Source organism: Pseudomonas frigoris, assembly GCF_047758635.1.
In the GTDB taxonomy this organism is placed as follows: Bacteria; Pseudomonadota; Gammaproteobacteria; order Pseudomonadales; family Pseudomonadaceae; genus Aquipseudomonas; species Aquipseudomonas frigoris.
The window spans coordinates 4,915,294-4,972,964 of the sequence record NZ_CP180479.1 but is presented as its reverse complement, the minus strand read 5'-3'; the positions used below and the strand labels follow the sequence as shown (position 1 = coordinate 4,972,964).

The window sequence follows — 57,671 nt, the reverse complement described above, 5'->3', positions numbered from 1 at the left end:
GACCGAGAATGGTTGGAAAGAGGCCTTCCGGGTCAGCACCGGAAAGGGTAAAGGCATCGGTATGGCAGACCCCGGTAGCGATGATCCGCACCAGTACTTCACCCGCCTGGGGCGGTGCCACATCGACTTCAACGATTTGCAGGGGCTGGTTGGCTGCGAAGGCAACGGCGGCTCGCGATTTGATCATGTTCTTGATTCCTCAGTGCAACGAAGGCGGTAGGCGGTGTTGATCGTGATTGGGCCGATCACTGCCGCAGGTCCACCGTCACCGCGGTGGTCGGGCGGGTGCAACAGAGCAGAATGCGGCCGCATTCAGGGGTATCCAATGGCTCTTCGAAATACTCGACAGAGCCTTTCCGCAGGGTGACCTGGCAGGTGTTACACAGGCCTGCGCGGCAATTGAATGACGGAGTCAGGCCGTTCTGTTCGGCAAGTTCGAGCAGTGATTGGCAATTCTGATCCCATGCCACGCGCGTACCCGATGGCAGAAACTCCACGGTCAGGGCCCCTTCAATCGACGCGGTCGGCGCTTTGGGTACAGGCGACGTGCGAGGAGGGGGCGCCACTGGTACGACTTCATCCTCTTCGAGGATTGTCGCCGGGCCGAAGAACTCATAATGAATGCGCTGGCTGGCGATCCCGAGGTCGCGCAACAGGCGCCAGTTCGCCTGCATAAAGAACCGGGGGCCGCACAGATAGACGTCGTAGTCGTCCAGTGGAAGAAGCCTTTGCAAGGTTTCCCGGCTTACCAGACCCTGGCTGTGATAGGCCGCGCTGGCCTGATCGTCGGCATTCGGGTTGCGATAGCAGAAATGCACGCTGATCCCTGGGCGACGGCTGGCCAGTGCCAAAACCTCATCGCGAAAAGCATGTACCGCTCCACTTTCGCAGGCATGGATGAAATACACCGGGCGCGACGAATGTGTACTCAGTTGATGGAGCATACTCAGCATCGGAGTGAGTCCCACGCCACCACTGAACAACACCACTGGCCTGGGGCTTTCTTCGTCCAGCACGAAGGTGCCCGTGGGACCGGCGATCTCCAGGAAATCGCCGATCTGCACATGGTCGTGCAGGTGGTTGGACCCTTGACCCGGTGGCAGCTCTGGCTGGTCGAACGGTGCAGGCTCACGTTTGACCGAAATGCGCACGCGCGCAAGGTCATTGGCGTCTCCGGATAGACTGTAGTTGCGCAGCACCTTGACACCGCCGTCCAGGGCGAGGCGAACGATGAGGTACTGCCCCGGGCGAAAGCACAGGTTGGAAACGCCGTCGCTCGCCGTCAGGACGAAGGAGGTGATGACTGCGCTCTCTTGTTTTTTTTCAATCACCCGGAAGGTCTTGAAACCTGCAGAGGAGGACAGCGTTTGCAGTTGAGTGCCCATCTCATGCCTCCGTCTTTTGTTCCGCAGTGTGCCGTTGGGTGAGCGGAATCAAGCTGCCAGCCTGTTCCTGGGCAATCAACTTATCGAGGTTACGGCGAAAACGTAGCGGCCCCGAGTCGGAAGCCAGATCGATGTTGGGCGTGCTTTTATTAGCCATGCCCTTATGCACAGCACTCAGCACTACCCGATCTTCGGCAAAGGCGTGTCGGACGTCTTCGTCGAACTGGCGTGATACATCTTCATTCTCGGTATCGAAATTACGGACCTGGAACCAGTAGTAACGCGTGTTCGATTCGTCGATCGGGGTCATGAAATTGTAGGAGTTCATCAGGAACACATGTTCGTGCAGTTCACCTTCATCGCTACCCGTTCCAGCTGGCGTGAACAGCGCCTTGATAATAGCCTGGGACGGGTAGTGCACTTCGTAGTGCTGCTTACGATCACAATGACCACTGAACTTGACGAACTTGGCATAGAAAGGTGCCACCTCGACATCGAGCATCCAGCGCGAAACAATCACACCGACATCGGTTACCGTGGTTTGCAACGGTTCCTCTGCGCAGGCTGCGTTACCAAAGGAAGATTGATGCACCCACGCGACATGTGCGGGGTCCAGCAGGTTGTCGGTCATGTACAGGTAGTTGCACGGGATAACCATGCTGTCGCCGCGATTGAGCCCCCACGCGGGGTCACCCCATTCAGGCACGTGACAAATTTTCGTTTCGTCTGCCAGCTCGAGATCACCCATCCAGATCCAGATCAAACCGTAGTGCACGGCGAGGGGGTAGCTGCGAACCCTGGCGCCTTGGGGAATACGTTGACTACCGGGTGCGCGGACGCAGCTACCCGAGCAGTCAAAGGTCAAACCGTGGTAACCACATTCAATGTCATCACCTTTGCGACGGCCCATTGACAGTGGCAGCTTACGGTGAGGACAGGCATCCTCGAGGGCTACCGGGGTGCCATCACTCTTGCGGTAAAGCACCACAGACTCACTGAGAAGAGTTACCGGATAGAGGTCCTCACCCAACTCGGCTTCACTGGCGGCTACGTACCATGCGTTTCGCAAGAACATCGGATTTCTCCTTGTTGTTTTGTTGTTCGCCTTTTGCTGACGAACGATGGCTAACGAGGAGGACAGGTTACGAGGATCTGGTTGAGTGAGAATAGATGTTTAAATCTGTTCGTTTATTTAGATTTACTAACAGGTCATTGGGTTGAATGATTGCGAGGAACCTGTACTTGAGCCCGTCTTTGGCAACGCATTCAAGACCGCGCAAGGCAGTCTTGAATGTGGGGTATCGCGATGGATTTCGGCCGTTGTGGTGGGCCGGGATTTATGGGTGGGATGGAGGCTGAGTGAGTGGCAGTGCCACCAAGGCACGCTCTCATATTTGTCGAGTGCGCTGCCAGACGACGGCTTGCCAATCAAGATCGGCTGGGTAGAACTGTTCGAGTAGCTCCCGTTTGATTTGCCCGGCAACTGGATCCGTGAAATCCCCGTGCAGGTGCAACCAATGGTCGTTGCGCAAAACGGTATGGATCTGTTCTCCCGGATACGTGCCGCATTCAATGACGAATGGCATCAAGTGTACGTGCGGTAGCGCGTTAATGATGGCTTGTGATGTGTAGCCAGTCGCTGTTGCGGCTACGCCCGTATCACTCTGGCTGCCAGGTCCAGTGATCAGGGTATACAGCCAAGGCCCATAGATCGCTTGAGCATCGGCAAGCGCTGGATAGCCGGATTGGGCAATCGTCATCAGCATGGGGTGGCCATAGTCCCCGGCGCCGGTGTGAAGGTCAAAACACATGACCGTGTCGCAGTGGTGCAGGTGCTTCTGCAAAATCGTATGCAGGGTTTTGTTCGTCCAACTCGCAGTTTTTCCGCCGTAGTAAAGACCGTCAGGGTGGTTGTACTGGCCGGCCTCGACAATCGACATCACCGCTGCCCAGCCTTCTGTGCGAACGCGATCGTCGAGCAGGGCGTCGGCCTTTTCGCGCGATGGCCCCGACAGCTGTTCGCAGGCATAGATAGCGTGTAGTGCCTCGTACTGGCGATTATCGGGCAGTCCTAGAGTGAAGTCTGGATAGTTGCGATTGATGTCGATGTTGTCTTCATTGACGCGGCGTATCCAGGCCGTACCCCAGGGGTTGATGAGGTGGATCATCAGCACCGCGACATCGGCAGGCAGGGTCCTTTGGTTGAATTCCTGTAGCCATCTGATCTGACAGTTCGAGCCATAGAAACCTTCAACACCGTGGGTGCCACTGAGGGCGACCAGTACTTTCCTGGCGCGTGGATCGCCAAGCCAGGCAACATCGGTACTCAGTGGCTCGCCAAAGGGCCCGTTCAATGGGTGGGGGTAGGTTGTCAGGCTGGCATCTACCGCTGTAGCGGCGGCCAGAAATTGCTCGCGTTGGCTGTTGTAACTCGGATGCGTGGGAAAACCTGTGCTCATGGTCATCTCTTGTCGATCGCTCGCACCGGACGCTCATGGAGCGTCCGGTGCGAGGGTTTTGAACGAAGCGCTATTTCAAGCGGCCGGAGAGAAACTGGGTCAATCGTTCACTTTTCGGGTTGACCAATACTTCGCCGGGATGTCCCTCTTCTTCTACGCGACCTTGATGCAAGAACATGACGTGGTTGGAAATGTTGCGGGCAAAGCCCATCTCGTGGGTGACCACGACCATGGTTCGGCCTTCCTCTGCCAGCGCTTGCATCACTTTCAACACTTCGCCGACCAGTTCCGGGTCGAGTGCTGACGTCGGTTCGTCGAAGAGCATCACTTCCGGCTCCATCGCCAGCGCACGCGCAATCGCCACGCGCTGTTGCTGACCGCCCGAGAGATGCGAGGGATATTTACTGTCCACGCTTGAGTCCAGGCCAACCTTGCGCAGGTACTGGTGGGCTCGTTGCACAGCTTCCTTGCGCTTGATGCCAAGGACATGAATGGGCGCTTCGATGATGTTTTCCAGCACCGTCATGTGCTGCCACAGGTTGAAGTGCTGGAACACCATCGACAGTTTGGTACGTATTTTTTGCAGCTGGCGCGGATCGGCCACACTCATGGCGCCATTGATATCTTGTTTCGTGCGAATTTCCTCGTTGTTCACAGTAATTCGCCCGGCACAGGGCTGTTCGAGGAAGTTGATGCAGCGCAGGAAGGTGCTCTTACCCGATCCGCTCGAACCGATGATGCTGATGACATCACCTGCTTTGGCCTTGAGTGATACACCTTTGAGTACTTCATGAGGGCCGTACTTCTTGTGCAGCTCATCTATTTTTAATTTGTACATTATCGACGCTCTCCAAGTGGCGGCAGATCAATGAGCTTGAGGTTTCAAGAAGGCCAGCCAGCGAATTTCGCAGCGACGAAAAAGCCAGACCAGGGTAAACACCATCAAGGCATAGAGCACCGCCGCTATACCGAATGCCTCGAACGAGGAGTAAGTGGCCGAGTTCACATCACGGGCGACCTTAAGCAAATCAGGAACGGTGGCGGTGAATGCGAGGGTGGTGGAATGCAGCATGAGGATCACCTCATTGCTGTAGTACGGCAGCGCACGACGTAGCGAAGACGGCAAAATGATTCGTCGGTACAAGGTAAAGCTGGACATGCCATAAGCGCGTCCGGCTTCGATTTCACCGTAAGGTGTCGCGCGGATCGCTCCGGCGAAAACTTCCGTGGTGTATGCGCAGGTGTTGAGGGCAAAAGCCAGTAACGTGCAGTTGATCCCTTCGCGGAAGAAGGCATTCAGTTCCGGTTGGTTTCGGACCATTTCCAGGCTGTAGACACCGGTGTAAAGAAGCAGCAACTGGATATACAGCGGCGTACCTCGAAACACATAGGTATAGAACCAGACGGGCCCCCGGATGAACGGATTTCTTGAGACGCGCGCCACTGCCAGTGGCACAGCGAAGACGCCGCCAATGGCGATGGAAACCACCAGCAGCCACAACGTCATGGCAACGCCGGACAGTTGATAGCCATCGAACCAGAGGTAGGATTGCCAATAGTCCCGGATGATTTCGATCATAGCTGTGCCCCTCTGACACCGGCAGAGTAGCGGCGCTCCAGCCACATCAGGATGCCGTTGGACAGGGTGGTAATCGCTAGATAAATCAGAGCGCCGATCAGACTGAAGTAGAACAGTTGCATCGAATGTTTGCCGGCATCCTGGGTTACCTTGACGATATCGATAAGACCGATAATCGAGACCAGCGCGGTTGCCTTGATCAGCACCTGCCAGTTGTTGCCTATACCTGGAAGTGCGAAACGCATCATTTGTGGGAACAGGACCCGCACAAAAATTTGTCGACGATTCATTCCATAAGCGATAGCAGCCTCAAGCTGGCCGGCAGGTACAGACTGAAAGGCGCCGCGAAACGTCTCGGTGAAATAGGCGCCGTAGATGAAACCAAGGGTAAAAACCCCGGCAACAAATGGATTGAGATCAACCTGCTCGAAGTGCATCCGTTCGGTAAAAACATTCAACAAAATTTGCAGGCTGTAGAACAACAGCAACATGATCACCAGATCAGGAACACTGCGGATCAACGTTGTGTAACCTGTTGCCAACACTCGCAAGAGGCGCTGGTTGGAAACCTTTGCCGACGCACCGATTAAACCGAGTGACACAGCCAGCAACATCGAGAGCAACGCCAGCTTGATGGTTGCGAAGGTACCTTCGAGTATCAACGCACCATAACCCTGTAAAAACATGTTCTGTCTCTCCTTCGGCAATAGCGGTCCGCTGACCGTCTATTTAGAGGCTTGGAATTCAGGGGGAACTGTGGGGGAGGATATGGCAAGGCTCTTGATCATCTACGCAAGGACGATCAGAGCCCGCCAGGAAAAGGATTCAGTTATAGATGTCGAAAGTGAAGTACTTCTTCTGAAGCGCCTCGTAGGTTCCATTTTCGTGCATTTCTGCCAGCGCGCCGTTGATGGCTTTGATCAGTGCCTGGTCATCCTTGCGCAGGCCAATCGCAATCCCCTGGCCCAGTAGCTTTTCATCCTGGACAGTGTCGCCAGCAAAGGCGAAACCGGTATTTTGGGGTGTCTGCAAGAAGCCGATGTCTGCAACGACCGCATCTGTCAGGGTGGCATCGATACGGCCACTGACCAGGTCCGGGTAGAGCAGATCCTGATTGGTGTAGGACACCATGGTAACGCCATGCGGTGCCCAAACTGACCTGACGTAAGCCTCCTGGGTACTGCCTTGGGCGACGCCGACGCGCTTGCCCTTGAGCGACTCTACGGTGGGGAGCAAACCGCTATCAGTCTTGGCGATCAGGCGATTGGGCGAATTGTAGAGCCGGTCCGAGAACGCGATGTTTTCTTTGCGTTTTTCGTTGACCGTCATCGCCGAAAGAATGCCATCGAATTTCTTCGCCTTGAGTGCCGGGATGATGCTGTCGAAAGCAACCTCCACCCAGACGCACTTGACCTTGAGCTGAGCGCAAATGGCATTACCCAGATCAATATCGAAACCGACTAATTGACCGCTTGGCTCCTTCGATTCGAACGGAGCGAACGTCGGATCTACGCCGAAGCGAATCGTGCTCAAATCGTTAGCGAACGCGCCGGTCGAAGCGAGAGCAAATACCGTGGCCAGAATGATTTTTTTCATTTTTCTTTGCCTTTTTCAGTCATTAGAGTTTGCGCATGGCTAATGCAAGGTCATGGTGCAGGGCTAATTCTGGTGCCCTCACTGCCTGCAAGAGGCAGCGCTGGCAGGACCAGAATACGAGAGTCTGAATATTCGAAAAGATGTTAAAAACTGTTGCTTTGTGTAGCTGAGCTAAAGTATTAATCAGCGCTCGATTTTCTGGAGGTGCAGATGAATACCTTGCCTTCTCTGCGGGCCATACAGGTGTTTGAAGCCGTAGGACGCTTCGGTGGAATTGTCGAAGCGGCAAGGCGCCTGGGCATCTCGGCGGGGGCTGTCAGTCAGCAAATGAGATTGCTGGAAGACAGTTTGGGGATGAGTTTGACCTTCAGGGTGGGCAAGCGTATCCGCCTGACTGCTGCGGGGCAGCGTTACCACGATAGCTGCGTGGCAGCGTTCGAAATGCTGCGCATTGCTCAGGTCGAAGTCGAGCGAGCGAAGAGCGCTACCAACTTGCGAATCAGTGCTTTGCCATCGCTACTTTCAGATTGGCTGGCTCCGCTTATTTACACATGGCAGAGCGATCACCCGGAAATAAATCTGTTTCTTGATGGTAGCCATGCTGAACCCTCACCTGACGGCTATGAAATCGACTTTCGGGTGACATATGGAGATTATGGGGCAACCGAGCACGCCATTGAGCTGTTCCGCGATTGTGTCGTTCCAGTCTGTAGCCCGCACATGTTGCGTGCTGATATGCCGTTACGGACTCCGGCGGATCTGTTGGCTTATCCACTATTATCTATTGATTGGCTGCCTAAATTCGCTTCCCCACCCTCTTGGCGCGATTGGTTCAGTACACAACAAGTCGACTGTTCGCAAATTTGTGATGGTTATCGGGTCTACTCATTATCGTCAATGGCAATCCAGGCAGCGATCCTTGGGCAAGGCGTTGTATTGGCGCAATACTCTATGATTGCCGATGCCGTGGCGGATGGGCGTTTGATCATGCCGTTCGCGCAGGGGCTGCAAATGCCTTCGTCGTATTTTTTAGTGGGCGCCAAAGATGCTTTCGATAAAGCCCACTGTCGTGACTTCCATCGATGGCTGGTAGCCCGTGGACGGAATCAAATGGCAGTAAGTGAGCGACTGTTGACCTGACCATAAGTGAAAAGAATAGTTACCACTTGACCTCCCGTTTGCATTCGATCTGACCACCGATTGCATCGGATTTGACCAGCACGCTTCGTAACCATGACCGGCAGAGAACGACCCTTAGCCGTCATCCAGTTGCGGACTGACGAACATTAGCCAGATGTCTTGGGATGACTAGTGCTTCGACGCCTGAATGGCTTCTTCGAGCAAAGGTCCCGTGATTCGTCGACCGTTGTAATCATCGACAAAGTAATTGATTCGGTTAGCCAAATGCTGAATAGACAGCCAGCCCAAGCCCTGGTAGTCGCGCAATTCCTCGTCGTTGAGCTTAATCAGACATTCGTAACTCACAAAAGACGCCTCGCAGTTGACGAGGACATAGATTGAGCCATCTCCTGCGCGAAGAAGCTGCCAGTAGTCGTCCGTTGTGTGATATGTCGCAGGCGCGAGCTGAACCAGATCCATGTTTGATTTTCGTACATTACCTTTCAGTTTCTAACCATAACATGACTGCGAGCGCACGATTCTCAAATGCCCGCTATTGGCCGATCACTGCCGATGATGTTTGCTAAAGGTAGGGGGCAAACCCGATGCAAATGTCCGGTTAGGTCGATTACAAATGGTCAAGTCAGCGCAATCACCCAGGTGTCAGCGGATCTGAAGAAGTGGCTCCAGTCAGCCGCGAGATGATCTAGGCTTCCCGCATTATCAATCAAGGACGATAGCCATGTCAGTTAACTCAGAAGCCAAGATCGCCACGGCGGACGCGCTTACATTGCTCCTGCATCACCAGCACGCCCTAGCCGCCGCTATAGAAGAGGTCACCAAGTGGCTCTCTGAAAATGGTGTGGGAAATGTTGCCGCTAACGCGATGACAGCCATGGAAACGCTGGATACGAATGCTCAAGGGATCACTCCGCAATCATGCGACTACGCCTTTGATCGCTGACAGCCAGAGAGTAGCAACCTACAATCTGTCCCGCTCGCCCAGTTTTGGCAGTGCCCGTCTTCGCTGGATGTCGACTTAGGTGCTGGGTGGGCAACTATCTTACTTTCTCAGGCTGGTCCACAGATCGCCCCCCCGCCCTTAGTGACCGCTAAAGCGGCAGAGCTAGGGACTGGAAAAATCGAACGGGGTGAGCCGGGGAGCTACTTGAGTACCCCAGACTTTCCTACAGCGACAAGCAACGCCAAAGCAGCGAATAACCCTATAACAGTCCATTGCAAGGCTACGAGCTTGCGTCTGAGTGGCGCGGGAAAATTGTTTACATCTTCGGCATTGATGCTGCCGCGCTTCAGATAAAAGCCGGGAAACGTAATGAACCCAGAAACCCCACCAACCAGTAACAACTTACCCCAAGGGCCGCCATGCCTTAGCGAAGCCATACTCATGACTGAAGAGCTGTTCTTGAGACATCCAAGCATCACGTCCATTTTGGTGTAAGCCATGTACAACGCAACCCCGATCCAAATGAACATGCAAACAATCACTAAGCCGCAGAGGCCGCCAACAACAAGTTCAGCGGTGTTCATTTCGCAATCTCGTAAATCACTTCGCCAGTCATTTCACCGCCCAGTCCTCCAAGAGTGCCAGCAGCATAAGAGCCCACAGCAACCGCTACAATACCGCACGCCAGTGTTGCTAAGCCGCCAGTTGGGACGCCTAGTCCAACACAGAGTCCACCGACTACCGGAGCTGTTAAGGCTGCACCCGCTGCTGCCCCACCTACAACTCCACCGGCAAAGCTGCCAGTCTCAGTGTATTTGATTCGGGCACATGCCTCGGTGTTTCCGGCTGTACACACGTCTTGGACTTTCATGTAAGACGCTCCACCACCAACGGCAGTGCCAATCCAGCCACCGTATTTGATGACTTTTGCCGCTTTGGCCACACCTTGAAAGTGCGTGGCGTATCCCGGTATTTGTCCCGGTGCACCCGCCTTGGTCCATTGGTGAACCAAGCTTCGACTAGAGATTCCCAGTGCACTTTTCAAGTCGGGATGATCCGGGAAGCCAATGCCCTTACGGGTCATGGAAGTCAGCTGCGTATTGAGTTGTGCAAGCAAGCGTTTGCGTTCAGCAAAAAATTCCGGCGAGCGCAAATTGCCGTCGGCCTGAAAAGCCCGTTGGTGTAGTAATTCAATATCACGCAGAACGTTTTTCACGTCTTCCAGATTCTTGGCGAACATGGATTGGCCAATGCCAATGGAGGTCGAGCCTTGAGCCAAAAATGTTTCGATTTCGTCACGGTGTCGGTGCAGGAAGCTGGCCTCTTCGGCACTAAGGGGCCCGAGTGCATCATTGACCTTGCTCGCCGCTTCCATCAAGACGGCTTCTTCTCGGGTGCATTGCAGGTTTTTCGGGTCACTCAGTACGACAAGATGACCGGGTTTGGCACCGTTCGATAGTTGTGGATTGAGCGTACGAAACTTATCCAAGACTGCTTGAGTTGTTTCTCGAACAGCGACGCTTCCAGTGCATCACGAGACATGGACTGTTGGACGATATGGAAGCCGGGTTCAGCCTCTTGTGAAGTGCTGGAAGCTGGCTTTTCTGTCGTAGCTGTTTTCTCCGTTGTAGGGCCTACCAGAGCATTTGCAGCAACGGCCTTCTCTGTCAACTTAGGATCAGCCAGCAGGGTAGCCATACGTTCATCATCTACAGAGCCATCAGGACGTATTGCCCCAAGAACAGCAAAGTTGATGATTGATGCACCGGGAGCAGCCCCCATAACAAAACCACCGCCGACATCACCTGATCCGGTGATGATAGTTCCACCATGGCTGGTAGGGCTGCCCAAGTGAGCCATAGGACGGCCATTTACCTGGATGGAGGGGAACCCGGTGGTAATAACTGCACCACAACCACAGGTATCGCCAACACGGGCAGAGCCCATGAAGTTGATATTGGTATCAGCAGAAGCAGATGCTATTGGAGTTGTGCCGTGTCCCGGTAATGGGCAGACATGCTTGTCACCCAATCGAGCAGAGGAAATCATTCATCGTCCTTGTGTCGAGCATAAAAAATGCCTCCGTCAGTGGAGGCGAAAAGCGTTTGTAGGTGCCGCAAGACTACCGCATGTGATGGTGAGTGGTCTGTAGGAAAAATCTGAACTTTTGTCACTCGCTCGCCCGAGACCTAAGCCTGCCGCCCTTCACTGCTTTCATGTTGGTTCTCACGGTTGTAGAGATTTGGAAAGCCAGTCCACGATAGGTACGACCAGCGATATCACGATAGCCAAGGTTGATAGCAGCATTGCCTGTTGGGCTTTGCTGCTTTCTTCTTCAAGCCCAGCCAGAACAGACGCCATCAGAGGGAAGTTGATGCGGTGTCTGTCTCCCGCTAATGCCAGCGTGAAAAACGCTACCTTGCTGCCATCATCTCTGTTGTAACCATACTTTTCTTGCAGGTGGTAGTAGAGCCTTCCGAATACAATATCTCCATCAACCTTTAGCTTACGGGCGATCAGCTTGCAGTCGATGGGGATGTAGGGTTTGGAAACCCTTTTGTTTTCCGCACCGAGGGTGAAGGTTTCGAATTCCTTGTAGTACATCTTGTAGATGGTGTTGAGAATCTTCAGGTCTGATGGTGATTTCATGCCGGGCTGCCTTCAGGGATTGTGTGATGAGCAGCTTTGGTCACTGGACTGATATCCATCCGGTGCTCTGGTAGGTAGCCCACACGTGCAGCGTCTCGGACTGGAGCTGAACAAGACGAATACAGCCTCTGTACGCTCGTAGGATTTATGAGTGGCCTGTGTCACCCGCTGATATTCGAGAAAGAGCTTTTTACGGCTATAGGGGCGATCGTATACGCGCTTGATGCCGACCCATTCTGAGTCGGAATTTGACCGACTCTCCAGATACCCTATCTGATATTCCCAGCCACAGATTCACGACCGATATTCTCCAGGGCCAGTGTCGATTTTGAAAAAAAGTTGAATGTGCACTGAATGAAAATCAAGCCCCAAAGGACGGATCCAGAGAATTTCGATACGCCGTATCCGATGGCGCGATAAGTAGTCGAAAAAGTGGCCGAGTGCTACCATTCGCGATCTCTTGGGACTTTTACAATCATAAGGATTTGTCGAATGACGTACCTTCGCTTGCTTTTAGCTTCAGCCCTGATTGTTCTTTGCACTGGCTGTGCTTCGCCCGCTCAAATTTCCGGCATGTCAGTATCTGCCGATCAAGCAAAGGCAAGCACCTATGACTCCCAGCTACGAAAAAATGTCCGGCTTTCTGAGGTGAATGGCGGAAATAAAACCAATCCTCTATGGACTTCGGAAATCGACAGCCCTGACTTCGGCGCTGCACTCAAGCAATCGCTCGCTAATGCTAATTTGCTTGGCGACGAATCAGCCTCCTATGCTCTACGTGCCAATCTGCTGCGCGTTGACCAGCCTATATTCGGACTGGATTTTGAGGTCACCAGCGAAGTGGAATACACGTTGATAGAATCAAGAACCAACAAGGTCGTTCTGCGTGAAATTATCCGAACCCCTTTTACTGCTGGCATGGGCGATTCTGTTATAGGAATCAAGCGCCTACGATTGGCCAATGAGGGATCCGCTCGGGTAAACATCATTGCTATGCTCAAGCGCCTCAGTGATCTCAAAATCGAAGCCAAACAAGTTTCGTTAAAGGACTGAGTATCTTACTGAAGTGTAGTACGACGACAGTTCAGAGAGTAAAAGCAGCTTCTGTACGCTCGCGGGAAGCCGTGTAAGCTTTATTAGCCGCCTTTGGGGCGGCTTTTGGGTGGCCCACGATATTTTGAATTCGTAGCTGCTGACAGCGAGGTGGCACGGCAATGGCATTAAGGACCGATCCAGCCTGAGTGGGGATTTTGCCGTTCTACCAGTCAACCCTCTGATATTACCGCCTAGGAAACGAAGGTGATTTTCACCAAGGGCAGGTGCATAAATTGAAAAGTTTGGGTGTTGCGAAATTGCACTCAACTTGACCAGCAAGCTTAGTCACCATGATCGGTAGAGAGCTGCCCATTGCTGCCGGCGGCCACAGGCAGAAATCGGCCAAAAGTGGACATTTAAAGTAGGGGAATGCTCCGGTAGACATCCCCGGCCTATGCTTGGGGCGACGGCGTTCCGCTTTCACTCTAGGCACTGAAATACGTACGTATTGGCAAGGTACTCCTTATGAGCGGTCGTTCTACTGCATCACACCACCTGAACATCCGCCAACCCCGCTTCCAGCATTTCACGAAGCCCACAGCCGCGGCGGGCAATGAACACCAGTTGTACGGCGTGCTCCGGCGTTTGTCCGGTGGCCAGGCTGAACTGGCTGCGGGCACCGACATGCTGCAACCAGTAGGGCTGTTCGTTGCCTTGCAGTTGCACCAACCCCTTGAGGCGGAAGATGTCTTTGGGAAGTCTGGCCAGCCATTCGCGCAAGGCTTTGGGCGGCAGCGGGTGCGGGCTGTTCCAGACCCAGCTTTCGAACAGCTGGTCATGGCGCTCCGGCAATGGAGTGATCTTCGGGCCCACGCGGTTGCTGCGGTCCGACAGCAGCAACGCATCGGGCAGTTCCGCTTGTACGGTGTCGAACACCGGGGCGCGGCTGCCGAGGGACGCGCGGATACTGTCCAGCTCGGCCGAATCAACCAGGTCAGATTTGTTCAGTAGCACCAGATCGGCACACGCTACCTGCGCTCTGGAGAGCCGAGCCAATTCGCCTTCCAGTGCGCTATAGCCCGTGGCGTCGACCAGCGTGATGACTGCATCCAGATGCACGTTTGCACGCAGTTGTGGATAACCCAGGGTCTGCACGATGCGCTGGGGATCGGACACCCCGCTGCATTCAATAACGATACGTTCCAGTCGCGGCTGCATCTGCGAGAGGCTGACCAGTTGTGCCAAGAGGTCTTCCTGCACGGTGCAGCAGATACAGCCATTTTGCAGGCTGTACACCGCGTCGGTGACCTCAGCAATGATTGCGGCATCGATGTTCAACTCACCGAAATCATTGACGATCACCGCCAGCCGCCCGCTGTCGGCACGCTGGACCATGCGGTTGAGCAGGGTGGTTTTGCCGGCGCCGAGGAACCCGGCGACCACCGTCACCGGAATGCTTGGGAGGCTCATCAGGCCTGCCCCTCGATGACGGGTGGCAGACCTTGCCAGACGGCTTTCAATGGTGTGTCGCTGAAAGTTGACTCGCGGTCGTACACCGGCCGGCCTTCAACAAACGTCAGTTGCACCTGAGTACGATGGATGTAATTGCGCGGCGCCTGGGCGAACAGGTCGCGGTCGAGCACGATCAGGTCGGCGGACTTGCCGACTTCCAGGCTGCCGGTCAGATGCTCCAGACCCATGGCGTGCGCACCGTTGAGGGTCGCGACTTGCAGTGCCTGTTCCAGGGTGATCGGTTCGCCGAAGCAGTCGGGCTCCTGGTTCCACGGGTTCTGCCGGGTGACCATGGTTTCCAGCGCCAGCCATGGATCGATCGAGGCCACCGGCCAGTCGGTGCCCATGACGGCGATGCCGCCAGCGGCCAGCACGCCCTTGAAGTCATAAATGCGCTTGAGGCGTTCCTGGCCGTAGCCGGAGCGCGCGCCGCTGGCGAAGGGTGTCGGGTACCAGGCTGCCGGGGAGAACTCGGCAATCACGTTGAGTTCCTTGAAGCGCTTGAGGTTGCCTGGGTGCAGCAAGGTGCTGTGGGCGCACTGATGGCGAATGCCGCTGTAACCGTTGCGCCGCCGGGCTTCGGCGACCGCATCGAGGAACACGTCGGAAGCGCCATCGCCGGTGCAGTGGGCGATCACGCGCAGGCCTCGACGGTCCATGTCCACCACCATGTCGGTGATGTGCTCCGGGGTCAGGTTGAGCTTGCCGCGCCAGCTCGACTCCTGCGACCAGGGGGTCATCAGGTACGAAGACTTGGGCTCCACGGTGCCGTCGAAGTGGAATTTCACCGCGTTGGCGTTCAGGCGGGCGCTGCGATAGTAATGCCGTTCACCGCTGAGTAATTCCCAACGGCGACGGACCGGAAAGATGTCGTCCTGCCAGCTGATGGCTGCTTCTACGCGCAGGGTCAGTTCACCGGCGTCATCCAGTTCCTTGAGGGCTTCCAGACGTCGTTCGCAGACATGCACGTACTTGGTTGCGGTGACACCGCGGGAAGTCTGGAAATGCACGCCATCGCGATAGGCACGGCGCAGCACGTCCACCGGGGTCGGTGGCATCGCGGCGTGGATCAAGGCATAGGCGCCATCGATCAACAGGCCGTTGGGTTCGCCGCTGAGCTCATCGCGTTCCATGTAACCGTTGCGCGGGTCGGCGGTGTGGCGGTCGATGCCGGCCAGTTCGAGGGCCTTGGAGTTGACCATCATGGTGCCCCACATGCGGTCGAGCAGGGCCACCGGGCGGTCCGGCATCACGCTGTCGAGCCACTCGCGGCCTGGCGTCAGGCCGGCTTCGCGGAAGGTGTAACGCACCCAGTATTGCCCATAGATCCAGCCGTCACCGGGGTGGGTATCGGCGTAGGCGTGGATCGCCGCGACCAGTTGTTCGGGCGTCGGGTCTTCGATGCCGACATCCAGGTCGTCGCTGTACCGCGGTGTCAGCGCCAGATCCGGGTGGGTGTGCATGTCGTGCAGGCCGGGCATGCAAAAAGCGCCGTCCAGGTCATGCTGGCGGGTGTGCGGGCCGATCAGTGATAGCAACGACTCAAGACTGCCTACGGCGATGAAGCGGCCGTCACGAATGGCCACCGCCTCGGCCCGGGGTTGTGCCGGGTCGAGGGTGTAGAAACGGCCGTTGTGCAGCACCAGTTCGGCGTACGGGGCAACAACGGAGTGGGTCGAATTGAATTGGTCTGACGTGGTCACGGGGTCAACCTCTTGATCATTGCCTGCTGCTGGATGGCGGGCATTACAGGCTCTTCAGTATTTAGCGGTTAGCGCGCAGCGACTCGACAAAGCCGGCGATGCGTTGGCAGGCGTCTTTGAGGCTGTCATCGGCCACGGTGAAGGAGATCCGCACAAAACCTTTGGCGCTGGCACCGAAGGCCTCGGCATCAAGCACCGACACACCGGTTTGGCGGAACAGCTGCCAGGCGAAGTCCATGCTCGAGAGCCCGGTACGCCGCACGTCCACCAGCATGAACATGCCGGCTTGCGGTACGCGGCAATCCAGCTCGGCGACTCCACGCAAGCCCGCGACCACCAGATCGCGCCGGCGCCGGTAGACTTCAAGGGCGTGGCTGACCACCGGCTCATCCAGCTCCAGCGCCTTGAGCGCGGCTTCCTGAATGAACCCCGGCAAGCCGTAGAGCATGCACAGCAGCAGGTTATCCAGGTGGCCGATCAAGGTCGGCGGGGCGACCACCCAGCCGACGCGCCAGCCGGTCATGGCATGGCTTTTCGACAGGCTGTTAAGCACCACAGTGCGCTCGGCCATGCCCGGCAGCGAAGCAATGCTCAGGTGTGGGCGGTCGTAAGTGATCTGGCCGTAGACCTCATCGGAAATCACCCACAAGTCATGGCGCCGGGCGACGTCGGCCACCGCTTCCAGTTCTTCGCGGCTGTAGACGTTGCCAGTGGGATTGCACGGCGTCGCCAGGGCGATACCGCGAGTCTTGTCGGTAATCGCCGCTTCCAGTGCAGCCTTGGTCAAGCGAAAACCATTAGAGGCGGGTTGTTCGATGGTCGCGATGCGCGCACCGGAGGCATGCATACAGGCTTCGTATGTCAGGTACATCGGTTCCGGCACCAGCACTTCGTCGCCCTGGCTGAACAGACACAATGCGGTGGCGAACAATCCGTTCTGCGCGCCGGCCACCAGCGCGACGTTTTCGGCTTTTACCGGGATGCCTTGCAGTACGCTTTGCTTGGCAGCAATCGCTTCACGCAGCAGCGGTCGGCCGAGGACGTGGGTGTAGTGGGTGTCGCCCTGACGCAGGGCCTGGATTGCGGTCTCACAAATAGCGCTGTCGGTGGCAAAGTCCGGGTCACCGATGCTGAGGACAATCACATCCTCGCCGCGACCGCGAGCTTCGATGGCGGCGTAATGAATGTCCCAGGCGCTGACTGACTCGCCGCTAATGCGCTCGACAAAAGGTGAATAACGCATGGTGTTCTCCTCGCTGGTGATGCCCGCCAGCGTCAACTGAAATAGGGTAGGTTCAGGCCTGGCGCTGAGGGACTTTGCCCAGGCGCGAGAAGCCGTGTTCGATCACAAAAGCCAGGACGATGTAGACCACTGCGACCGCCAGCAACGGTTCGTAAACCCGCAGGGTCTGGGCCCGTACCAGGTTGGCAGCGCCCAGCAGGTCGGTGACGGCCACGGTCGAGGCCAGGGCGGTGGCCTTGAGCAACAGCACCGATTCACCGACCAGGGTCGGACGAACCATCTGCAAGGCGCGGGGCAGCCACACGCGGCGCAAGACCAGAAAACGCTTCATGCCATAGGCGCGGGCCGCTTCCAGTTCACCGCGAGGCACCGCACGCAGAGCACCGCGCAACACTTCGCCGACGTAGGCGCCGACACACAGGATCAAGGCCAGTGCCACGTACCAGAAACCTTCTCGCAGGTACGGCCAGAGAAAACTGCCGCGAATCGGCGGGTACGCGGCGAACAGGCTGCCGACGCCGTAATACAGGATGTAGATTTGCACCAGCAGCGGTGTACCGCGAAACACACTGGTGTAGGCGCGCATGCTGCCGCTGATCAGCGGGTTAGGCGACAGCCGCCCGAGCGCCACCAGCACCGCGAGAATAAAACCGAAGAAACCGGAAAGTCCGAGCAGCTTCAGGGTGATGCCGAGGCCATGCAGCAGCTCGCCGGCAAAACTGTTGATCCAGGAAAAATCCATAGGGCGAACTCCTTACTACTGCGGCATCCAGCGATTGATACGCCGCTCGAACAGCCGGAAGGCCCCGTTGGACACCAGGGTGATGATGAAATAAACCGCCGCCACCGCGAGGTAGAACACCAGGTAGTGCTTGGTTGAGCCGGCCGCTTGTTTGCCCACCGAGAGCAGTTCGCTGTAGCCGACGATGCTGATCAACGCACTGTCCTTGACCAGCACCAGCCAGAGGTTGGACAACCCGGCCATGGCGTACGGCAACATGCTCGGCAGCAAGACCCGGCGCATGAGCAACCAGCGCTCGATGCCGAATGAACGCGCCGCTTCGATCTGGCCAAAGGGGATGGCCAGGATCGCACCGCGAATAATCTCTGCCGAATAGGCGCCCTGAACGATCCCCAGCACCAACACCGCCGCCACGAAACCGTTGACCGTGACAACGGGTCTGCCCATCGCCGCCATCGCCATGTTCAACAGGTCGGTGCCGGCGTAGTACAGCAACAGAATCAACAGTAATTCCGGCACCGCGCGGTACAGCGTGGTGTAGGCGTTGGCCAGGCGAACCAGCCAGCGCGGGCCCTTGAGTTTGATCATTGCCACCAGCAGGCCAATGCTCAAACCCAGTACAAAGGCCCCCGCGGAAATCTGCAGGGTCACCACGGCCCCATGCATCAGGGCGTTGAGCCAGCCGTCGGCGACGAACAGCTGGGTTATCTCGGACAAAGAAATCATGGCGTATCCAGTCGAAAAGGAGCGCTAGAGCGGCGGCTTACTGTGCAGAGATGTCGACACTGAAGAAGCGGCTGCGGATCTTGTCGTAGCTGCCGTCGGCTTTCAGGGACGCCAGCGCGGTGTTGATCTTGTCTTTGAGGGCCTTATCACCCTTGCGGATGCCTGCACCGATACCCGAGCCGAACAGCGGATCCTTGGGGGCCAGACCTTTGTCGGCCAGACCTTTGCCTGCCGGGGTTTTGATAAAGGGTTCGATGGTCAGCGCGTCGGCCAGCATCACGTCGATCCGGCCGCTTTGCAGGTCGGAGGTCATGTCGTCCTGGGTGTTGTAGTAGCGCAGGGTCGAGCCCTTGGCGTAGTACTCCTTGACGAAGGTCGCGTTGGAGGTCGAGCCCTGTACGCCAATCACTTTGCCTTTTAGGCCTTCAGGCGTGGTGACCAGCTCCAGGCTCTTGTCGGCCACCCACATGGCCGGGGTCTGGTAGTACGGCTGGGAGAAATCGATGACTTTCTCGCGCTCGGCAGTGATGCTCATTGAGTTGAGGATCACATCGATCTGGCTCGATTGCAGGGCCGGGATCAGTCCGTCCCAGGACACTTCCTTGAGCGGGCACTCAGCCTGCATGCGCTCGCACAGCGCCTTGATCAGTTCCGGCTCGAAGCCGTTCCAGTCACCGTTGCCGCTTTTCATGGAGAACGGCGGGTAGGGTTCCTGGGCAATACCAAAAACGATTTTTTCTGCAGCGACGGCGTGCTGTGCCAGCACCGCGAACAAGCAGCCACCGGCGAGAGTCTTGAGGATTTTTTTCATGGCTTTACCCTTTATCGAAGTTATTGTTTTCAAGGATTGAAGCGGTCAATCAGCTGCGGTTTTCCTGCGCCATCACGAACTGGCGGCAGCGTTCACTGTTGGGGTTCAGGAAGACTTGTTGCGGCGTGCCTTCTTCTTCCACCAAGCCTTGATGGAGAAACATCACCTTGCTCGATACGTCTCGGGCGAAGGCCATTTCGTGGGTGACCAGAATCATCGTCCGACCTTCTTCGGCGATGCCCTGAATCACCTTCAACACTTCACCCACCAGTTCCGGGTCGAGGGCGGAAGTCGGTTCATCCATCAACAGCACTTGCGGGCGCATCGCCAAGGCACGGGCAATCGCCACACGCTGTTGTTGACCGCCGGAAAGGAATGAAGGGAAGACGTCGCGTTTGTCCGCCAGACCGACTTTCTCCAGCAGATGCTCGGCGTGGGCGATGGCGTCCTTGCGGTCCTCACCCAGCACGTAGACCGGCGCCTCGATGACGTTCTCCAGCACCGTGCGGTGCGGCCACAGGTTGAAGCTCTGAAAGACCATGCTCAGCCGGGTACGCAGACGCGCCACTTGATCGGGGTCGGCAATCAACGGATTACCGGCGCGGTCCTTCTTCAAACGCACTTCTTCGCCGTTAATGCGCAGGCTGCCGCTGCACGGAATTTCCAGCAAATTGATGCAGCGCAGCAGGGTGCTTTTGCCGGAGCCGCTGGAACCGATCAGGGAAACCACTTCACCTTCGTTGGCACGCAGGGAAATGCCTTTGAGGACATGGTGAGCGGCATAGCTCTTGTGCAGAGCGTCAATCGCTACCACCGGATTTACGGAGTTGGACTGCAAGTGCAAGGGTTGTCCCTCTTGTTTTTGTAGTGGTGCCGGGCATCACAGACGGGTCGTGGTGGCTACCGAGAATAGCCAATGGCGCATAGGGGTCAATCGAGCATTTTTTGTGCAACCGTGAAATTAAATTCAACAGTTGCCCGGCGAGCCGGGAGTTTTGCTGGCTATGTCTGTCGGACAATTCCCGTTATCGTGAAGGTAAGTTCTCCCGTCACTTTCCCCAGTGTGATTTCGACTTATGCGTTTCCCTTCCATGACCGCTTTGCGGGCGCTGGATGCGGTGGCCCGGCTGGGTAGCGTGTCCGACGCTGCCAACGAGCTGAACCTCACGCCCAGCGCCATCAGCCACCAGATCAAGAGCCTGGAGCAGACCCTTGGCTTCGCGTTGACCGAGCGCACCGGGCGCAACATCCGCATTACCTGGCAGGGCGAGCGCTACGCTCGGGACATCCATTTGCTGCTGGCCAATATCCTTGAAGCAGGTCAGCGCTTCGATGGTCAACAGGTCAGCGGGCGGCTGTGTATCAGCAGCCCGGCAGGGTTTGCGACGTACTGGTTGTGTACGCATATCGCGGAGTTCCAGGAGCTTTATCCACAGGTCGAACTGCACCTCATTTCACCGCGCACCCCGGATGACACCAGCGATAACACGCCCGATCTGTTCATCGCCTACGGCATGGGCGACTGGCCTAATCAGCATGTGCAGAAAATCGTCTCGCTGCGGTTTTTCCCGGTGTGCAGTCCGCGACTGGTCAACACCATGGGTGGTTTGAAAAACCCGGAAAACCTGGTCGGCGCGCCACTGCTGCACATGATCGATTACTCCGACTGGCGAGTCTGGCTGGCCGCCGCCGGCGCGCCGAACGTGGACGTGCAGCGGGGGATTGTCTTTGCTGACGCACACTTCGTGCAGTCGGCCTGCATCGCCGGTCAGGGGATTGCCATGGGCGACAACCTGATCAGTGGCGAGGCGTTGGCCAAAGGACTTTTGGTGCGTCCGTTCGAAACCGAAATCGAATCCAACCGGGGTTACTACCTGGTCGCCGATCAGCAGAAAGTCGAGCGCCCGGTGGTGCAGGCCTTCAGTGACTGGGTCAAGTCGCAGTTGGGTGGCATCGTCGGGCTGCACTCGGAAGTCCGTCGCCCGTTGAAAACGTGAATTTTATTGTTCAATCGCCTCGAAATTTTTTGATTGTTGCAAGGCGCTGCTTGGCACTACTGTCCTGCGAATGAATACCTGCCGATTCGCTCGATGACCGTCGGCGCAGAACAATAAGAGGAGTGTTAAATGACCACCTGTGCCCAGTCGCTGGTTCGCTTGCTTGAAGGTTACGGCGTAGACACCGTGTTCGGGATTCCCGGGGTGCATACCGTCGAACTGTACCGGGGCCTGCATGGCAGCCGCCTGCGGCACATCAGCCCGCGCCACGAGCAGGGCGCCGGTTTCATGGCCGACGGTTACGCCCGCGCCAGCGGCAAACCGGGGGTGTGTTTCATCATCACTGGCCCCGGAATGACCAACATCCTCACGGCCATGGGCCAGGCTTACGCGGACTCGGTGCCGATGCTGGTGATCTCCACCACTAACCGCCGTGAGCACCTGCGTCTCGGTCACGGGCATCTGCACGAAATGCCGGACCAGCGGGCGATGGTCGCCGGCGTCTGTGCCTTCAGCCACACACTGCAATCGCCGGCGGAACTGCCTGAACTGCTGGCCCGCGCTTTCGCCATTTTCAAATGCGCCCGACCACGGCCGGTGCATATCGAAATCCCGCTGGACGTGCTGGAGATGTCCGCCGATGACCTCAGCCTGATGCCACGCAGCCTGCCTGGTGCTCCGGCGCCGGCGCCGGCCTCATTGCACGCTGCACTGAATCTGCTGAACGAAGCGCGACGCCCGTTGATTCTGGCCGGTGGCGGGGCGCGCGATTGCGCCGAAGTCCTGCAGCAACTGGCCGAACGTCTGCAAGCGCCGGTCGCGTTGACCACCAATGCCCGGGGCTTGTTGCCGGTCGGCCATCCGCTGCTGCTCGACGGTGTGCAGTCGTCGGCCCATGGTCGGTCGCTGTTCGACGAGGCCGACGTGATCCTGGCTGTCGGTACCGAACTCGGTGAGACCGACTACGATTTCTTTGGCCTCGGACCACTGAAATTCAAGGCGCCGTTGATTCGTCTGGACATCGATCCGATGCAGGTTATGGGCGTGCAGCGAGCCCACGTCGGATTGGTTGGCGATGCTCGCGAAGGCTTGCTGGCGCTCTTGGCCAATGTTGCGGCACCGGTTCAGAGTGGTCGTTGGGCGCTGGATAGCGTGCAGCGGGTCAACCAGATCGAGCGCGACAGCTGGACCGCCAAGCAACAGGGTTTGCAAGGGTTGCTCGACGTGCTGCGCGACAGCCTGGTCGACCCACTGATCGTCGGCGATTCCACGCAACCGGTGTATCAGGGCGCAGTGGGCTACCAGTCGCCGAAACCCAACAGTTGGTTCAATGCCGGAACCGGTTACGGCACCCTCGGGTATGGTTTGCCTGCGGCGATTGGCGCCAAACTGGCCAAGCCCGAGCGCGCGGTTGTTGCGTTGGTTGGGGATGGCGGTTTGCAGTTTTCCTGCCCCGAGCTGATCGCTGCCCGCGAGGCCGGTGTGGGCGTGATCATGGTGCTATGGAACAACCAGTGCTACGCCGAAATCCGCGACTACATGCAGGCCCGTGAGATCCCGCCACTGGGCGTAGACATCATGACCCCAGACTTCGCGGCCATGGCCCGCAGCTTTCACATCGACCACCATGCCCCGAAAGATCCAGAGGCGTTGCGTGCATTGTTACTGGAGTTGGCGACGACGAAAGTGCCAGTGATGATTGAACTGGACGCGGCGGTGTATCTGGCAAACGCGAGTTAAGAGAAACTGGCAGTACTTTGACTTTGCCCAAAAACTTTTGGCGCGGGTTATATCGCCAAGATCGCAGCCTGCGGCAGCTCCACAGAGGAATGCGCTCGGCGGAGCTGCCGTAGGTTCGGGCCGCGTTCGGACGATCTTGGCGGTTTAGGCCGCTGCACAAAGGTCGGGGAATTATCGAAACTCCCCGGCCACCCGCTTATTTCACGGTCGAGTAATCAATGCCGTACCACTTGGTGGACCGAAGAAGGAAAGCGCTTTCTTGCCACCGCCGGTGATCTGCCAGAGCGGATGCGTGCGGAAACTCGGGCGAAGGAGTCGGGTAATCGAGACAACTGCCGCCTGCTGCTGCAGGACTTTTTGGCCGGTCTTTGAAACGCAAATTCAACCGTGACCCAGCATACGAATCAGCTTGCTCGATCTGGGCCATCAATCGTGAAACGTGAGGACGATCATGCAAAAGTTAACTTTTAACGATTGGGAAACCAAATCAGCACAGCTGGAAATCGAAGGACGCGCATTCGTTAATGGCGCCTATGTGAACGCTGTGGCTGGGGGTGTATTCGAGTGCATTAGCCCAGTGGACGGACGCTTCCTCGCCAATGTGGCCAGTTGCGAAGCTGCGGATGCGGAGCATGCAGTGAAGGTTGCGCGCGCAACATTCGATTCCGGGGTGTGGTCTCGCTCGTCGCCAGTTTCGAGGAAGCAGGCGATGCTCCGGTTCGCTGATCTACTTGACCAAAACGCAGAGGAACTGGCTCTGCTGGAAACTCTCGACATGGGCAAGCCCATCTCGGATGCGTTGAATGTCGATGTCCCTTGTGCGTCCGCAGCCATCCGCTGGAGTGGCGAGGCGATCGACAAAATTTACGACGAAGTTGCTGCGACTCCGCACGACCAATTAGGCCTCGTCACTCGTGAGCCAATTGGCGTTGTGGCAGCCATCGTGCCGTGGAACTTCCCGCTGATGATGGCTTGCTGGAAATTGGGCCCTGCACTCGCAACTGGTAACTCTGTAATTCTGAAACCGTCGGAAAAGTCGCCTCTTACCGCTATTCGCGTTGCCCAGCTGGCAATTGATGCCGGCATACCTGTAGGTGTTTTTAACGTCCTGCCGGGCTATGGGCATACCGTAGGTAAGGCACTCGCTCTGCATATGGACGTCGATACGATTGTCTTCACCGGCTCTACCAAGATCGCCAAGCAACTCATGATCTACGCCGGCGAATCCAACATGAAGCGCGTATGGCTGGAAGCTGGGGGCAAGAGCCCTAACATCGTTTTCGCCGATGCGGCCGATCTTCAAACCGCAGCAGAGTCGGCTGCCGGCGCAATCGCTTTCAATCAGGGAGAGGTCTGTACCGCAGGTTCCCGTCTTCTCGTCGAGCGCTCGATAAAAGACAAATTCCTTCCGTTGGTCATTGAGGCGCTGAAGGGCTGGATGCCTGGTAACCCGCTCGATCCTGAAACTAACGTGGGCGCTCTGGTCGACACTCAGCAGATGAATAACGTGCTGTCCTACATTGAGGCTGGTCACAAGGACGGCGCCAAGTTGGTGATAGGTGGCGAGCGCGTTCTTCAGGAAACCGGTGGAATGTATGTGCAACCCACTATTTTCGACGGTGTCAGCAACGCGATGAGAATCGCTCAGGAAGAGATTTTCGGGCCGGTTCTGTCAGTTATTACGTTCGATACGGTCGAGGAAGCTATATCGATTGCGAACGACTCCCCATACGGTTTGGCCGCTGCAGTTTGGACTGCAGATATCTCCAAAGCTCACCTCACGGCTAAAGCTCTGCGAGCGGGCAGTGTCTGGGTCAATCAATACGACGGCGGCGATATGACTGCCCCATTTGGTGGCTTCAAACAGTCGGGGAACGGTCGCGACAAGTCGCTCCACGCGTTTGATAAGTACACCGAACTCAAAGCCACCTGGATCAAGTTGTAATGGAGCTCGTAATGGCCGTTCAAAACACTGTTCTTTTCCGTCAACATGCATTCATGGATGGTGAGTGGGTTCACGCGGATACCAGAGCCTGAAGTTGCTCGGCATCCAACTCAACTTCGGAGCCATGCCGCACGCCCGGCCAAAAGAACCGCCCTTGTTGTAAACGCCGAGCCGCAAGCCAGATTCCCACGCCGTCGTGAACCAGCACTTTCATGCGATTGGCGCGTCGATTGGCAAACAGATAAGCACAACACCGCCACGACCCGCGAAAGCGCGGTGTCGGTGCCGGCTCGCATGTCCATGGGCTCGGTGGCGAGCCAGATGGAGTCGATGCGAATCATCGCAGCAGGTCTCACAGGAAAGCGGAACACGCTGCTGCATTCTCTGCCGGCCAACTCACAACGACTACGCCTTTTGAATGCGGCACTTCGATTCGGATCGTGGCAGGCAGGGCCTGATGCATCGGCACCGGCGGCGATGTCTTGACCGGGATGAAGGCTGTTTGGAGTGCCAGATTTTCGGTCGCGGTAGGAATGGCAGTCACCTGCCACCCCCCGCACAGATCCGTACGTGCGGAATTACCAAACGTATGAGAGCAACGCTCAAGGAGATACGGGCGCAGTTGCATAAGCGCAGGCACGAGCCTGTCCCAGTGATCGGGCAGTGGTTGAGTCGGTTGTTTAGAGGCTATTGCAATTACTACCACGTCCCCGGTAATACACGGCGGCTGGATGCTTTTCGCCGGGAAGTTATCGGAGCGTGGAGGCATGCCCTTAAACGGCGGAGTCAGCGCGGCCATCGAAGCCGAGCTGAAAGCGTTGAATCCGCCGGCTGCGCAGGCCGAACCACGCAAGTAACCAAAGCGTGTTCCTTTGCCTGCGCAGTTTCCGCGCAGCGTGATTTATCACGAACCCGACAACACCCAATGCCCCTGCGGCTGCCAGCTCCAGCGGATCGGCGAGGACGTCAGCGAGAAGCTGGATTACACGCCGGGCGTGTTCACCGTCGAGCAGCACGTGCGTGGGAAATGGGCCTGCCGGCAGTGCGAAACACTGATCCAGGCACCGGTGCCGGCCCAAGTAATCGACAAGGGCATCCCGACCGCAGGTCTGCTGGCTCACGTGATGGTGGCCAAATTCGCCGACCATTGTGTGTCACGAACACAACCTCCGTAGCTGAATGGAGAGTTGTGGTGCTTTATTGAAGATGAGGGTGGGCCCCTCGGAGTCGGTTTGCAGGAGCAGGCTCCAAACCACCTCAAGCTGCTGGGGTAAAGAGCCCTGGTGGTGAGCGTTGAGGAAAAGGCGCGGCATAGACTGCGTCAGGTACGGTACAGAGAGACGAATGCAAATGAACCGTCTATGTGGTGTCGAAACGTATTCAGATGGCGTCGAAACCGGGCTTTGGTGGTTGGCCCGGGATGAAGGTCGAGGGATGCCTGCCGACTGCTCGACCGGCGCCCGGCATGAAGGCGGCGTGACTCTGTATCAGGCTTCAGTAAGGAACGTGAGAACCTGTCGTCCCGATGTTAAGGGAGAAGTTCAAGCAGATAGCCTCTGCAAGAACGAGAGTACCGATGCGGGGCACAGGGACGGAGGTGCTCGTAGTAGGGCTGAAGGACCTGTAATGGGGCTGGACCGAAGGGGCGCCGTCGTTCGGCCTCAGCAGAGTCACAACCTGAAAGGGGATGATGTCTATGCCTGAGGCAAAGTCGTTTGATATTGCAAAGCTTGAAGTTTGGGATGCGTATAAGCGCGTTAAAGCTAATCGTGGCGCAGCTGGAGTTGACGAGGTCAGTATTGACAAATTCGATCGAGATTTAGGTAAGAATCTGTACCGGATCTGGAATCGAATGGCCTCGGGTAGCTACTTCCCGTCGCCGGTCAAACGTGTGGATATTCCAAAGGGTGATGGCAATACGCGTCCTCTGGGGATCCCCACGGTTGCTGACCGGATTGCACAGATGGTCGTTCGGCAGCGGCTTGAGCCGTTGCTGGAGCCGATATTCCACAAAGACTCTTATGGATACCGACCGGGGCGCTCGGCACATGATGCCTTGCGCGCTGCCCGAAGTCGGTGTTGGCGGCATTCTTGGGTGCTTGACCTCGACATCAAAGGGTTCTTCGACAATATCGATCATGACCTGCTGCTGAAGGCTGTGCAGCGACACACCGACTGCCGGTGGATAGCGCTATATATAAAGCGCTGGCTAACCGCGGACGTGGTGTTGCCGGATGGTACTCAGCAAATGCGAGATCGAGGGACGCCACAGGGCGGTGTTATCAGCCCATTGCTGGCTAACCTCTTTTTGCATTACGCGTTCGATAAATGGATGGAGCGGCACTACCCCACAGTGTTGTTTGAGCGCTACGCGGATGACGTTATCTGCCACTGTGACAGCGAAGCCGAAGCTCAGTCTTTATGGGCTGATCTGAAGGTCAGAATGACGCAGTGTCAGCTAGAGTTACATCCGGAGAAAACTCAGGTGGTGTACTGCGTCGATGCCAATCGACGTGGCGACTATGGCGTGAAGCGGTTCGACTTTCTGGGCTATACGTTTAAGCCTCGGCAGTCGATGAATCGGAAGGGGAAGCTGTTCACCAGTTTCTCACCGGCCGTTAGCGACAAAGCGGCGAAAGCTATGCGACGTGAGATGCGTAATTGGGGCCTTTCGCGCCTGAGCCGATATGATTTGGGTGAGCTGCTTGCGCTGATTCGCCGGAAAATTGTTGGCTGGGTGCGTTACTACGGGCTCTTCCATTCATCGACTTTGCAACGCTCCCTGAAGACACTGGACTTTCATTTGGTGCGATGGGCGCAGCGCAAGTACAAGAAGCTTCGCGGCCATATCTCAAGGGCATGGCAGTGGTTGTCTAATCTTCAGCAACGTGCCCCCACGCTGTTTCCTCATTGGGGCGCAGCAATACGAACGACTGGACGATAGGAGCCGGATGAGTCGAGAGGTTCATGTCCGGTTCTGGGAGAGCGCAGGGGTGAGATTCCCCTGCGCCACTCATCTGCCGCTGTACCGACAAGAGAAAATCTTTGGCCGCGCCGGCCTGGCTATCGCCCGCTCGACACTGGCGCAATGGGTCGGCCAAACCGGTGTGCAGCTCCAGCCCCTGGTTGATGCGCTGCGCGAAGCGGTACTTGCCCAAGGCGTGATTCACGCTGACGAAACCCCGGTGCAGATGCTCGCGCCGGGCGAAAAGAAAACCCATCGTGCTTATGTCTGGGCCTACTGCACTACGCCGTTTTCGGCACTTAAAGCAGTGGTTTACGACTTCAGCCCGAGCCGTGCGGGTGAGCATGCCCGCAACTTCCTTGGGCAATGGACCGGCAAGCTGGTTTGCGATGATTTCGCCGGCTACAAAGCAAGCTTTCAGCAAGGCATCACCGAAATCGGCTGCATGGCCCATGCCCGCCGCAAGTTCTTCGATCTGCATGCGACGAACAAAAGCCAACTGGCCGAACAGGCGCTGCACTCAATTGGCGGGTTGTACGAAATCGAACGGCAAGCGAGGGAAATGACCGACGAGGATCGCTGGCGAATACGTCAGGAAAAAGCGGCGCCCCTTATCGACGCACTGCATACCTGGATGCTGGCCCAGCGCGACCTTGTGCCCGAAGGCTCGGCTATCGCCAAAGCTCTGGATTACAGCCTCAAGCGCTGGGGCGCACTGGTTCGATATATCGAGGACGGTGCTGTACCCATAGATAATAATCCAGTGGAAAACCAGATACGGCCGTGGGCACTCGGCCGCTCCAACTGGTTGTTCGCCGGTTCACTGCGCAGCGGCAAACGAGCAGCGGCAATCATGAGTTTGATCCAGTCGGCGCGCATGAATGGGCATGATCCATATGCCTATCTCAAAGATGTGCTGACGCGGCTGCCAACACAGCGTGCCAGTGAGATTGATCAACTGCTGCCGCATCAGTTGGTGCCGGCCTGAGTCACGCAAGGTGACTTCGGCGGACGCTTAGTGCGCCAGTTAAAGCTGGCGGAGGATAGTCGATGAAAGTTCGATACTGGTAAGAAATGGCGAATCAACCAGACCCCGAGTCATGCATGTTGCACCGTGAGGTGCAGGGTGAAGCGTTGACAGGGGAAACCGATGGGCCAGCCATTGAGCCGCGTAATCAGGAATTCGGGATGCCGATGCTGTTAAGCGAAGCAGAAGGCAACACGGAGCATGGCGTTATACGCCAGTCATGCTCTGATCCCGCGCGGTCGGAGACCCTGTGCACGTCGGGAAGTCCTCCGCACAGAAACTGGGAGATCTCAGCGGCGCCCAGTGCGCAAGCACCGGGCGGAGCAGGAAAGGCCAAAAGCCGTAACCCTGCTGTTCACGTCGCTGAGAAGTCGGATACGTCCGTAGTACCTGAGAAGCCATCGAACAAAGGGCCTGGCCCTGCGGAGATAGTGGAGGAAAGGGACGTAGTCAAGGGAAACACCAACAGGCCTCCCGCGCCCCGGACACTGAGCCGGATCAGCTGCGCGTCGATGGGACTTGACGGTGTACGTGAAGCAGCCCGAAGGAACAAGGGCATGCAGTTCACGGCATTGCTGCACCACATCACACCGCAGTTATTGGCGCAGAGCTTCTATGCCCTGCGCCGCGATGCAGCGGCGGGCGTGGACGGCATGTCGTGGCGAGAATATGAGGAAGGTCTTCTCCAGCGGGTGACCGATTTGCACGGAAGGCTCCACAGGGGAGCCTATCGGGCAACGCCGTCGCGGCGGGTCTATATCCCCAAAGCCGACGGCAGGCAGCGCCCGCTGGGCATTGCCTCTTTGGAGGACAAGATCGTACAGCAGGCGGTCGTTACCGTTCTGAATGTGATCTATGAAGAGGACTTCCTGGGATTCTCGTACGGGTTTCGACCGGGACGCAGCCAGCACGATGCGCTGGATGCGTTAACGGTCGCGCTGAAGGGCCAGAAGGTGAACTGGATATTGGATGCGGATATCACGTCGTTCTTTGATGAGATCGACCATGAATGGATGCTGATGTTTCTGGGACACCGGATTGCAGACCGGCGCCTGCTCGGGCTTATCTGCAAATGGCTTCAAGCGGGTGTTATGGAGGATGGCCGTAGGGTGGCTGCGCTGAAGGGGACTCCCCAAGGGGCAGTGATATCGCCATTGCTGGCGAATATCTATCTTCACTACGTGCTGGATCTATGGGCAAGGCAATGGCGCCAGCGGCATGCCCATGGCGATGTGATTGTTGTGCGCTACGCGGACGACAGTGTGGTGGGTTTCAGGACGCAATGGCAGGCTCAGCAGTTTCTGGTGCAGTTGCAGGAACGCTTGGCCAGGTTCGGTTTATCCCTCAATGCCTCGAAGACACGGCTGATTGAATTTGGTCGTTTTGCTGCGAGAAATCGTAGGAAGCGAGGGTTAGGTAAACCGGAGACGTTTGACTTCCTGGGCTTCACGCACTGTTGTAGTACCAACAGAAGCGGTGGTTTTCAAATACTGCGACTGACGGTCAAGAAGCGAATGCGTGCGACGCTGCTGGCTATTCGGGATGAGCTGAAGCGCCGACGTCATGAGCCCATCCGGGCTCAAGGGCAATGGCTTACTCGGGTGGTCAGGGGCTACTTCAATTACCACGCGGTGCCGGGAAACCTGATACGTCTTGGTGGTTTTCGTTCGGCGGTATGTCGCCTATGGCGGCAAGCCCTCAAACGTCGCAGCCAGCGTAATCGGCTTCAATGGTCACGCTACGGACGCCTTGCTGACCTCTACATACCTAGACCCAGAAATGCACATCCTTACCCTGAGGATCGCTTCGCGTCACACACCCGAGGCAGGAGCCGTATGCGGTAGTTCCGCACGTACGGATCTGTGCGGGGGGTGGCAGGTAACTGCCATCCCTACCGCGACCTGTGGATTCAACCTATCGTGAAGGCGTCCTCAGGTCGGTTTCGGCCAGTCGCAGACACAAGAGTCGCTGGCCAGCGTTGAATGCAAAACTATGGTCAAGTCAACGTAATTACCAGGTTGCTGTAAACCACTTTTTTGAGTTGTTAACCTCAGTGGTTTACAGATCAAAAAAGCGATTTACACGGAGCCAGAAATTTCGAAGCTGGATGTTGGCCCAGCGCGATCTGGTGCCTAACGGCTCGGGTGGACAATTCTAAGAAGTGCTCGATCACTTGGAATTGGTAGTGCCCGTACGCAGGGTTGCAGATGACCCGGATAGGTTTGAATTCATCCGGATGGATTAGCTTCTGAGCACTAATCCCCCAAAATGCGACGGCAACATCAAGTGAGTCCTCATCGGCAACCAGTTGCACAACCGTGTCTTGTTCACGATGTTGTCCGATGAAGTTGTTCATCGGGTGCCTTGGGTGATCATTGGGTGATCTTTATGGAAGGCACTCTAGACGTCTGTCCTTTGTCGGCGCTATGACAAAACGTGTCACCATATCTGCTGTTTTTTGCCATCCCGTTCAGTTCGGGAGTGCTCAATCCTGATAGCCCCCCATTTGGGTTATGGCGTCATTGGCCGAATCCCTTAATAGTGAGTCCAACCGGTCATCCAGAACCGGCTTCGCTTGATAAGGTGATTTTGCTATGAGCAAGGCATTCAAGTTGATTTTCAGTACGCTCCTGGTACTCATAACGGTCGATGTACAGGCTGGTGAGGAGAATGAGGCCAATACGCTGCGGCTGTACAACTGGGCGGATTACATTGGCGAAAAAACCATCGCCAACTTCGAAAAGGCGTCCGGCATCCACGTGATCTATGACACGTTCGACGCCTATGAAACGGTTCAGGCGAAGCTCATGACCGGTCATTCCGGCTACGATCTGGTCGTGTTGAATGCGTCCCTCGCACCGCCATTGATCCATGCCAAGGTTTTCCAGCCGCTGGATAAGAGTTTATTGCCCCAATGGACCAACCTCGACCCGAAGGTTCTGGAGGGGCAACAGGGATTCGATGCCGGTACGAAGTACGCGGCGCCCTATACCTGGGGCAGTAATGGCATCACCTACAACGTCGACAAGATCAAGGAGCGCATGCCGGACGCGCCGATCGGTTCGTTGGCGATGATCTTCGATCCAAAAATCGTCTCGCGTTTCGCCGACTGCGGAGTAACGCTGGTAGATGCGCCAACGGAAGTGATCCCGTTAGCCCTGGTATATCTAGGACGCGACCCTGAGAGCGCTGCGCCGGAAGATTTGAAAGCCGCCCAGGATTTGTTGTTGTCGGTGCGGCCATATATTCGCAAATTCGATTCGGTCAACTACCTGACCAGCCTGCCCAATGGTGACGTGTGCATGGCCATGACCTGGTCAGGTGATTATGCGACGGCGATGGCGCGTGCCGAAGAAGCGAAACTGAATATCAATCTTGCCTACTTTATTCCCAAGGAAGGCTCGTTGATCTGGTTCGACAATATGTACATTCCGGTGGACGCACCCCATGTCGCGAATGCCCACAAGTTCCTCGACTATCTGATGCAGCCTCAGGTGATGGCTGAGGTGAGTGATTACATTCATTACGCCAATAGCAACGCGGCCGCCACTCCGTTGCTGAGTGCCGATGTACGAAACAATCCCGCTATCTACCCCGATGAGCAGACGCGTCAACGGCTGTTTCCACAGAAGAGCCAAAACGCGAAAGACACGCGTGCCATCACTCGGGTCTGGAGCACCGTAAAGAGCGGAATTTAATTCTTCAATTATTTGGTTTGAGGTTTTTGTATGGTTACTGCAGCCAATAAACAACTGTCAGCTGTTGTAGATGACGCCAGGTTGGTCAGCGCCGATAAAGCTCACTACATGCACGGCTACCACATGTTCGACGAGCACAGCGAACAGGGTTCCTTGAACATTGTGGCGGGTGACGGTGCCTATATCATCGACGCCCATGGCAACCGCTTTCTCGATGCCGTTGGTGGAATGTGGTGCACCAATATCGGATTGGGGCGCGAGGAAATGGCGCTGGCGATTGCCGATCAGGTGCGGCAACTGGCGTATTCGAATCCGTTTTCCGACATGTCCAACAATGTCGCGATCCAACTGTGCGAAAAGCTCGTCAGCCTGGCGCCAGGGGATCTGGATCACGTGTTTCTGACCACGGGTGGCTCTACTGCAGTTGACACCGCGTACCGACTGATTCAGTACTATCAGAACTGCCGTGGCAAACCGGACAAGAAGCATGTAATCGCGCGTTATAACGCCTATCACGGCTCCACGACTCTAACGATGTCAATCGGCAACAAGGCCGCCGACCGGGTGCCTGAATTCGATTACGCCAACGACAGAATTCACCACATCTCCAACCCCAACCCATATCGCGCGCCGAGCGGTATGGACGAGGCGCAGTTCCTTGAATTTCTGGTCAAGGAATTTGAAGACAAGATCCTGTCTATCGGTGCGGATAAGGTGGCGGGTTTTTTTGCCGAGCCGATCATGGGATCCGGCGGAGTGATCATCCCGCCCAAGGGCTACCTCAAACGCATGTGGGAAGTATGCCAACGCTACGACATTCTTTTTGTCGCTGACGAGGTGGTGACATCGTTTGGCAGGCTGGGCAAGTTCTTCGCTTCTTATGAATTGTTCGATGTGCAACCGGACATTATCACCACCGCCAAAGGGCTGACGTCCGCTTATCTGCCGCTGGGAGCGTGCATTTTTTCCGACCGTATCTGGAAGGTGATTGCCGAACCCGGCCAGGGGCGCTGCTTTACTCACGGTTTTACCTACAGCGGCCATCCTGTGTGCTGTACGGCGGCATTGAAGAACATTGAGATTATCGAAAGAGAAAACCTGCTGGCGCATGTCGACGACGTCGGTGGCTATCTGGAAGAGCGGCTCGCGACACTCTGTAATCTGCCGCTGGTTGGCGAGGTGCGTTGCCAGAAGCTCATGGCATGCGTCGAGTTCGTGGCCGACAAGCGCACTAAAGCGTTGTTTGCCGACGAGATTAACATCGGCGAAATGATTCATTCCCGCGCCCAGGCTCGAGGTTTGCTGGTGCGCCCGATCATGCATCTCAACGTGATGTCACCGCCGCTGATTCTGACGCGCGCTCAGGTCGATGAAATCGTCGAGATCCTGCGGGTGTGCATACTTGAGGTGGCCGCTGAGCTTGAGCAAAGCGGCCAGTATTTCGGCCAATGAATTCAAGTCTGCGATTAACAGGTGCCGGTTCACCCGCTAGACTGCGGGGCATGAACAAACCTGACGAAGAGACGTTGATTGCCTTGCGTTTTGGGGCATTGCATAACTGGCATCGCGACATGCGCGAGGCATTTGCCCATGTCGAGAAGCTCGACGCGCTGCAATATCTGGCGTCGGCGTTCGGGCATCTGGTGTCCGTCGAATCGGTGATGATCAGCCTGGAACACAAGGACCGTGCACCGCAGTTGCTGTATCAGCGCGGCATTCCGGAAAAATATCGGGAGTCGATCATCGACCGCTATTTTTCCGGTGGCTACTTGCTTGATCCGTTTTGCCTGGCAGTGGAGCAGGGCCTGGCCGAAGGTTTTTATCATCTTGAGGAAATTGCCCCTGACAACTTCTTTGAAAGTGAGTATTACAACACTTACTACTTGAAAGCAGGGAGCTCCGAAGACAGTTTTTATATTGTCGACACGGTGAATGAATCGCAAATATCATTGAGCTTGTTTCAAGGCTTCGGTGGCGAGGCGCTCAAGGCGGAACAACTCAATCTGCTGCGGGCGGTCGAGCCGCTAGTACGGGAGTTCATCCATGAGTTTGGCCAACGCGGTTTGCAGAACATTGTAGCAACGCGCGCCGATGGCGAAGCCACTACCGCGCATGACGATTTCAAACTGCGATTGCAGGCCGCTTTTGAGAATTTCGGTCGCGATCTGCTGACGCAGCGCGAGCGCGAGGTCGCGCACATGGTACTCCGCGGGCACTCCGTGAAATCCACGGCCAGGCAGTTCGGTATTTCGCCCGAGACTGTCCGCATGCACCGCAAAGGTCTTTATTTAAAGCTGAACGTCAATTCGCAGTCGGAATTATTTGCACTGTTTTTCGTGTGGTTACGGACGAATTAAGTTATTGCCCATTAGCGAATCCTAATAACAATAAGGTTGCCTTGTTCAGGCAAGCGGTCTCTCTGCGCGAGTGATAAAAAGATGGCAGTTGCCTCCGGCGCCTATAAGAAAGCCCTCGAGGGCGACCAGTCACCTAAACAGGTGTTGGTCAAAATCGACCGGGTCACGAAGAAGTTCGACGAGACGATTGCCGTGGACGATGTGTCCCTGGAAATCAAGAAAGGCGAGATTTTCGCCCTGCTCGGCGGTTCGGGATCGGGCAAATCCACGTTGCTGCGCATGCTCGCAGGCTTCGAACGGCCCACGGAGGGGCGCATTTTCCTCGATGGCGAAGACATCACCGACATGCCGCCGTACGAGCGGCCGATCAACATGATGTTCCAGTCCTACGCTTTGTTCCCGCACATGACCGTGGCGCAGAACATCGCCTTCGGCCTCAAGCAGGACAAGATCCCCGCCGCTGAAGTCGATGCGCGCGTGGCCGACATGCTCAAGCTGGTACAGATGAGCCAGTACGCCAAACGCAAGCCGCATCAGTTGTCCGGTGGTCAGCGTCAGCGTGTGGCCCTGGCGCGTTCCCTGGCCAAGCGGCCGAAACTGTTGCTGCTCGACGAACCGATGGGTGCTCTGGACAAGAAGCTGCGTTCGCAAATGCAGCTTGAGCTTGTCGAGATCATCGAGCGGGTCGGCGTAACCTGCGTCATGGTGACCCACGACCAGGAAGAGGCCATGACCATGGCCGAGCGCATCGCGATCATGCACCTGGGCTGGATCGCCCAGATCGGCAGCCCGATCGACATCTACGAAACCCCGACCAGCCGTCTGGTCTGCGAGTTCATCGGCAACGTCAACATCTTCGACGGCGAAGTGATCGACGACGCCGAAGGTCACGCGACCATCACCTGCAAGGACCTGGACCGCCAGATTTACGTGGGCCACGGCATCAGCACGTCGGTGCAGGACAAATCCGTGACCTACGCGATCCGTCCGGAAAAACTGCTGGTGACGCCGACCATGCCGACCTGCGAATACAACTGGTCCAGCGGCAAGGTGCACGACATCGCTTACCTCGGTGGCCACTCGGTGTTCTACGTCGAACTGCCGAGCGGCAAGATCGTCCAGTCTTTCGTCGCCAACGCCGAGCGCCGTGGCCAGCGCCCAACCTGGGGTGATCAGGTTTACGTGTATTGGGAAGACGACAGCGGCGTGGTACTTCGCTCATGAACTTACGCAAACTCAAACGCCGCCTCAATCGAATAATTCCCGGTGGCCGTCAGCTGGTCATCGGGGTTCCGTTCATCTGGCTGTTCATGTTCTTCATGTTGCCGTTCTTCATCGTTCTGAAGATCAGCTTCGCCGAAGCCGACGTGGCCATTCCGCCGTACACCGAGATCTACAGTTACCTCGACCAAAAAGTGCAGTTGCTGCTTAACCTGAGCAACTACGCGATGCTGGCCGGCGACGAGTTGTACATCGCCGCCTACCTCGGCTCGTTGAAGATGGCGCTGATCAGCACCGTCCTCTGTTTGCTGATCGGCTACCCGATGGCCTACGCCATTGCCAGTGCCCGTAAAGAGCTGCAAACGGTGCTGGTGCTGCTGATCATGATGCCGACCTGGACCGCGATCCTGATCCGCGTTTATGCGTGGATGGGCATCCTCAGCAACAACGGTCTGCTCAATGGTTTCCTGATGAGCATGGGCTGGATCAGCGAGCCGCTGCAGATCCTCAACACCAACCTCGCCGTGTACATCGGCGTGGTGTATTCGTACCTGCCGTTCATGATCCTGCCGCTCTATGCCAACCTGGTGAAGCACGATGCCAGTTTGCTGGAAGCCGCATCGGACCTGGGTTCGAGCACCTTCAACAGTTTCTGGAAAATCACCATTCCACTGTCCAAGAACGGCATCGTCGCGGGCTGCATGCTGGTGTTCATTCCGGTGGTGGGCGAGTTCGTGATCCCGGAACTGCTCGGCGGTCCGGAAACCCTGATGATCGGTAAAGTGCTCTGGCAAGAGTTCTTCAACAACCGTGACTGGCCGGTGGCGTCCGCCCTGGCGGTGGTGATGCTGGCGATTCTGATTGTGCCGATCATCCTGTTCAACCGTAGTCAGGCCAAAGAAATGGAGGGTAAAGAATGAAGCGCTTCCGTTTCTCAAGTTTGATGCTGGTGCTGGGTTTGCTGTTCATCTACGCGCCGATGCTGATCCTGGTGATCTACTCGTTCAACGCCTCCAAACTGGTGACGGTGTGGGGTGGCTGGTCGATCAAGTGGTACGTCGGCTTGATGGACAACACTCAACTGATGGGCTCGGTGGTGCGCTCGCTGGAAATCGCCTGCTACACGGCGGTGGCGGCGGTGGCGCTGGGTACATTGGCCGCGTTCGTCCTGACCCGTATCACTCGCTTCAAAGGTCGCACGCTGTTCGGTGGCCTGGTCACCGCGCCGCTGGTGATGCCCGAAGTGATCACCGGTCTGTCGCTGTTGCTGCTGTTCGTGGCCATGGCGCAGATGATCGGTTGGCCGCAGGAGCGCGGCATCATCACCATCTGGATCGCCCACACTACGTTCTGTGCGGCGTATGTGGCGGTGGTGGTGTCGGCGCGTTTGCGTGAGCTGGACCTGTCCATCGAAGAAGCGGCCATGGACCTCGGTGCGCGGCCGTGGAAGGTGTTCTTCCTGATCACCATCCCGATGATCGCGCCATCGCTAGGGGCCGGCGGCATGATGTCGTTTGCCCTGTCGCTGGATGACCTGGTGCTGGCGAGCTTCGTGTCCGGTCCGGGTTCCACGACCTTGCCGATGGAAGTGTTCTCGGCGGTGCGCCTGGGCGTGAAACCCGAGATCAACGCCGTGGCCAGCCTGATTTTGCTGGCGGTATCGCTGATGACGTTCCTGGTCTGGTTCTTCAGCCGTCGTGCCGAAGAAAGTCGCAAACGTGCGATTCAGCAGGCGATCGAAGAAGGTGCCGCTGCTTCGGCCAAGCCACAACCTATTGCCCCACTTCAAAAACGCACCGAGCGCTCCAAAGCTGCTCCAGTCACCTGACCACGATCAATGTTCGATCTCCACCGAGTACGCATTTTGGTATGCCAGCTCGATGACCTCCATCTGCTCGGACAGAAGGCGTGGGTCGAATGGGCGGCCATCCTCGTCTCGGCTGGCGCTAGCTATCAACATCCCGCCCAAAAAGGTCGCGAAAAGCAAACGAGGTCCGAAAGTACGGGAATGACAGTCCTGGCAGTACCAAGGACTGCCGCCACGATGTTATTGCTTACAGTGAGCTGGGTTTTGCCCAGTTGCGTGATGATGAAGTGATCACCCCGTCGAGTGGCCGCGGGCGCCGTTAGAACGTTGGCGGGGTAATCACCCAGATCACCACCGCATCCACCTCGCCAGGGTTGCCATAGCGGTGCGGTTCCTGGCTGGAAAAGCTGAAGCTGTCGCCTTCGTTGAGCTGAAAGTAGCGCTCGCCGACCCACAATTCGAAACTGCCGGACAGCAAGTAACCGGCTTCTTCGCCTTCGTGGCTGTAGCTTTGCTGGCTATAGGTGCCGGGCGGAAAGCGCGAATGGAGCATTTCCAGTTGCCGGTTGGGTGGTGGGGTCAGGAGCTGGTCGACGATGCCGTCTTCGTAATGCACGCTCAGACGACTGTTTTTGCGCACCACCACGCCATCGTCTTCGGGGGCGGTGTTGGCTTCGCTGGCGAAGAACCACTGGATGGTCACACCGAGGCTACGGGCAATGTTGAACAGCGCCGGAATTGACGGGTAGGCGAGATTGCGTTCCAGTTGGCTGATGTAGCCCGCTGTCAGCTCACTCAATTGCGCCAGTTCCGCTAGGGTCATGCCCCGGCGTTTGCGCAGGCCGCGAATCCGCGTGCCGAGAAAGTGCGGTTCGGCGGTGCCGATTGCGGGCGGTGTATTGCTGTTGTTGCTCATGGTGAGTTCCGAACCGGGTCGAACGTGAACCCCGTAGGAGCGAGCTTGCTCGCGATGGACTCACAGACGCCGCTTCCAACCAGTAAGCACGCAAGGAGCATCTCGAGCAAGCTCGCTCCAACAGGGTAAAAGCCCGGAGTATAAACTGGCTTAAAGCGCCCAGGCGACTTTCAAACCTTCATAAATCGCTTCTTCGGCGGTGCGCGGCGCCAGGCAATCGCCGATGCGTCGAAATTCCACCAGGCCTTGCAGTTCCGCGCCAAGAGTGTCCACGGGTTGATGACCCTGACACAACACAAGCGTGTCGATATTTTCCAGCAACATGGGTTCGCCACTGGCGGTGTGTTGCAAGTAAACGGTGTTGTCGTCACAACCGTACAGCCGCGCGTAAGGGGTGATGGGAATGCCCAGTCTGTGCAGCTCACCGGCCAGTTGGTCACGCACGTACAGCGGCAGGTTTTCCCCGCAATGGGTGCCATTGACCGCCAGTTGCACTTGATGGCCGGCACGGGTCAGACGCTCGGCGATGCCGGGGCCGATCCAGTCGCAACGCCAATCGACCACCACCACCGAACGGCCGATTTGCACTTCGTCGCGCAGCACCTGCCAGGCATCCACCACCTGCAATTCACCCCCGCGTTCGAACGCCGGCCAGTATGGCTCGGCACCAGTGGCAACAATCACCATCTGCGGTTTTTCCCGTTCCACCAGTGCCCGGTCGACCCGGGTGTTGCGCACTACTCGAACCCCGGCCAATTCCATTTCCCGTTGCAGATTGGTGCTCGCGCCACCGAATTCGCTGCGCCGTGGCAGCAATTGCGCCAACAGCACTTGGCCGCCAAGTTGTGAACTGGCTTCGTACAGCGTCACATCATGCCCGCATTGCGCCGCCACCGCAGCGGCTTTCATCCCGGCCGGACCACCGCCGGCAATCATGATGCGCTTGCGTATTGGCGCCGGTTGCCGCGCTCCGAAGATCAACTCGCGACCGGTTTCAGGGTGCTGGATGCAGGAAATTGGCAAACCTTTGTGAAAGTGCCCGATGCACGCCTGATTGCAGGCGATGCAGGCGCGCACGTCTTCGGCGCGGCCGGCATTGGTCTTGTTGGGCATTTGCGGGTCGCAGATCAACGCCCGGGTCATGCCGCACACATCGGCCTGACCCCGGGCCAGAATCAGTTCGGCTTCCTGCGGTTGGTTGATGCGCCCGGTGACGAACAGTGGAATGCTCAATCCGGCCTTGAAGGTGCCAGCCTCTTTGGCCAGGTACGCCGCTTCAATCGCCATCGGCGGCACGATGTGCACCGCGCCACCCAGGGACGCTGAGGTGCCGGCGACGATGTGCACGTAATCCAGTTGTGGTTGCAGCGATTGCACGGCAGCCAGGGATTCGTTTTCGGTCAGGCCTTCAGGGTCGCGCTCGTCGGCGGAGATGCGCAGGCCGATGATGAACTGCTCGTCGGTGCTGGCCCGTATCGCGGCGATGACTTCGCGCAGGAAGCGCAGACGCTGTTCCAGCTCACCGTTGTAGCCGTCGGTTCGGCGGTTGACCCGGGGGTTGATGAATTGCGCTGGCAGGTAGCCGTGGCTGGCGACCACTTCGACGCCATCGATCCCGGCCTGATGCAGACGCCGGGCGGCAGCGGCATAACCGGCGACAATCTCGTCGATCATCGCCTGATCCAGTGCGCGCGGCATCACCCGGAAACGTTCATTGGGCACCGCCGAAGCGGAGTAGGCCACGGCCAGCAGGCCATCGCTGGACTCCATGATTTCCCGCCCCGGATGGAACACCTGCGACAGCACCAAGGTACCGTGAGCGTGGCAGGTTTGCGCGATTTTCCGGTATCCATCGATGCAGGCATCGTCGGTGGCCATCAGCACGTGGGAGGTGTACCGCGCGCTGTCATGCACACCGGCCACTTGCAGCACGATCAGCCCAACCCCACCCTCGGCACGCGCCCGGTGATAGGCGATCAGCTGTTCGTTGACCAGGTTGTCGGTGGGCATCGAGGTGTCATGACCGCTGGATATGATGCGGTTTTTCAGGCGTTTGCCACGGATCTGCAAGGGTTCGAACAGGTGCGCATAAGCTGGGGTCGGGCTCGGCATGGTACGGGTACTCCGGGCAGGCTGGAGCCGAAAGGCCGGGTTTCGGCATTGTTACTATTGGTCTATATAAATTTACCAACAGTAAAAAATCAACTTGTTTTTTTACTGTGGCTTGCAGTAGTTTCGTTTCGAGCCCGCTCCTGGGGCGAACCTCACCAACAATAAAAAAGGGCTATGCCGACCGATATTCGGCTTTGCACCTGTACGAGGAACCACTGATGAAATCGAATACGCTCGAGCACGGTTTTTATCCCTTGGTGTTGACCCTGGCCATCGGCCTAGGCAGCGCTCAGGCAGCTTCGGACATGGTGGTGGTCGGATACGGCGGGGCCGGACAAAAAGCCCAGGACGTGGCGTTCTTCCAACCGTTTAGCGCAGTGGATCAAAGCAAGGTCATCCAGAGCGAATACAACGGCGAAATGGCCAAGATCAAAGTCATGGTCGACACCGGTAATGTCGATTGGGACGTGGTGCAGATCGAAGGCCCGGACCTGATGCGCGGCTGCGAAGAAGGCATGTATGAACGTCTGGACTGGACCCGCCTGGGCCACGCCGGGCAGTTGATCCCCGAGGCCGCGCAGGAGTGCGGTTCAGCGGCGCTGGTGTGGAGCGTTGCGATTGCCTACGACACCGACAAACTGGCCAAGGCTCCGACCTCATGGGCCGATTTCTGGAACGTGCAGAAAATTCCCGGCAAACGTGGCCTGCGCAAACGCGCGGTGTACAACCTGGAGTTCGCCTTGCTCGCTGACGGGGTGAAGGTCGAGGATGTCTACAAGGTGCTCAATACCCCACAGGGCGTAGACCGGGCGTTTGCCAAACTCAATCAGATCAAGCCGTACATCCAGTGGTGGGAAGCGGGCGCACAACCGGCGCAATGGCTGACCGCCGGTGATGTGGTGATGACTTCAACCTACAGCGGACGCATCGCCGCCGCCGCGCAAAGCGGCAGTCATCTGGGGCTGGTCTGGCCCGGCAGCCTGTACGGCATGGACTACTGGGCGATCATCAAAGGCTCCAAACACGTCGATCAGGCCCAGCGCTTTATCGCCTTTGCCAATCAGCCGGATGCCCAGGTCAAGTACGTGCAGCAGATCCCCTATGGCCCGACCAACACCGAGGCCGTTGCGCGACTGGACGACAAACTCGCGCAATGGGTGCCGACTGCGCCGCAGAACCTCAAGGGCGCGCTGTCGATGGACGTCAGTTTCTGGGTCGACCATGGCGAAGAGCTTGAAGAGCGCTTCAACGCCTGGGCGAGCAAGTAGCTGACTGCGGCTGAACGTCCATGCACGTCCAGCCGTACTGTCCGCCCGAGCCGATCAGCCTGGAGAACCACAACAATGAATGAGATCGCGACCCACCTGACTGCGCGCAGCGTTACCGAACAGCGCCTGCGCGAAGAACTGGCGGCCTGTTATCGCTTGATTGCACATTTCCGCATGACCGACCTGATTTTCACCCACATCTCGGTGCGCCTGCCGGGGCCGGAACATCACTTTCTGATCAACCCCTATGGGCTGATGTTTGATGAAATCACTGCATCCAATCTGGTGAAAATCGACCTCGAAGGTCGGGTCGTTGAACTGTCACCGTACCCGGTGAACCCCGCCGGTTTCGTGATTCACAGCGCCATTCACGGTGCCCGCGAAGACGCACAATGCGTGCTGCATACCCACACCAAATCCAGTTGGCCGCGCAAGCTGCCGGTGAGCTGGTGTTACCCCCCCGGCCGAGGTGTGCGAACACACCTAGCGCCAGTTCAACAACCCTGGTCGGCCGCTGGACGAGGGTGAACTCAGCGACCCCGATGGGATGCAGCTGGCGTGGGCAGCGTTGCTGAGATTGCTGGAACGAGTGGCGCCGGGTTATCGGGACCCTGTGTGAATGGGCTGACGTCATCGCGGCATAGGTATCTACACATCTCTAAAGTCTTCGGCTGGCCACCCAGCCGATGGCTTCTTTAGCAAACCCCGCCAGTTCCTGGGGAGTGTATTGCTCCAACGTCTCGCACATTGCCAAAAGCATGTACAAACCGGCCAGCACCGCAGAAGCTGTTACCGGCTGCGAGCGTTTCATTTGTCGACCCGACAGACGGATCAAAAAGTCCCGTGTTTGCTCGGCAAACTACCCTTTGCCCGCATTAGACGCCAACTTACTGCACACGCCTGACTGGCGATCAGCAGCCGTTTAAACACGGCTTCACCGCTCTCTTGCTGCCAGTTTTCCAGCTGATGCCCGCCACCTTAGAGCAGTTTAAAGTAGGACTCGATACGTCAACGCCAGTAATACCAACGCGCCAATCTTTCACCCGCGACCTCTTGCCCAAGGTTGCTCAGCAAATACCATTCGGCCAACAGGCTGCCGTCGTCTCCCAGTATTCGGCTAACGATGAGCCGAGCAGGTAAAGGCTCACCGGACTTGCGTAGCGTCTTGCGGTCGGCCCTGTCTTGGGTGAAGGGCTGGGCTTGACGAGTCAACACGACGGCGGTTTCTCCCACCGATTGAATGGCGGGTTTTCCTTTGTAGTCGACCTTGCGGGTTTCGCTGTAGATCATCTGGCGACCAATTTGACTCAGGGGCCTGGATTGACCTTCATGACTGGCCGTGGAGCCAGCCTTGACTCGCACCAGCCATTGCCGACCCTCGGCCTGCCACTGCCTCAGGTGAGCGACCGAATCAGCCTCTCGATCCACGATATGGACAAGAGGCTTGGCAAACCTCTGCTGTTCCAGCCAAGTGATACGTTGTGTCAGTTCATTCAGGTGTTTTTCAGGGGCCAGCATTTCTTCGGCTCGCGTGCTGAGCACGCCGTCTTTGGTTGCCAGATTTTGAGCGGGAGTACAGATCGGTGCACCGTCACGATCCGTGACGAGCAGGCTACTTTGCAGTTCGTAACCGATATCGCCTCGGTGGGTCATTTGCAGGCGATCAGCCTTGCTATGGTGGTGCATGTAATTGAGCCGGGACCAATCGTGCATGACCAGCGCGTAATCATCGCAGTCATCTCGACAACCCTCGTGGGCCAACGCCAGCAGCGGCTTGACCAGATCTATGGGCCTGACTCGGTCATTACTCAAAAATCTCCAAAGCGCTTGCGTCTGTGCAAAAGCCTTGTCGCTTCGCGGCAAGGCTTTCATCCCGGCGGCCAGAGCCGGTAGTCCATTACTGTGTCCCATGACTAACTCGTCGTATCGTTTTGTCAGTCGGGCATCTAGCCCGGTCATTTGATATCCATGCCGTCCTTTTATAGACCAGGATCGGGAGATGTGTAGATACCTATGGTCATCGCGGGCAAGCCTCGCTCCAGGTTTTGCTTCGTGTCGATAATGGTGGAACAACCCAAATCTGTAGGAGCGAGGCTTGCCCACGATTGGGGCGCTACGGTCTCCCGGACGCGCAACTGACTGGAGACATGCCACGCTCTTGCTGTACAGTCGTTCAGCTTGCAATGACAGCGCGAGCCCCAGTGATTGAATCCAGGAGCGTGTTGCCCATGAATCAGGAAGCCCGTTTTTCCCGCATGGAACCGGAGTTGCGCAAGGCCAATCTGATCGAGGCGACGCTGGAATGCCTCAAGCGCCACGGCTTTCAGGGTGCGTCGATCCGCAAGATATCCGCCGAGGCGGGTGTTTCGGTAGGCCTGATCAGCCATCACTATTCCGGCAAGGATGAGCTGGTGGCCGAGGCCTATATGGCGATCACCGGGCGGGTCATGAGCCTGCTGCGCGACGCCATGGAGCAGGCCGCACCCACTGCCCGCGAGCGCTTGTCGGCGTTTTTTCGCGGCTCGTTCTCCGCCGAATTGCTCGACCCGCAGTTGATCGATGCCTGGCTGGCGTTCTGGGGTGCGGTGAAAACCGCCGAGGCGATCAATAAGGCTCACGATCATTCCTACGGCGAGTATCGCGGCATCTTGCGCAAGGTGCTGCTGGAACTGGCGCAGGAAGAGGGTTGGGAAAACTTCGACGGCGATCTCGCCGCGATTAGCCTGAGTGCCTTGCTCGATGGCCTGTGGCTGGAGTACGGGCTCAATCCCGGCACCTTTACCCCGGAGCAGGGTATCCAGATTTGCGAAGCCTGGGTCGACGGATTGCAGGCCGGTGGCCGCCAGCGTTTTTGCGTGCAGACGAGCAGCTGTTGATCACCTGTTCAGTAGTGACTACTCTCTACCGCTGATGCAGAAAAACACTCTAATAAGAAATACGCCTTCGGGCCTGTGCAGGACACCAAGCAATGACGCCTCGGGTACTGATTGTCGATGACGATCCGCTGATTCGTGAACTGTTGCACGCCTACTTGTCCCAGGAGGGCTACGACGTTCATTGCGCCGCCACGGCGGAACTGGCCGAAACCTTCCTGGCCAGCCAGACCGTGGACCTGGTCATGCTCGATATCCGCCTGCCGGGCAAGGACGGCCTGACCCTGACCCGAGAGTTGCGGGTGCGTTCGGAAGTCGGGATCATCCTGATCACCGGGCGCAACGATGAAATCGATCGTATCGTCGGCCTTGAATGCGGTGCCGATGACTATGTGATCAAACCCCTCAATCCACGCGAGCTGGTGTCCCGGGCGAAAAACCTGATTCGCCGGGTTCGTCACGCGCAGATTCCTCAACCGGTGGCCACAGTCCCCAGACCCGTCAAACAGTTCGCCGATTGGGCGCTGGACACCGACCGCCGACGCCTGATCGATCTGGCCGGCAGTGAAACCCTGCTCACCCACGGCGAATACCAGCTGCTCAGCGTGTTCCTGCGCAACAGCGGTCACACCCTGAGCCGCGACCAGTTGATGGACCAGATCCGCAACCGCGAATGGGTGCCCAACGACCGCTCAATCGATGTGCTGGTGGGCCGCTTGCGCCGCAAGCTGCACGACGACCCGGCAGAACCGCAGTTGATCATCACCATCCACGGCGCCGGTTACCTGTTCACTGCCAGCCTCGCTGCGTGAGGGCCGTGGCGCGACTGTTTTGCCTGCTGCTGGTGACAGGCAACACGCTGGCGGCGGAGAAGGTGCGCTATTGCGACTATCCGGTGTACCCGCCGATTTCCTGGAGCGACGGCAAACAGGTCCGGGGCCTGGCGCCGAGCGTAGTGAAAATCCTGTTCGGTCAATTGGGCTACGAAGTCGAAATCGTGGTGCTGGGCAACTGGAAGCGTTGCCTGCTCGACGCCGCCGAAGGCCGGGTCGACGTGGTGCTGGCCTACACCACCGCGCAACGGGAACAGAGCATGTTGTTTTCCACGGTGCCGGTGCTGCGCGAAGAGGTGGCGGTGTTCATCAATCGCCAGCACCCGGTGAAATTCGAACGGCTGGAAGACCTGGCCCGCTACCGGGGCGGACTGCTGTTTGGCGAAAGTTATGGCGTGGAATTCGATCGTATGGTCGCGCAAAACAACAACATTGAATGGGTCTCCGACAGCCGCCAGAACTTCGGCAAACTGATTCGCGGGCGCATCGACTTCATCACCCAGGAGCGCCGCACCGGGCAGTTGTACGTGGAAAAAATGCCCGGCGCGCAAGACATCGTTGCGTTACCCAATGCCCTCAGCGTGGACTACCTGCGAGTCGCCGTTTCACGCCGCTCTCCACTGGCCGCGCGCATGCCAGACATCAATGCGCAATTGCAGCGCATGGTCGATGGCGGCGATATCGAGCGTCTGCTCAATGAAAGCGAAGTCACCTACCGCGACATGATCAACCTGCCGGCGAACGCGCCATGATCCACGCCCGCCCTGGTGGACTGTTGCGGCGCCTGCTGCTGTTCATTCTGTTGTTCAGCCTGTGTTTCACTGTGCTCGCCAGTACCGTGCAGTTGTACATCGAATATCGCCGGGAGATGCGCGAGATCGACTCGCGCATGGAGCTGATTCGCGCCGGCTACCTGGCGAGCCTGGAGCGCAGCCTGTGGGATCTGAACCTGGAACAATTGAGTGTGCAGTTGCGCGGTCTGGTGGACTTTTCCGATGTGGCGCGGGTGCACCTGATCAGTCCGGATTACGATCTGCTGCACGGTAACCCGGAGCCGGTGGGGCCGCTGCGTATCGAGCGTTTTGCCCTGGACTACCAACCGCCATCCGGCCCGTTGCGCCATCTCGGCGAACTTGAAGTCAGTACCGATCTGGGCGCGGTGTATCAGCGCCTGTATGCCACCGGGCTGACCAGTCTGCTGTGGATGGGCGTGTTCCTCTGTGGCCTCGCGGTGGCGTTGTCCGGTTTGTTTTACCGATTGGTCACCCGTCACCTGCAAGTTATGGCCGAGTTCGCCCGGCGTATCGCCGCCGGTGAATGGCACGAGCCTTTACGCGTGGACAAAAATCGTGGTGCCTATAACGATGAAATCGACACCGTGGCCCACGCCCTTGACGACATGCGCCGGGCGATCCTCAGCGACATCGACCGCCGGGAAACCGATCGCCTGGCCTTGCAGGACAATCGCGACGAATTGCTGCGCATGGTCGAGCGCCGCACCGCCAGCCTGATGCGCGCCAAGGACGAGGCCGAAGCGGCCAATCAGGCCAAGTCGCGCTTTCTGGCGACCATGAGCCACGAGCTGCGCACGCCGCTCAACGGCATCCTCGGCATGGCCGAATTGTTGCGCGGTGCCAACCTGGACGAGCGCGACAGCCAACGTCTGGATGCACTGCGCAAGGCTGGCGAGGGTTTGCTGACGATCCTCAATGAAGTGCTGTATTTCGCCAAGCTGGAGGAGGGCACAAGCCTGCCCGAACCGGTGGGTTTTTCGATTCGCCAACTGCTCGACGAAGTGTTGACTCTGCTGGAACCCAAGGCGTTGAGTAACGACACGATCCTGCATTGCCGAGTCGATCAACGGCTGGCTGAACATCACCATGGCGCCGAGCAATTCCTGCGACAGGTGTTGAGTAACCTGTTGGCCAACGCGATCAAGTTCACCGAAGGCGGGGAAGTCAGCGTCGAGGTGGCGTTGCTCACCCAGCCTGAAGGGCGCAGCGGGCAACGTATGCGGGTGAGTGTAACGGACGACGGGATCGGCATCGCACCGGCGATGCAGGCGAAAGTCTTCAAGCGCTTCACTCAGGCCAGCGAGGAAGTGGCGCAGCGCTTTGGCGGCACCGGGCTGGGGCTGGCGATCTGCAAGCATCTTGTGGAGCACATGGGCGGATGTATCGGCGTTGACAGTGAAGTCGGGCGCGGTAGTTGTTTCTGGTTCGAGCTGACGTTGCAGCTCGCCATCGGTGCAGTAGCCGTTACGCCGGTGGCTGTCGTGGAATCAGCACTCAAGGTTCTGGTGGTTGAGGACGTGGCCCTGAACCGCGAAGTGGTCCAGGGCCTGCTGCAACGGGACGGTCATCAAGTGTGGTTGGCCGAAGAGGGTGAACAGGCGTTAGTGCAGTGCGCTGTCCAGACTTTCGATTTGATTCTGCTGGACGTGCATCTGCCGGGTATCAGTGGTGTCGAGTTGTGCAAGCAGATCCGCCTCAACGACGGACCGAACCGCCAGACCCGCATCTTCGCCCTGACGGCCAGCGTGCAACCTTCGCTGGTGCGCGGGTATCTGGATGCGGGCATGGACGGCGTACTGGCCAAACCGTTGAAACTGGACAACCTGCGTCAGGCCTTGGCCGGGCAGACGCCGGACCGGGAACCTGCGCCGGATGACAACGTCATGGACTGGCCGTTGCTGCAAACCCATCGCAGCTTGCTCGGTGTGCAAAAGGTGCAGGGTCTGCTGTCGATGCTGCGCGACTCGATCCTGCAGCACCGGGAGTCGCTGCGCGAAGCCACCGAGGCCGAGGATTGCACCGAAGTCGCGCACCTGGCGCATCGCTTGGCCGGCAGCTGTGACTCGCTAGGCTTTCGAGCGTTGGCCGCTGTATTGCGGACACTGGAAGAAGTGGCGCAGGTCAACGACGAGTCGGCCATCCGTGAGCTGGCGCCACGGGTTCATGAGCAATTGCAGCGCTCACTTCAAACCCTGGAACACCTGTTGCAGAGCTGACGTACAAGTTTGTTACGACATTCTACAATTTCGATCTTTACGTACAACACGACCTTACATCGCTTTCCAATAATCGACGCAGCCGCCGCAGCGCGGTCTTCGAAGCTTATTGGAGATAATAATAATGAATGGCCGTAAAGCTGATCCCATCCTGCGCAATGACCTCCTGTCATGCGCTGCGCACCTCACTGATTGCTGAGGTGCCGACATGAGCGAAAACATCGAACGCAATGGCATCCAATTGACCCGTGCCCTGAAAAGCCGGCACATTTTCATGCTGTCGCTGGGCGGCGTAATCGGCACCGGCCTGTTCATGGGCTCCGGCGTGACCATCAACCAAGGCGGCCCGATGGGGGCGATTCTGGCCTACCTGGTCGCCGGTTTCCTGATGTACCTGGTGATGGTCTGCCTGGGCGAGCTGTCGGTGCAGATGCCGGTGTCCGGTTCGTTCCAGACCCATGCCACGAAATTCATCGGCCCGGCCACCGGCTTCATGATCGGCTGGGTGTACTGGATGAGCTGGGCTACCACCGTGGGCCTGGAATTCACCGCCGCCGGGATGTTGATGACCCGATGGTTCCCGGCGGTGCCAATCTGGTACTGGTCGGCGCTGTTCGTAGTGGTACTGTTCGGCCTCAACGCCCTGGCGACCCGCGCCTTCGGTGAAGCGGAATATTGGTTCTCCGGGATCAAGGTTGCGGCGATTCTCGGTTTCATCGTGGTCGGTGTACTGGTGATCTTCGGCGTGATCCCGCTGACCAGTGGCGCGCCCGCGCCGATGATGAGCAACCTTATCGGCGACTCGCTGTTCCCCAACGGCATGTCGGCAGTGTTCGCGGTGATGATGACCGTGGTCTACGCCTTCCAGGGTTGCGAGATCATGGGCGTGGCTGCCGGTGAAACCGACCAACCGGAAAAAAGCATCCCGCGTGCCGTGCGCAACGTGGTGTTCCGCGTGCTGATTTTCTACGTGCTGGCGATTGTCGTGCTCTCAGCCATCGTGCCGTGGCAGCAGGCGGGCCTGATGGAAAGCCCCTTCGTACAGGTGTTCGACATGGTCGGCATCCCCTTTGCCGCTGACTTGATGAACTTTGTGATCCTCACGGCGATTCTATCTGTTGGCAACTCCGGCTTGTACGCCTCGACCCGCATCCTGTGGGCAATGTCGAAAACCGGCATGGCGCCGAAAAGTCTTTCGCTGTTGAGCAAACGTGGTGTGCCGTTGCGCGCCTTGAGCATCACCTTGTGCTTTGCCCTGGTGTCGCTGCTGACTAGCTTCATCGCCGCCGAAACGTTGTTCATGGTGCTGATGGCAGTGAGTGGTATGTCCGGCACTGTGACCTGGATTGTCATCGCGTTGGCGCAGTACAAGTTCCGCAAAGCCTACCTGCGCGACGGCGGAAAACTCAGCGATCTGAAATACCGCGCCCCGTGGTTCCCGGTGCTGCCCTTGATGTGCATCACGCTGTGCTGCTCTTTGTTCGTATTCCTGGCCCTGGATGAAACCCAGCGTCCGTCGTTGTATTGGGGGTTTGGATTCATTGTTCTGTGTTATGGCGCGTATTTCTTGCTCCATCGTAAACGCAAGGCGGTGTTGGCCCCGACGTTGCCGGCGGCGTAATTCCCATCGACTGACAAAAAACGCGGCAGGCGATTGTCGCGTTTTTTTGTGCATTCAGGGAAATCACCTTTCGCGGGCAGATTGCGCACAGCGGTGTAGGTTGTTCGAAGTTGTAACAGCGTCATCGATCAAGAATTTAGTATCGATACATAACCTATATAGAACAGCTACTTATAGACTTTTTACGTCTGTTACAGCTTATATCATCACCAATTGCCGTCTTACTGAACACTCGTTTAGTATGGCCTCAATTCGCATCACCTCAGATCAAACACGATAATTCGAGGACTCGCATGACTACTCACGATTCACTGCTCAGTCAGGTCGAAGCAGGCGTTGCCTGGATCACCCTCAATCGCACTGCTCAGCGCAACGCGCTGGACATTCCGACTTTGAAGAACTTGCACACCTTGCTCGACGATTTCAACGCCGACCCTGCGGTACGCGTGGTGGTGCTGACCGGCAGCGGTCGCAGTTTCTGCGCGGGTGCCGACCTCGACGAATGGGCCGCCGCCGAAGCCCGTGGCGCATTGGAAAGCTACGGATGGACCGACACTGCGCACGCGCTGATGACCCGTTTATACAGCCTGGAAAAACCCACCATCGCCGCCATCAACGGCACCGCCGTCGGCGCCGGGATGGACCTGACCCTGTGCTGCGACCTGCGCATCGCCGGCCAGTCGGCACGCTTTAAGGCCGGGTACACCAGCATGGCCTATTCGCCGGACGCCGGCGCCAGTTGGCACCTGCCACGGCTGATGGGTGCAGAGCAGGCCAAGCGCCTGCTGTTCCTCGACGAATTGTGGGGCGCCGACCGTGCCCTGGACGCTGGCTTGGTCAGTGATGTCTGCGCCGACGATCAACTGCTGACCGTCGCCAGTGAACTCGCCGCACGCCTGGCCGCAGGGCCGACCTTTGCCTTTGCCCAGACCAAAAAGCTCATGCGCGAAGGCGCTGACCGCAGCTTGCCCGAGCAGCTGCAGGCCGAGCTGGCCGCTGGCCTGTTGTGCGGTCGCAGTGAAGACGGCAACGAAGCCCTGCGCGCCGCCATGGAAAAACGCTCGGCACGTTTTGTCGGTCGTTAACCCTAGGCACTCCTCTATCAGCACATGAACCACAGGTAGCACCATGAATTTCCAACTGACCCAAGAGCAAGAAATGTTGGTGGACGCGGTACGCAGTTTTGTCGCCAAGGAACTGCTGCCTTACGAGGATGAAGTCGATCGCGCCGATGAAGTCTCCCCGGCACTGGCGGCGCAGATTCGTGGCAAGGCGATTGCCGCCGGGTTCTACGCCTTCAACATGCCGGAAGAGGTCGGCGGTGGTGGTCTGGATTACCTGTCCCAGGCGCTGATCGAGCGTGAATTGTCCAAGGTGTCCTGGGCGCTGCACGTGTTCGTTGCGCGGCCATCGAAAATCCTCATGGCCTGCACCGACGACCAGATCAACGACTACCTGTTGCCGTGCATCCAGGGCGAGAAGATCGACTGCTTTGCCCTGACCGAGCCGGGTGCCGGTTCCGATGCCAACGCGATCAAGACCCGCGCCGTGCGTGACGGTGACAACTTCGTCCTTAATGGCAGCAAGCACTTCATCAGCCACGCCGGCCACGCCGATTTCGCCATCGTTTTCGCGGTGACCGACACCTACGAGCACAACGGCCGCAAGCGCAACGCCGTGACTTCGTTCCTGGTGGACCGCAACACCCCCGGCATGACCATTCGCCGTGGCCCGAAATGCGTGAGCAACCGTGGATACCACACCTTCGAAATGTTCTTCGACGACTGCCATGTGCCGGCCTCCAAAGTGCTGGGCGAAGTCGGAAAGGGTTGGGACGTGGCCAACGCCTGGCTAACCGCTGGCCGGGTGATGGTCGCGGCCAACTGCGTCGGTCAGGCGCAACGGGCGCTGGACGTGTCGCTGCAATGGGCGGCCGATCGCAAGCAATTTGGCCAGCCGATCGGCAGCTATCAGGGCGTCTCTTTCAAATTGGCGGACATGGCCACGCAAATCCGCGCAGCGGAACTGCTGACCCTGCACACCGCATGGAAAATGGACCAGGGCACCATGACCGACGGCGAGGCCGGCATGGCCAAGCTGTTCGCCAGCGAAGTGCTGGGTCGCGCAGCCGACGAGGCGGTGCAGATTTTTGGCGGCATGGGCCTGATGGATGAAGGGCCGGTGGAACGCATCTGGCGTAACGCGCGTATCGAGAGGATCTGGGAAGGCACCTCGGAAATTCAGCGCCACATCATTTCCCGCGAGCTGCTGCGGCCGCTGCTGCGCTGATTGGCCCGGAGAATTTAAATGTCGCCAACGATTCGTGACAACCTCAAACGCATGCTCGCGCCGCAACACGTGGCGTTTGTCGGTGGCCGCAGCATGGCCCGTGCGCTCAAGCGCTGTGCCGACGGCGGTTACCTTGGGCATATGTGGCTGGTCAATCCGCAGCACGACAGCCTCGAAGGCGTGCCCTGTGTGCGCAGCATTGCCGAACTGCCGTGCGGCCCGGACGCGGTGTTCATCGCGACCAACCGCGACTTGACTCTGACCTGTGTCGCCGAACTGGCCGCCATCGGTACCGGCGGCGCGATCTGCTACGCCTCCGGTTTTGCCGAAACCGGCGCCGAAGGCCAGGCCCTGCAACAGCAACTGCTCGAAGCCGCCGGCAATATGGCCTTGCTCGGCCCCAACTGCTACGGCCTGCTCGACTACCTGCACAGCTCCGCGCTGTGGCCGGTGGCCCATGGTGGCAAAACGGTGGAGAAGGGCGTAGCGGTGCTGACCCAGAGCGGCAACTTCGCCTATAACCTGTCCATGAGCGACCGCTCGCTGCCGGTGGCCTACATGGCCTCGGTCGGCAATCAGGCGCAATTGGGTGTGGCCGAATTGATGGACGTGTTGCTCGATGAGCCACGGGTCACCGCCATCGGCCTGCATCTGGAAGGCCTGAAAAACGTACCGGGTTTCGCCCGCGCCGCGCACAAGGCACTGGAGAAGGGCATTCCGATCATTGCCCTGAAAACCGGCGTGTCGCAGATCGGCGCCGAACTGGCCTTGAGTCACACCAGTTCACTGTCCGGTTCCGATGCGCTGTATGACGCCTTGTTTGCGCGCCTCGGGGTAATCCGCGTCAGTGGCCCGGTGAGTTTTGTCGAAACGCTGAAAGCCGCGGCCTGCGGCAACCTGCCAGCGGATAACAGTCTGATCGCGCTGGCCTGCTCGGGTGGCGACGCCGGGCTGATCGCTGATTATGCCGAGCGCAACGACCTTAGTTTGCCGAAGCTCGACGCTGGCCAAACCAGTGAACTGGCACAGGTACTGCCGACCTACGCCAACCTGGTCAACCCGCTGGACTTCACCACGGCGATCTGGGGCGACGGCGAGGCCTTGAATGCCATGCTCGACAGCGCCCTGCGCACACAGGCCGATGCAGCGATGCTGGTGCTCGACTATCCCGCGGAGTTTACCGGCGAGCGCAAGGAATGCGACCTGCTGCTGGAGCTGTACTGCAAAGCGCTGGTGCGTCACGGCAAGACCGGTTTCGTCACCTCGGCCTTCCCGGAGCTGCTGCCGGCCCATGCCCGTGAGCATTTGCATGCTCAAGGCGTCGCGGCGCTGCAAGGGGTGGAAGACGGTTTGGCAGCCTGGGGCCGCATCGCCGGTTACCAGCGCAACCGGCAGGCCTTGCTGGCCCTCGGTGAATCGGCGCTGGCGCCGCTCTGCCCGCAAGCGTTGGAAGGCGAAGGGCGCTTGCTCAATGAGTGGGATTCGAAACAGGCCTTGCGTGCGTTTGGCCTGCCGACTCCCAATGGCGTACTGAGTACCCGGGAAAAGGCGCTGAAGGATGCAGAAATGCTGGGTTACCCGCTGGTGCTCAAAGCCGTTAGCGCGCAACTGCCGCACAAAACTGAAGCCGGTGCCGTCGCGTTGAATATTAGGGACGGCGCGGCATTGACCGCTGCGCTGGAAAAAATGCGCGTCAGCATTGCCGCATACGCGCCAGGCGTGCCTTTCGATCAGCTGTTGCTGGAACCCATGGCCAAGCCACCGCTGGCCGAACTGATTGTCGGCATCAAACGCGAAAACGATTTCGGCCTGGCATTAGTGATTGGTGCTGGCGGGATTCTGGTGGAGTTGCTCAAGGACAGTCGCAGCCTGCTGCTGCCGACCACCGACGGCGCGATTCGCCAGGCTCTGCTGAGCCTGCGCAGCGCCGCACTGCTGCAAGGCTTTCGTGGTCGTGACGCGGCGGACCTGGACGCCTTGGTCGCGGCGATCCGCGCCGTGGCCGATTACGCCTGTGAAAACGCCGCGCAGCTGCTGGAGCTCGATGTGAACCCATTGTTGATCGGTGCCGATGGCACGGCTGCGGTCGATGCGTTGATTCGCCTCGGCCATGCGTGAGGAGCTGGACATGCAAACCACACCTTTGACCGGGGGCCAGGCGCTGGTGCGTCTGCTGGCCAACTACGGCGTCGACACCGTATTCGGTATTCCCGGCGTACACACCCTGGAGCTGTATCGCGGTTTGCCCGGCAGTGGCATTCGCCACGTGCTGACCCGCCACGAACAGGGCGCCAGTTTTATGGCCGACGGCTATGCGCGGGTCAGCGGCAAACCCGGCGTGTGCTTCATCATCACCGGCCCTGGCGTCACCAACGCCGCCACCGGCATCGGTCAGGCCTATGCCGACTCGATTCCGATGCTGGTGATTTCCAGCGTCAACCATAGCGCCAGCCTCGGCAAGGGCTGGGGTTGCCTGCACGAAACCCAGGATCAGCGCGCCATGACCGCGCCGATCACCGCGTTTTCGGCGGTGGCGCTGACCGCCGAAGACCTGCCGGAACTGATCGCCCGCGCCTATGCGGTGTTCGATAGTGAGCGCCCGCGCCCGGTGCACATTTCGGTGCCGCTGGATGTGCTGTCGGCACCGATTGCTCGCGACTGGAGCAACGAAGTCGTGCGTCGTCCAGGTCGCGGTACGCCGGCTGCCACTGTTCTGGACGAAGCCGTGGCCCGACTGCACGGCGCGCAACGACCCATGATTATCGCTGGCGGCGGCGCGTTGAATGCCGCGCAACAGTTGCAGGAACTCAGCACCCGGCTGGCCGCGCCGCTGTTCACCAGCGTCGCTGGTAAAGGCCTGCTGCCACCGGACGCATTGCTCAATGCCGGTTCATCGCTGTGCGTGGAGCCGGGCTGGAATTTGATCGCTGAGGCCGACGTGGTGCTGGCGGTCGGTACGGAGATGGCCGACACCGATTTCTGGCGCGAGCGCCTGCCACTCAACGCCGAGCTGCTGCGAGTGGACATCGATCCGCGCAAGTTCAATGACTTCTATCCCTGCACGGTGGCGCTACACGGCGACGCGCAACAGACCCTAACCGCGCTGCTCGAGCGTCTATCGCCCGACGTGCGTGATGCCAGCGCGGCGATCGCCTCGGTCGCGGCGCTGCGTGAGGCCGTGAAAACCGGCCACGGTCCGTTGCAGTCGATCCATCAGGCGATTCTGCAGCGCGTTGCCGCCGAGTTGCCGGCCGACGCTTTCATCAGCACCGACATGACCCAACTGGCCTACACCGGCAACTACGCCTTCGACAGCCTGGCGCCTCGCAGCTGGTTGCACCCGACGGGCTACGGCACCTTGGGCTACGGCTTGCCGGCCGGGATCGGCGCCAAGTTCGGCGCACCGCAACGGCCGGGCCTGGTACTGGTCGGCGACGGTGGTTTCCTCTACACCGCGCAGGAACTGGCGACGGCGGTCGAGGAACTGGACAGCCCGCTAGTGGTGTTGCTGTGGAACAACGATGCCCTGGGGCAGATTCGCGACGACATGCTCGGCCTGGACATCGAGCCCATCGGCGTGCTGCCGCGCAACCCGGATTTCGCCGCCCTGGGCCGCGCCTTCGGTTGCACCGTCAGCCAGCCGCAGAACCTCGCGGAACTGCAAACCGACTTGCGCCACGGCTTCAATCGCAACGGCGTGACCCTGATCGAGCTCAAGCATGCCTGTGTTCGCTGACGTTCAACCTTTTTTACGGGGCTTCTTTTTACGGGGATTAGACCATGCGTTTTTCCGATCTGACCAAACGTATCGCCGGTGACGGCGCCGCCGCCTGGGAGATTCACTATCGCGCACTGGCTTTGCTGGAGCAGGGCGAAGACATCCTGCTATTGTCGGTGGGCGACCCGGATTTCGACACGCCGATGCCCATAGTGCAAGGGGCCATCGATAGCCTGTTGTCCGGCAACACCCACTACGCCGAGGTGCGCGGCAAGCGTGCCTTGCGTGAAGCCATCGCCAGGCGCCACCGGCAACACAGCGGCCAGCAGGTATCGGCGGAGCAGGTCACGGTACTGGCCGGGGCGCAGTGCGCACTGTTCAGCGTGGCCCAGTGCGTGCTCAATCCGGGCGATGAGGTGATCGTCGCCGAGCCGATGTACGTCACCTACGAAGCGGTGTTCGGTGCGTGCGGCGCGGTGGTGGTGCCAGTGCCGGTGCGTTCGGAAAACGGTTTCCGCGTTCTGCCCGAAGACGTTGCCGCGCGCATCACCCCGCGCACCCGTGCGCTGGCGCTGAACAGCCCGCACAACCCGTCGGGTGCGAGCCTGCCGCGCAGTACCTGGGAAGCGTTGGCCGAGCTGTGTATCGCCCACGACCTGTGGCTGATTTCCGACGAGGTCTACAGCGAGCTGCTGTTTGATGGCGAACACGTCAGCCCGGCCAGTTTGCCGGGCATGGCCGAACGCACAGC

At 58.1% G+C, this 57,671-nt stretch carries 50 protein-coding genes and 4 pseudogenes (2 of these 54 only partly in view); 28 read left to right on the top strand and 26 right to left on the bottom strand.

Translation table 11 applies throughout. From position 1 onward, the window contains the following. The 8 genes from ACMXYH_RS22825 to ACMXYH_RS22790 all read right to left on the bottom strand — a co-directional run. On the bottom strand, positions 1-187 hold the beginning of the coding sequence (locus ACMXYH_RS22825; RefSeq protein WP_415765030.1) for an S-(hydroxymethyl)glutathione dehydrogenase/class III alcohol dehydrogenase. It extends 932 nt beyond the left edge of the window; 187 of the gene's 1,119 nt are visible here — the first part of the coding sequence; its start codon is at positions 185-187; its stop codon lies beyond the left edge, outside the window. Between the two features lie 58 nt (positions 188-245). Then, positions 246-1,385: an FAD-binding oxidoreductase gene (locus ACMXYH_RS22820; RefSeq protein ID WP_415765029.1), complete on the bottom strand. Its 1,140-nt coding sequence runs from the start codon at positions 1,383-1,385 to the stop codon at positions 246-248. A 1-nt stretch (position 1,386) separates the two neighbouring features. Beyond that, on the bottom strand, positions 1,387-2,460 hold the full coding sequence (locus tag ACMXYH_RS22815; protein WP_415765028.1) for a Rieske 2Fe-2S domain-containing protein: 1,074 nt from the start codon (positions 2,458-2,460) through the stop codon (positions 1,387-1,389). 313 nt (positions 2,461-2,773) lie between these two features. Further along, positions 2,774-3,844: a DUF2817 domain-containing protein gene (locus ACMXYH_RS22810; RefSeq protein WP_415765027.1), complete on the bottom strand. Its 1,071-nt coding sequence runs from the start codon at positions 3,842-3,844 to the stop codon at positions 2,774-2,776. A 70-nt stretch (positions 3,845-3,914) separates the two neighbouring features. Continuing rightward, positions 3,915-4,682 carry an ABC transporter ATP-binding protein gene (locus ACMXYH_RS22805; RefSeq protein ID WP_415765026.1) on the bottom strand — a complete coding sequence of 256 codons (768 nt, stop codon included), beginning with the start codon at positions 4,680-4,682 and terminating at the stop codon, positions 3,915-3,917. 27 nt (positions 4,683-4,709) lie between these two features. Next, entirely contained in the window at positions 4,710-5,423 is a 714-nt protein-coding gene (locus ACMXYH_RS22800) for an ABC transporter permease (protein ID WP_415765025.1), read from the bottom strand. After that, the gene (locus ACMXYH_RS22795; protein WP_415765024.1) at positions 5,420-6,109 is read right to left on the bottom strand and encodes an ABC transporter permease; all 690 of its coding nucleotides are present in this window, start codon (positions 6,107-6,109) and stop codon (positions 5,420-5,422) included. The genes ACMXYH_RS22800 and ACMXYH_RS22795 overlap by 4 nt, the downstream gene beginning before the upstream one ends. 139 nt (positions 6,110-6,248) lie before the next feature. Then, the gene (locus ACMXYH_RS22790) at positions 6,249-7,019 is read right to left on the bottom strand and encodes an ABC transporter substrate-binding protein (protein ID WP_415765023.1); all 771 of its coding nucleotides are present in this window, start codon (positions 7,017-7,019) and stop codon (positions 6,249-6,251) included. Positions 7,020-7,229: 210 nt separating this feature from the next. On the opposite strand from ACMXYH_RS22790, the gene ACMXYH_RS22785 reads away from it, so the two are divergent. Further along, the gene (locus tag ACMXYH_RS22785) at positions 7,230-8,159 is read left to right on the top strand and encodes a LysR substrate-binding domain-containing protein (RefSeq protein WP_415765022.1); all 930 of its coding nucleotides are present in this window, start codon (positions 7,230-7,232) and stop codon (positions 8,157-8,159) included. A 168-nt stretch (positions 8,160-8,327) separates the two neighbouring features. Here the strand turns inward: ACMXYH_RS22785 and ACMXYH_RS22780 are convergent, their stop codons facing one another. Beyond that, positions 8,328-8,618, bottom strand: a complete 291-nt coding sequence (locus ACMXYH_RS22780; RefSeq protein WP_415765021.1) for a hypothetical protein — start codon at positions 8,616-8,618, stop codon at positions 8,328-8,330. A 262-nt stretch (positions 8,619-8,880) separates the two neighbouring features. On the opposite strand from ACMXYH_RS22780, the gene ACMXYH_RS22775 reads away from it, so the two are divergent. Beyond that, positions 8,881-9,102, top strand: coding sequence for a hypothetical protein (locus ACMXYH_RS22775; RefSeq protein WP_415765020.1), 222 nt, complete (start codon positions 8,881-8,883; stop codon positions 9,100-9,102). A 200-nt stretch (positions 9,103-9,302) separates the two neighbouring features. Here the strand turns inward: ACMXYH_RS22775 and ACMXYH_RS22770 are convergent, their stop codons facing one another. The 4 genes and pseudogenes from ACMXYH_RS22770 to ACMXYH_RS22755 form a co-directional block, all read right to left on the bottom strand. Then, positions 9,303-9,686: a hypothetical protein gene (locus tag ACMXYH_RS22770; protein WP_415765019.1), complete on the bottom strand. Its 384-nt coding sequence runs from the start codon at positions 9,684-9,686 to the stop codon at positions 9,303-9,305. After that, positions 9,683-10,591 (bottom strand): hypothetical protein, encoded by a 909-nt coding sequence (locus tag ACMXYH_RS22765; RefSeq protein WP_415765018.1) that lies wholly within the window; start codon positions 10,589-10,591, stop codon positions 9,683-9,685. Before ACMXYH_RS22765 ends, ACMXYH_RS22770 begins: the two co-directional genes overlap by 4 nt. Positions 10,592-10,668: 77 nt before the next feature. Beyond that, positions 10,669-11,151: pseudogene (locus tag ACMXYH_RS22760) on the bottom strand (PAAR domain-containing protein); the annotation flags it as partial. 177 nt (positions 11,152-11,328) lie between these two features. Further along, positions 11,329-11,751 (bottom strand): hypothetical protein, encoded by a 423-nt coding sequence (locus ACMXYH_RS22755; protein WP_415765017.1) that lies wholly within the window; start codon positions 11,749-11,751, stop codon positions 11,329-11,331. A gap of 492 nt (positions 11,752-12,243) precedes the next feature. Between ACMXYH_RS22755 and ACMXYH_RS22750 the strand changes: the two genes are divergently transcribed. After that, positions 12,244-12,804, top strand: a complete 561-nt coding sequence (locus ACMXYH_RS22750) for a hypothetical protein (RefSeq protein WP_415765016.1) — start codon at positions 12,244-12,246, stop codon at positions 12,802-12,804. Positions 12,805-13,332: 528 nt separating this feature from the next. Here the strand turns inward: ACMXYH_RS22750 and ACMXYH_RS22745 are convergent. From ACMXYH_RS22745 to ACMXYH_RS22715, 7 genes are all read right to left on the bottom strand, one after another. Next, positions 13,333-14,256 carry a CobW family GTP-binding protein gene (locus tag ACMXYH_RS22745; protein WP_415765015.1) on the bottom strand — a complete coding sequence of 308 codons (924 nt, stop codon included), beginning with the start codon at positions 14,254-14,256 and terminating at the stop codon, positions 13,333-13,335. Beyond that, positions 14,256-16,001, bottom strand: coding sequence for an amidohydrolase (locus ACMXYH_RS22740; RefSeq protein WP_415765014.1), 1,746 nt, complete (start codon positions 15,999-16,001; stop codon positions 14,256-14,258). Before ACMXYH_RS22740 ends, ACMXYH_RS22745 begins: the two co-directional genes overlap by 1 nt. 61 nt (positions 16,002-16,062) lie before the next feature. Then, complete coding sequence (locus ACMXYH_RS22735; protein WP_415765013.1) at positions 16,063-17,244, bottom strand: pyridoxal phosphate-dependent aminotransferase; 1,182 nt, start codon at positions 17,242-17,244, stop codon at positions 16,063-16,065. A 52-nt stretch (positions 17,245-17,296) separates the two neighbouring features. Beyond that, complete coding sequence (locus tag ACMXYH_RS22730; RefSeq protein WP_415765012.1) at positions 17,297-17,986, bottom strand: ABC transporter permease; 690 nt, start codon at positions 17,984-17,986, stop codon at positions 17,297-17,299. Positions 17,987-18,001: 15 nt separating this feature from the next. Continuing rightward, positions 18,002-18,712, bottom strand: coding sequence for an ABC transporter permease (locus ACMXYH_RS22725; protein WP_415765011.1), 711 nt, complete (start codon positions 18,710-18,712; stop codon positions 18,002-18,004). 37 nt (positions 18,713-18,749) lie between these two features. Next, entirely contained in the window at positions 18,750-19,523 is a 774-nt protein-coding gene (locus tag ACMXYH_RS22720) for a transporter substrate-binding domain-containing protein (protein WP_415765010.1), read from the bottom strand. 49 nt (positions 19,524-19,572) lie between these two features. After that, a complete protein-coding gene (locus ACMXYH_RS22715; protein WP_415765009.1) occupies positions 19,573-20,367 on the bottom strand; it encodes an ABC transporter ATP-binding protein in 795 nt (264 codons plus the stop codon). Positions 20,368-20,599: 232 nt separating this feature from the next. Here ACMXYH_RS22715 and ACMXYH_RS22710 point away from each other — a divergent pair, with 232 nt between their 5' ends. The 3 genes from ACMXYH_RS22710 to ACMXYH_RS22700 all read left to right on the top strand — a co-directional run bounded on the left by ACMXYH_RS22710 (position 20,600) and on the right by ACMXYH_RS22700 (position 25,205). Further along, positions 20,600-21,520 (top strand): LysR substrate-binding domain-containing protein, encoded by a 921-nt coding sequence (locus ACMXYH_RS22710; RefSeq protein WP_415765008.1) that lies wholly within the window; start codon positions 20,600-20,602, stop codon positions 21,518-21,520. A gap of 129 nt (positions 21,521-21,649) precedes the next feature. Continuing rightward, positions 21,650-23,260 (top strand): 5-guanidino-2-oxopentanoate decarboxylase, encoded by a 1,611-nt coding sequence (locus ACMXYH_RS22705; RefSeq protein ID WP_415765007.1) that lies wholly within the window; start codon positions 21,650-21,652, stop codon positions 23,258-23,260. Between the two features lie 451 nt (positions 23,261-23,711). Further along, a complete protein-coding gene (locus tag ACMXYH_RS22700) occupies positions 23,712-25,205 on the top strand; it encodes an aldehyde dehydrogenase (protein WP_415765006.1) in 1,494 nt (497 codons plus the stop codon). A gap of 70 nt (positions 25,206-25,275) precedes the next feature. Here ACMXYH_RS22700 and tnpB read toward each other — a convergent pair whose 3' ends face one another. Continuing rightward, positions 25,276-25,446, bottom strand: a complete 171-nt coding sequence (gene tnpB / locus ACMXYH_RS22695; protein ID WP_415767742.1) for an IS66 family insertion sequence element accessory protein TnpB — start codon at positions 25,444-25,446, stop codon at positions 25,276-25,278. A gap of 553 nt (positions 25,447-25,999) precedes the next feature. Here tnpB and ACMXYH_RS22690 point away from each other — a divergent pair. From ACMXYH_RS22690 to ltrA (ACMXYH_RS22675), 4 genes and pseudogenes are all read left to right on the top strand, one after another. Then, positions 26,000-26,353: pseudogene (locus ACMXYH_RS22690) on the top strand (IS66 family transposase zinc-finger binding domain-containing protein); the annotation flags it as partial. A gap of 539 nt (positions 26,354-26,892) precedes the next feature. After that, positions 26,893-28,149 carry a group II intron reverse transcriptase/maturase gene (ltrA, locus tag ACMXYH_RS22685; protein WP_415765005.1) on the top strand — a complete coding sequence of 419 codons (1,257 nt, stop codon included), beginning with the start codon at positions 26,893-26,895 and terminating at the stop codon, positions 28,147-28,149. Between the two features lie 64 nt (positions 28,150-28,213). Then, a pseudogene (gene tnpC / locus ACMXYH_RS22680) lies at positions 28,214-29,158 on the top strand (IS66 family transposase); the annotation flags it as partial. Between the two features lie 596 nt (positions 29,159-29,754). Continuing rightward, positions 29,755-31,041 carry a group II intron reverse transcriptase/maturase gene (gene ltrA, locus ACMXYH_RS22675; RefSeq protein WP_415764648.1) on the top strand — a complete coding sequence of 429 codons (1,287 nt, stop codon included), beginning with the start codon at positions 29,755-29,757 and terminating at the stop codon, positions 31,039-31,041. A gap of 221 nt (positions 31,042-31,262) precedes the next feature. Here the strand turns inward: ltrA (ACMXYH_RS22675) and ACMXYH_RS22670 are convergent, their stop codons facing one another. Further along, the gene (locus ACMXYH_RS22670; RefSeq protein WP_415765004.1) at positions 31,263-31,553 is read right to left on the bottom strand and encodes a hypothetical protein; all 291 of its coding nucleotides are present in this window, start codon (positions 31,551-31,553) and stop codon (positions 31,263-31,265) included. A 238-nt stretch (positions 31,554-31,791) separates the two neighbouring features. Here ACMXYH_RS22670 and ACMXYH_RS22665 point away from each other — a divergent pair, with 238 nt between their 5' ends. From ACMXYH_RS22665 to ACMXYH_RS22640, 6 genes are all read left to right on the top strand, one after another. Next, positions 31,792-32,895: a polyamine ABC transporter substrate-binding protein gene (locus ACMXYH_RS22665; protein WP_415765003.1), complete on the top strand. Its 1,104-nt coding sequence runs from the start codon at positions 31,792-31,794 to the stop codon at positions 32,893-32,895. 30 nt (positions 32,896-32,925) lie between these two features. Continuing rightward, the gene (locus tag ACMXYH_RS22660; protein WP_415765002.1) at positions 32,926-34,347 is read left to right on the top strand and encodes an aminotransferase; all 1,422 of its coding nucleotides are present in this window, start codon (positions 32,926-32,928) and stop codon (positions 34,345-34,347) included. Then, positions 34,344-35,252 (top strand): helix-turn-helix transcriptional regulator, encoded by a 909-nt coding sequence (locus tag ACMXYH_RS22655; protein WP_415765001.1) that lies wholly within the window; start codon positions 34,344-34,346, stop codon positions 35,250-35,252. The genes ACMXYH_RS22660 and ACMXYH_RS22655 overlap by 4 nt, the downstream gene beginning before the upstream one ends. Before the next feature lie 81 nt (positions 35,253-35,333). Beyond that, positions 35,334-36,476, top strand: a complete 1,143-nt coding sequence (locus ACMXYH_RS22650; protein WP_129440210.1) for an ABC transporter ATP-binding protein — start codon at positions 35,334-35,336, stop codon at positions 36,474-36,476. Positions 36,477-36,511: 35 nt separating this feature from the next. Further along, the gene (locus ACMXYH_RS22645; RefSeq protein ID WP_415767741.1) at positions 36,512-37,393 is read left to right on the top strand and encodes an ABC transporter permease subunit; all 882 of its coding nucleotides are present in this window, start codon (positions 36,512-36,514) and stop codon (positions 37,391-37,393) included. Further along, complete coding sequence (locus ACMXYH_RS22640) at positions 37,390-38,301, top strand: ABC transporter permease subunit (protein WP_415765000.1); 912 nt, start codon at positions 37,390-37,392, stop codon at positions 38,299-38,301. The genes ACMXYH_RS22645 and ACMXYH_RS22640 overlap by 4 nt, the downstream gene beginning before the upstream one ends. Positions 38,302-38,599: 298 nt before the next feature. On the opposite strand, the gene ACMXYH_RS22635 is transcribed toward ACMXYH_RS22640, so the two are convergent. Together ACMXYH_RS22635 and ACMXYH_RS22630 are read right to left on the bottom strand one after the other, a co-directional pair. Further along, a complete protein-coding gene (locus tag ACMXYH_RS22635) occupies positions 38,600-39,196 on the bottom strand; it encodes a cupin domain-containing protein (RefSeq protein WP_415764999.1) in 597 nt (198 codons plus the stop codon). A gap of 150 nt (positions 39,197-39,346) precedes the next feature. Beyond that, positions 39,347-41,308: an FAD-dependent oxidoreductase gene (locus tag ACMXYH_RS22630; RefSeq protein ID WP_415764998.1), complete on the bottom strand. Its 1,962-nt coding sequence runs from the start codon at positions 41,306-41,308 to the stop codon at positions 39,347-39,349. Between the two features lie 218 nt (positions 41,309-41,526). Here ACMXYH_RS22630 and ACMXYH_RS22625 point away from each other — a divergent pair, with 218 nt between their 5' ends. Both ACMXYH_RS22625 and ACMXYH_RS22620 read left to right on the top strand, forming a co-directional pair. Next, positions 41,527-42,576 carry an ABC transporter substrate-binding protein gene (locus ACMXYH_RS22625; RefSeq protein WP_415764997.1) on the top strand — a complete coding sequence of 350 codons (1,050 nt, stop codon included), beginning with the start codon at positions 41,527-41,529 and terminating at the stop codon, positions 42,574-42,576. A 75-nt stretch (positions 42,577-42,651) separates the two neighbouring features. After that, positions 42,652-43,195 (top strand): annotated as a pseudogene (locus ACMXYH_RS22620) (class II aldolase/adducin family protein). A gap of 39 nt (positions 43,196-43,234) precedes the next feature. Here ACMXYH_RS22620 and ACMXYH_RS22615 read toward each other — a convergent pair. Both ACMXYH_RS22615 and ACMXYH_RS22610 read right to left on the bottom strand, forming a co-directional pair. Beyond that, on the bottom strand, positions 43,235-43,387 hold the full coding sequence (locus ACMXYH_RS22615) for a hypothetical protein (protein WP_207267287.1): 153 nt from the start codon (positions 43,385-43,387) through the stop codon (positions 43,235-43,237). A gap of 197 nt (positions 43,388-43,584) precedes the next feature. Next, on the bottom strand, positions 43,585-44,535 hold the full coding sequence (locus tag ACMXYH_RS22610; RefSeq protein ID WP_415764996.1) for a transposase: 951 nt from the start codon (positions 44,533-44,535) through the stop codon (positions 43,585-43,587). Between the two features lie 269 nt (positions 44,536-44,804). Between ACMXYH_RS22610 and ACMXYH_RS22605 the strand changes: the two genes are divergently transcribed. The 10 genes from ACMXYH_RS22605 to ACMXYH_RS22560 form a co-directional block, all read left to right on the top strand. Further along, on the top strand, positions 44,805-45,452 hold the full coding sequence (locus tag ACMXYH_RS22605; RefSeq protein ID WP_415764995.1) for a TetR family transcriptional regulator C-terminal domain-containing protein: 648 nt from the start codon (positions 44,805-44,807) through the stop codon (positions 45,450-45,452). 92 nt (positions 45,453-45,544) lie between these two features. Continuing rightward, the gene (locus tag ACMXYH_RS22600; RefSeq protein ID WP_415764994.1) at positions 45,545-46,261 is read left to right on the top strand and encodes a response regulator; all 717 of its coding nucleotides are present in this window, start codon (positions 45,545-45,547) and stop codon (positions 46,259-46,261) included. Positions 46,262-46,266: 5 nt separating this feature from the next. Continuing rightward, complete coding sequence (locus ACMXYH_RS22595) at positions 46,267-47,034, top strand: substrate-binding periplasmic protein (RefSeq protein WP_415764993.1); 768 nt, start codon at positions 46,267-46,269, stop codon at positions 47,032-47,034. Beyond that, entirely contained in the window at positions 47,031-49,292 is a 2,262-nt protein-coding gene (locus ACMXYH_RS22590) for an ATP-binding protein (RefSeq protein ID WP_415764992.1), read from the top strand. Before ACMXYH_RS22595 ends, ACMXYH_RS22590 begins: the two co-directional genes overlap by 4 nt. Positions 49,293-49,500: 208 nt before the next feature. Further along, positions 49,501-50,913: an amino acid permease gene (locus ACMXYH_RS22585; protein WP_415764991.1), complete on the top strand. Its 1,413-nt coding sequence runs from the start codon at positions 49,501-49,503 to the stop codon at positions 50,911-50,913. Between the two features lie 293 nt (positions 50,914-51,206). Beyond that, the gene (locus tag ACMXYH_RS22580; protein WP_415764990.1) at positions 51,207-51,998 is read left to right on the top strand and encodes an enoyl-CoA hydratase/isomerase family protein; all 792 of its coding nucleotides are present in this window, start codon (positions 51,207-51,209) and stop codon (positions 51,996-51,998) included. A 43-nt stretch (positions 51,999-52,041) separates the two neighbouring features. Continuing rightward, positions 52,042-53,202, top strand: coding sequence for an acyl-CoA dehydrogenase family protein (locus ACMXYH_RS22575; RefSeq protein ID WP_415764989.1), 1,161 nt, complete (start codon positions 52,042-52,044; stop codon positions 53,200-53,202). Between the two features lie 18 nt (positions 53,203-53,220). Then, a complete protein-coding gene (locus tag ACMXYH_RS22570; RefSeq protein ID WP_415764988.1) occupies positions 53,221-55,320 on the top strand; it encodes an acetate--CoA ligase family protein in 2,100 nt (699 codons plus the stop codon). Between the two features lie 10 nt (positions 55,321-55,330). Then, entirely contained in the window at positions 55,331-56,938 is a 1,608-nt protein-coding gene (locus tag ACMXYH_RS22565; protein WP_415764987.1) for a 5-guanidino-2-oxopentanoate decarboxylase, read from the top strand. A 44-nt stretch (positions 56,939-56,982) separates the two neighbouring features. After that, positions 56,983-57,671: the 5' portion of a pyridoxal phosphate-dependent aminotransferase gene (locus ACMXYH_RS22560; protein WP_415764986.1), read on the top strand. Its footprint extends 502 nt past the window's final position; only the first 689 of its 1,191 coding nucleotides appear in the window; its start codon is at positions 56,983-56,985; its stop codon lies beyond the right edge, outside the window.

Bases quoted from the DNA above. Each gene is read 5' to 3' on its own strand.
- ACMXYH_RS22820 (WP_415765029.1), bottom strand. From the start codon at position 1,385: ATGGGCACTCAACTGCAAACGCTGTCCTCCTCTGCAGGTTTCAAGACC.
- ACMXYH_RS22815 (WP_415765028.1), bottom strand. From the start codon at position 2,460: ATGTTCTTGCGAAACGCATGGTACGTAGCCGCCAGTGAAGCCGAGTTG.
- ACMXYH_RS22810 (WP_415765027.1), bottom strand. From the start codon at position 3,844: ATGAGCACAGGTTTTCCCACGCATCCGAGTTACAACAGCCAACGCGAG.
- ACMXYH_RS22805 (WP_415765026.1), bottom strand. From the start codon at position 4,682: ATGTACAAATTAAAAATAGATGAGCTGCACAAGAAGTACGGCCCTCAT.
- ACMXYH_RS22800 (WP_415765025.1), bottom strand. From the start codon at position 5,423: ATGATCGAAATCATCCGGGACTATTGGCAATCCTACCTCTGGTTCGAT.
- ACMXYH_RS22795 (WP_415765024.1), bottom strand. From the start codon at position 6,109: ATGTTTTTACAGGGTTATGGTGCGTTGATACTCGAAGGTACCTTCGCA.
- ACMXYH_RS22790 (WP_415765023.1), bottom strand. From the start codon at position 7,019: ATGAAAAAAATCATTCTGGCCACGGTATTTGCTCTCGCTTCGACCGGC.
- ACMXYH_RS22785 (WP_415765022.1), top strand. From the start codon at position 7,230: ATGAATACCTTGCCTTCTCTGCGGGCCATACAGGTGTTTGAAGCCGTA.
- ACMXYH_RS22780 (WP_415765021.1), bottom strand. From the start codon at position 8,618: ATGGATCTGGTTCAGCTCGCGCCTGCGACATATCACACAACGGACGAC.
- ACMXYH_RS22775 (WP_415765020.1), top strand. From the start codon at position 8,881: ATGTCAGTTAACTCAGAAGCCAAGATCGCCACGGCGGACGCGCTTACA.
- ACMXYH_RS22770 (WP_415765019.1), bottom strand. From the start codon at position 9,686: ATGAACACCGCTGAACTTGTTGTTGGCGGCCTCTGCGGCTTAGTGATT.
- ACMXYH_RS22755 (WP_415765017.1), bottom strand. From the start codon at position 11,751: ATGAAATCACCATCAGACCTGAAGATTCTCAACACCATCTACAAGATG.
- ACMXYH_RS22750 (WP_415765016.1), top strand. From the start codon at position 12,244: ATGACGTACCTTCGCTTGCTTTTAGCTTCAGCCCTGATTGTTCTTTGC.
- ACMXYH_RS22745 (WP_415765015.1), bottom strand. From the start codon at position 14,256: ATGAGCCTCCCAAGCATTCCGGTGACGGTGGTCGCCGGGTTCCTCGGC.
- ACMXYH_RS22735 (WP_415765013.1), bottom strand. From the start codon at position 17,244: ATGCGTTATTCACCTTTTGTCGAGCGCATTAGCGGCGAGTCAGTCAGC.
- ACMXYH_RS22730 (WP_415765012.1), bottom strand. From the start codon at position 17,986: ATGGATTTTTCCTGGATCAACAGTTTTGCCGGCGAGCTGCTGCATGGC.
- ACMXYH_RS22725 (WP_415765011.1), bottom strand. From the start codon at position 18,712: ATGATTTCTTTGTCCGAGATAACCCAGCTGTTCGTCGCCGACGGCTGG.
- ACMXYH_RS22720 (WP_415765010.1), bottom strand. From the start codon at position 19,523: ATGAAAAAAATCCTCAAGACTCTCGCCGGTGGCTGCTTGTTCGCGGTG.
- ACMXYH_RS22710 (WP_415765008.1), top strand. From the start codon at position 20,600: ATGCGTTTCCCTTCCATGACCGCTTTGCGGGCGCTGGATGCGGTGGCC.
- ACMXYH_RS22705 (WP_415765007.1), top strand. From the start codon at position 21,650: ATGACCACCTGTGCCCAGTCGCTGGTTCGCTTGCTTGAAGGTTACGGC.
- ACMXYH_RS22700 (WP_415765006.1), top strand. From the start codon at position 23,712: ATGCAAAAGTTAACTTTTAACGATTGGGAAACCAAATCAGCACAGCTG.
- ltrA (WP_415765005.1), top strand. From the start codon at position 26,893: ATGATGTCTATGCCTGAGGCAAAGTCGTTTGATATTGCAAAGCTTGAA.
- ltrA (WP_415764648.1), top strand. From the start codon at position 29,755: ATGCAGTTCACGGCATTGCTGCACCACATCACACCGCAGTTATTGGCG.
- ACMXYH_RS22670 (WP_415765004.1), bottom strand. From the start codon at position 31,553: ATGAACAACTTCATCGGACAACATCGTGAACAAGACACGGTTGTGCAA.
- ACMXYH_RS22665 (WP_415765003.1), top strand. From the start codon at position 31,792: ATGAGCAAGGCATTCAAGTTGATTTTCAGTACGCTCCTGGTACTCATA.
- ACMXYH_RS22660 (WP_415765002.1), top strand. From the start codon at position 32,926: ATGGTTACTGCAGCCAATAAACAACTGTCAGCTGTTGTAGATGACGCC.
- ACMXYH_RS22655 (WP_415765001.1), top strand. From the start codon at position 34,344: ATGAATTCAAGTCTGCGATTAACAGGTGCCGGTTCACCCGCTAGACTG.
- ACMXYH_RS22650 (WP_129440210.1), top strand. From the start codon at position 35,334: ATGGCAGTTGCCTCCGGCGCCTATAAGAAAGCCCTCGAGGGCGACCAG.
- ACMXYH_RS22640 (WP_415765000.1), top strand. From the start codon at position 37,390: ATGAAGCGCTTCCGTTTCTCAAGTTTGATGCTGGTGCTGGGTTTGCTG.
- ACMXYH_RS22635 (WP_415764999.1), bottom strand. From the start codon at position 39,196: ATGAGCAACAACAGCAATACACCGCCCGCAATCGGCACCGCCGAACCG.
- ACMXYH_RS22630 (WP_415764998.1), bottom strand. From the start codon at position 41,308: ATGCCGAGCCCGACCCCAGCTTATGCGCACCTGTTCGAACCCTTGCAG.
- ACMXYH_RS22625 (WP_415764997.1), top strand. From the start codon at position 41,527: ATGAAATCGAATACGCTCGAGCACGGTTTTTATCCCTTGGTGTTGACC.
- ACMXYH_RS22615 (WP_207267287.1), bottom strand. From the start codon at position 43,387: ATGAAACGCTCGCAGCCGGTAACAGCTTCTGCGGTGCTGGCCGGTTTG.
- ACMXYH_RS22610 (WP_415764996.1), bottom strand. From the start codon at position 44,535: ATGACCGGGCTAGATGCCCGACTGACAAAACGATACGACGAGTTAGTC.
- ACMXYH_RS22605 (WP_415764995.1), top strand. From the start codon at position 44,805: ATGAATCAGGAAGCCCGTTTTTCCCGCATGGAACCGGAGTTGCGCAAG.
- ACMXYH_RS22600 (WP_415764994.1), top strand. From the start codon at position 45,545: ATGACGCCTCGGGTACTGATTGTCGATGACGATCCGCTGATTCGTGAA.
- ACMXYH_RS22590 (WP_415764992.1), top strand. From the start codon at position 47,031: ATGATCCACGCCCGCCCTGGTGGACTGTTGCGGCGCCTGCTGCTGTTC.
- ACMXYH_RS22585 (WP_415764991.1), top strand. From the start codon at position 49,501: ATGAGCGAAAACATCGAACGCAATGGCATCCAATTGACCCGTGCCCTG.
- ACMXYH_RS22580 (WP_415764990.1), top strand. From the start codon at position 51,207: ATGACTACTCACGATTCACTGCTCAGTCAGGTCGAAGCAGGCGTTGCC.
- ACMXYH_RS22575 (WP_415764989.1), top strand. From the start codon at position 52,042: ATGAATTTCCAACTGACCCAAGAGCAAGAAATGTTGGTGGACGCGGTA.
- ACMXYH_RS22570 (WP_415764988.1), top strand. From the start codon at position 53,221: ATGTCGCCAACGATTCGTGACAACCTCAAACGCATGCTCGCGCCGCAA.
- ACMXYH_RS22565 (WP_415764987.1), top strand. From the start codon at position 55,331: ATGCAAACCACACCTTTGACCGGGGGCCAGGCGCTGGTGCGTCTGCTG.